34 protein-coding genes and 2 pseudogenes are annotated in these 44247 nt (G+C 71.0%); 25 read left to right on the forward strand and 11 right to left on the reverse strand.

Features of this window, described 5'->3' with window-relative positions:
• Nucleotides 1–252 precede the first annotated feature (252 nt).
• The 6 genes from AB0I10_RS28475 (at nt 253) to AB0I10_RS28500 (ending at nt 6911) form a co-directional block, all read left to right on the forward strand.
• The gene (locus AB0I10_RS28475) at nt 253–810 is read left to right on the forward strand and encodes a GNAT family protein (protein WP_363155507.1); all 558 of its coding nucleotides are present in this window, start codon (nt 253–255) and stop codon (nt 808–810) included.
• Nucleotides 811–1038: 228 nt separating this feature from the next.
• Nucleotides 1039–2505 (forward strand): extracellular solute-binding protein, encoded by a 1467-nt coding sequence (locus tag AB0I10_RS28480; RefSeq protein WP_363155508.1) that lies wholly within the window; start codon nt 1039–1041, stop codon nt 2503–2505.
• Between the two features lie 29 nt (nt 2506–2534).
• Nucleotides 2535–3479: a sugar ABC transporter permease gene (locus AB0I10_RS28485; protein WP_363155509.1), complete on the forward strand. Its 945-nt coding sequence runs from the start codon at nt 2535–2537 to the stop codon at nt 3477–3479.
• A complete protein-coding gene (locus AB0I10_RS28490) occupies nt 3476–4357 on the forward strand; it encodes a carbohydrate ABC transporter permease (protein WP_363155510.1) in 882 nt (293 codons plus the stop codon). The genes AB0I10_RS28485 and AB0I10_RS28490 overlap by 4 nt, the downstream gene beginning before the upstream one ends.
• Complete coding sequence (locus AB0I10_RS28495) at nt 4354–5409, forward strand: NAD(P)-dependent alcohol dehydrogenase (protein ID WP_363155511.1); 1056 nt, start codon at nt 4354–4356, stop codon at nt 5407–5409. The genes AB0I10_RS28490 and AB0I10_RS28495 overlap by 4 nt, the downstream gene beginning before the upstream one ends.
• A gap of 179 nt (nt 5410–5588) precedes the next feature.
• Nucleotides 5589–6911, forward strand: a complete 1323-nt coding sequence (locus AB0I10_RS28500) for a DUF5685 family protein (protein WP_363155512.1) — start codon at nt 5589–5591, stop codon at nt 6909–6911.
• Here the strand turns inward: AB0I10_RS28500 and AB0I10_RS28505 are convergent.
• On the reverse strand, nt 6908–7513 hold the full coding sequence (locus AB0I10_RS28505; RefSeq protein WP_363155513.1) for a TetR/AcrR family transcriptional regulator: 606 nt from the start codon (nt 7511–7513) through the stop codon (nt 6908–6910). The genes AB0I10_RS28500 and AB0I10_RS28505 overlap by 4 nt on opposite strands.
• A gap of 200 nt (nt 7514–7713) precedes the next feature.
• Here AB0I10_RS28505 and AB0I10_RS28510 point away from each other — a divergent pair, with 200 nt between their 5' ends.
• Nucleotides 7714–8676, forward strand: a complete 963-nt coding sequence (locus tag AB0I10_RS28510) for a hypothetical protein (protein ID WP_363155514.1) — start codon at nt 7714–7716, stop codon at nt 8674–8676.
• A 61-nt stretch (nt 8677–8737) separates the two neighbouring features.
• On the opposite strand, the gene AB0I10_RS28515 is transcribed toward AB0I10_RS28510, so the two are convergent.
• The 4 genes from AB0I10_RS28515 to AB0I10_RS28530 form a co-directional block, all read right to left on the reverse strand.
• The gene (locus AB0I10_RS28515) at nt 8738–9886 is read right to left on the reverse strand and encodes a hypothetical protein (RefSeq protein WP_363155515.1); all 1149 of its coding nucleotides are present in this window, start codon (nt 9884–9886) and stop codon (nt 8738–8740) included.
• Nucleotides 9887–10008: 122 nt separating this feature from the next.
• Nucleotides 10009–11730, reverse strand: coding sequence for a DNA polymerase/3'-5' exonuclease PolX (polX, locus tag AB0I10_RS28520; RefSeq protein WP_363155516.1), 1722 nt, complete (start codon nt 11728–11730; stop codon nt 10009–10011).
• 216 nt (nt 11731–11946) lie between these two features.
• Entirely contained in the window at nt 11947–13404 is a 1458-nt protein-coding gene (locus AB0I10_RS28525) for a hypothetical protein (RefSeq protein ID WP_363155518.1), read from the reverse strand.
• Nucleotides 13405–13634: 230 nt separating this feature from the next.
• Nucleotides 13635–14039, reverse strand: a complete 405-nt coding sequence (locus AB0I10_RS28530; protein ID WP_363155519.1) for a DUF5997 family protein — start codon at nt 14037–14039, stop codon at nt 13635–13637.
• Nucleotides 14040–14097: 58 nt separating this feature from the next.
• Here AB0I10_RS28530 and AB0I10_RS28535 point away from each other — a divergent pair, with 58 nt between their 5' ends.
• On the forward strand, nt 14098–14877 hold the full coding sequence (locus tag AB0I10_RS28535; protein WP_363155520.1) for a LysR substrate-binding domain-containing protein: 780 nt from the start codon (nt 14098–14100) through the stop codon (nt 14875–14877).
• A gap of 192 nt (nt 14878–15069) precedes the next feature.
• Here AB0I10_RS28535 and AB0I10_RS28540 read toward each other — a convergent pair.
• Nucleotides 15070–15333, reverse strand: a pseudogene (locus AB0I10_RS28540) (DUF5954 family protein); the annotation flags it as partial.
• A gap of 245 nt (nt 15334–15578) precedes the next feature.
• Between AB0I10_RS28540 and AB0I10_RS28545 the strand changes: the two are divergent.
• The 3 genes from AB0I10_RS28545 (at nt 15579) to AB0I10_RS28555 (ending at nt 18878) form a co-directional block, all read left to right on the forward strand.
• Nucleotides 15579–16757, forward strand: coding sequence for an acyltransferase (locus AB0I10_RS28545; protein ID WP_363155521.1), 1179 nt, complete (start codon nt 15579–15581; stop codon nt 16755–16757).
• A 446-nt stretch (nt 16758–17203) separates the two neighbouring features.
• Entirely contained in the window at nt 17204–18394 is a 1191-nt protein-coding gene (locus AB0I10_RS28550; protein ID WP_363155522.1) for an Ig-like domain-containing protein, read from the forward strand.
• A 172-nt stretch (nt 18395–18566) separates the two neighbouring features.
• Nucleotides 18567–18878 carry a hypothetical protein gene (locus tag AB0I10_RS28555; protein ID WP_363155523.1) on the forward strand — a complete coding sequence of 104 codons (312 nt, stop codon included), beginning with the start codon at nt 18567–18569 and terminating at the stop codon, nt 18876–18878.
• A 128-nt stretch (nt 18879–19006) separates the two neighbouring features.
• Here AB0I10_RS28555 and AB0I10_RS28560 read toward each other — a convergent pair whose 3' ends face one another.
• A complete protein-coding gene (locus AB0I10_RS28560; RefSeq protein ID WP_363155524.1) occupies nt 19007–19591 on the reverse strand; it encodes a DM13 domain-containing protein in 585 nt (194 codons plus the stop codon).
• Between the two features lie 277 nt (nt 19592–19868).
• The gene (locus AB0I10_RS28565) at nt 19869–20039 is read right to left on the reverse strand and encodes a hypothetical protein (RefSeq protein ID WP_363155525.1); all 171 of its coding nucleotides are present in this window, start codon (nt 20037–20039) and stop codon (nt 19869–19871) included.
• Between the two features lie 384 nt (nt 20040–20423).
• Here AB0I10_RS28565 and AB0I10_RS28570 point away from each other — a divergent pair, with 384 nt between their 5' ends.
• Entirely contained in the window at nt 20424–21212 is a 789-nt protein-coding gene (locus AB0I10_RS28570) for a VOC family protein (RefSeq protein ID WP_363155526.1), read from the forward strand.
• 240 nt (nt 21213–21452) lie between these two features.
• Here AB0I10_RS28570 and AB0I10_RS28575 read toward each other — a convergent pair whose 3' ends face one another.
• A complete protein-coding gene (locus AB0I10_RS28575) occupies nt 21453–21722 on the reverse strand; it encodes a DUF6191 domain-containing protein (RefSeq protein WP_363155527.1) in 270 nt (89 codons plus the stop codon).
• Nucleotides 21723–21888: 166 nt separating this feature from the next.
• Nucleotides 21889–22473 (reverse strand): SgcJ/EcaC family oxidoreductase, encoded by a 585-nt coding sequence (locus AB0I10_RS28580; protein ID WP_363155528.1) that lies wholly within the window; start codon nt 22471–22473, stop codon nt 21889–21891.
• A gap of 159 nt (nt 22474–22632) precedes the next feature.
• Between AB0I10_RS28580 and AB0I10_RS28585 the strand changes: the two are divergent.
• Nucleotides 22633–22886, forward strand: a pseudogene (locus tag AB0I10_RS28585) (transposase); the annotation flags it as partial.
• Nucleotides 22887–22900: 14 nt separating this feature from the next.
• Here AB0I10_RS28585 and AB0I10_RS28590 read toward each other — a convergent pair.
• Nucleotides 22901–23170 (reverse strand): hypothetical protein, encoded by a 270-nt coding sequence (locus AB0I10_RS28590; RefSeq protein ID WP_363155529.1) that lies wholly within the window; start codon nt 23168–23170, stop codon nt 22901–22903.
• A 312-nt stretch (nt 23171–23482) separates the two neighbouring features.
• Between AB0I10_RS28590 and AB0I10_RS28595 the strand changes: the two genes are divergently transcribed.
• The 12 genes from AB0I10_RS28595 to AB0I10_RS28650 all read left to right on the forward strand — a co-directional run bounded on the left by AB0I10_RS28595 (nt 23483) and on the right by AB0I10_RS28650 (nt 44174).
• Nucleotides 23483–24274, forward strand: coding sequence for a 2,3-dihydro-2,3-dihydroxybenzoate dehydrogenase (locus AB0I10_RS28595; RefSeq protein WP_363155530.1), 792 nt, complete (start codon nt 23483–23485; stop codon nt 24272–24274).
• Between the two features lie 16 nt (nt 24275–24290).
• Nucleotides 24291–25487 carry an isochorismate synthase gene (locus AB0I10_RS28600; protein WP_363155531.1) on the forward strand — a complete coding sequence of 399 codons (1197 nt, stop codon included), beginning with the start codon at nt 24291–24293 and terminating at the stop codon, nt 25485–25487.
• Nucleotides 25484–27091 carry an AMP-binding protein gene (locus AB0I10_RS28605; RefSeq protein ID WP_363155533.1) on the forward strand — a complete coding sequence of 536 codons (1608 nt, stop codon included), beginning with the start codon at nt 25484–25486 and terminating at the stop codon, nt 27089–27091. Before AB0I10_RS28600 ends, AB0I10_RS28605 begins: the two co-directional genes overlap by 4 nt.
• Before the next feature lie 5 nt (nt 27092–27096).
• Nucleotides 27097–27765 (forward strand): isochorismatase family protein, encoded by a 669-nt coding sequence (locus AB0I10_RS28610; protein WP_363155543.1) that lies wholly within the window; start codon nt 27097–27099, stop codon nt 27763–27765.
• Nucleotides 27762–28001 carry a phosphopantetheine-binding protein gene (locus tag AB0I10_RS28615; protein ID WP_363155535.1) on the forward strand — a complete coding sequence of 80 codons (240 nt, stop codon included), beginning with the start codon at nt 27762–27764 and terminating at the stop codon, nt 27999–28001. Before AB0I10_RS28610 ends, AB0I10_RS28615 begins: the two co-directional genes overlap by 4 nt.
• Nucleotides 27998–28846, forward strand: coding sequence for a siderophore-interacting protein (locus AB0I10_RS28620; RefSeq protein ID WP_363155536.1), 849 nt, complete (start codon nt 27998–28000; stop codon nt 28844–28846). The genes AB0I10_RS28615 and AB0I10_RS28620 overlap by 4 nt, the downstream gene beginning before the upstream one ends.
• A 106-nt stretch (nt 28847–28952) precedes the next feature.
• Nucleotides 28953–29951 (forward strand): ABC transporter substrate-binding protein, encoded by a 999-nt coding sequence (locus AB0I10_RS28625; RefSeq protein WP_363155537.1) that lies wholly within the window; start codon nt 28953–28955, stop codon nt 29949–29951.
• Nucleotides 29948–30970: an iron chelate uptake ABC transporter family permease subunit gene (locus tag AB0I10_RS28630; protein ID WP_363155538.1), complete on the forward strand. Its 1023-nt coding sequence runs from the start codon at nt 29948–29950 to the stop codon at nt 30968–30970. The genes AB0I10_RS28625 and AB0I10_RS28630 overlap by 4 nt, the downstream gene beginning before the upstream one ends.
• On the forward strand, nt 30967–31962 hold the full coding sequence (locus tag AB0I10_RS28635; protein WP_363155539.1) for an iron chelate uptake ABC transporter family permease subunit: 996 nt from the start codon (nt 30967–30969) through the stop codon (nt 31960–31962). The genes AB0I10_RS28630 and AB0I10_RS28635 overlap by 4 nt, the downstream gene beginning before the upstream one ends.
• Complete coding sequence (locus tag AB0I10_RS28640) at nt 31959–32744, forward strand: ABC transporter ATP-binding protein (protein ID WP_363155540.1); 786 nt, start codon at nt 31959–31961, stop codon at nt 32742–32744. The genes AB0I10_RS28635 and AB0I10_RS28640 overlap by 4 nt, the downstream gene beginning before the upstream one ends.
• Nucleotide 32745: 1 nt before the next feature.
• Complete coding sequence (locus tag AB0I10_RS28645; RefSeq protein ID WP_363155541.1) at nt 32746–42750, forward strand: amino acid adenylation domain-containing protein; 10005 nt, start codon at nt 32746–32748, stop codon at nt 42748–42750.
• Nucleotides 42747–44174: an MDR family MFS transporter gene (locus tag AB0I10_RS28650; RefSeq protein WP_363155542.1), complete on the forward strand. Its 1428-nt coding sequence runs from the start codon at nt 42747–42749 to the stop codon at nt 44172–44174. The genes AB0I10_RS28645 and AB0I10_RS28650 overlap by 4 nt, the downstream gene beginning before the upstream one ends.
• Nucleotides 44175–44247 lie beyond the last annotated feature (73 nt).

A 44247-nucleotide genomic window follows, 5' to 3' on the forward strand; every position in this document is an offset into this window, starting at 1 on the left:
GTGCGGTGCAGTCCTAGACAGCTCCACCACACCGGAGGTCTTCGCCATGATCAAGCCCGGCAAGTGTCAACAACGCTCGTGATCAATACACCTAGACACTGTCCCGTCCGGCAGGTCACGGGCGGAGCCGAATGCGTAGGGCGGCAGGGGCACAGCGAGAACGGGCGGGCGAGCGTCTCGGACCGACCACTGGAACGCACAGGTGGCCGTGCGAAGATCCAGAACCGTGCACGGCCACTGTGGAGGATGAAGATGTTCGCGATATCCCTGGGTGACGGAGCCGAGCTGCGGCCGCTGGAGCCCTGGCAGGCCGAGGAGTTCCTCGCCCACATGGACCGCGGCCGTGAATACATCGGCCGGCACGTCGGGCTCCCCGACGTCGCAGCCGACCTCGACTCCGCGCGGAGCTGGCTCCAGTCGTACGCCGACAAGGCCGCCGCCGACACCGGCCGGCTCTACGGCATCTGGCTCGACGGGCTCTTGGTCGGCGGCGTCCTCTTCAGGGTTTTCGATGGGGGTAAGGGCAACTGCGAGGCCGGCTGCTGGCTGGAACCCGCTGCCGCCGGACGCGGTCTGGTCACCCGCGCGGCCCGCGTCATCATCGACTGGGCGGTCCAGGAGCGCGGAATGCACCGTGTGGAGTGGCTGGTGTCGTCCAAGAACACACCGAGCATCAATGTGGCCAAGCGGCTGGGCATGAGCCGCGACGGAGTCCAGCGCCAGAACGACCTCTACCGGGGTGTACGGCAGGACACCGAGATCTGGTCGGTACTCGCGCCCGAGTGGCGTGCCGCGCACAGCACCCGTTGAGGGCCGTGGCGAGCGCCGTCCACGCCACCCGCAGGCGCCGCACCGACCAGGTCTGACGCACGAGGGGCCCGCACCGCTGGACCAGCGGTGCGGGCCCTAACCATATGCATGAACGATAAGATCGAGGAGTAGTTCACGCAAGATATGTTAACAATGCGCCTCTCTTCTGCTAAGAATGCTTCCTGCTGAGGTTCGCGCACGTCGAACCGGCGCAAGGGACGCACTGCCATGCCACCTCTCCTGCCCGCGAGACCACCGACGCCGGTGCTGAGCCGGCGCGCCCTGTTGTGGGGAGCCGCCGCGGCCGGTTCGTCGGGTCTGCTCGCCGCCTGCGCGGGCCGCCCGGACGCGCTTTTCGTGCCCGATGCCGCGCCCTGGAAGCGGTACTCCGGCACCACCTTGAACTTCATCTCCGAGAACACCGCCCCGACCGCCGCGATCGCGGCCGACCTGAAGCCGTTCACCGAGCTGACCGGCATCCGCGTCAAGATCGTGACGCTGGAGCTGTCGGCGCTGGCGCAGAAGGTCGCCCTCGACTTCGCATCCGGCAATGGCGAGTACGACGTGGTGTATGCGGACCCTTACCTGGTGCTGGCCCCGTACGCGCCGGCCTTCGCCGACCTGCGCCGCTTCCAGGAGGATTCCGCGCTACCTCGACTGACGGGCGGATTCGGCGACTTCATCCCCACCCACCTGGACGCTGCGGGGCGTTTCGGGGACTCGGGCAAGGTGCTGGCCCTGCCCTACGACTGCCCCACGATGGTGTGGCAGTACCGGGCCGATCTGTTCGCCAAGTACCGCGAGCGGATGGCGGACGACCTCGGCTTCGACCCGATGCCGTCCGACGACTCGACCTGGGAGCAGTACCACGCCATCGCCGAATGGTTCAACTCCGGGGCGAATGAGGTGCGTTACGGCACCGGTCACCAGGCCAAGCAACACGACGCGCTGATGTGTGACTTCTCCAACCTGCTGTGGTCCCACGGCGGCGACTACTTCGCCGACGGCACACGGATCGGCCGCTTCGGCACGACCGACCCCGGGAAGTGCCTGCTGCGCTCGGAGCAAGCGATCGCGGGGGCCGAGTTCTACGACCGGCTGCTGAGCATCGCCGACCCCGGCTCGCGTACCTGGGACTGGGACGGCCTCGGCGCCGCCTTCCGGGCCGGCCGGATCGCGATGTGCCCCAACTGGCACGAGTACGCGGCCTCCAACGAGGCGGCGATGCCCGGCAAGGTCGGCTACGCCCGGCTGCCGAAGGGTCCGGCCCGCTCGGCCGGGATGTACGGCGGCACCGGAATCGCCATCTCGAACGTCATCCCCGCCCGCCGCCAGCGGGCCGCCTGGCTGTTCCTGAACTGGGCGACCGCCCCGAAGAGCCAACTGGCCAACCTGGCCAGCAAGGTGGGCGGCGGCACCCCGACCCGTACCTCCGTGTACGGGATACCGCGCGTCGTCGCGGCCGAGCACCGGCCCTCGAAGATGCCCAACATGCTCTCCGCCCAGGCGGTGAGGGATGCCTGGAAGACCCAGAACATCGGACTGCGGCCGAAGATCCCCATGTGGGGCGAGTGTGACACCGCGATCTACACCCAGGTGTCCCGCATGCTCGCCGGTGACGCCTCCCCGGCCGCGGCGATGCGGGCGGCCGCCGACCGTATCGACCGCATCACGGCCCGAGGCTGGGTGAGTTGACCATGGCTTCCTCCCCGACCAGGGTCCAGGTGACCGATCGCCCGCCGGCCGCCCACCGTCCGGATGGTCCTGAGCAGCGCGGCGGTTCCACCACCCGCCGTGCCGGACTCCCGCTGCCCGGCTTCACCGGGCGCATGATGGCCCCCGGACTGCTCCTGCTCGCCGCCATCTCCCTGCTGCCGTTCGCCGCGGTGGTCGCCATGAGCTTCGCCCGCGTCCACCTGCTCGGCGGGCTGCGCCTTGACGGCGTCGGCGCGGCGAACTGGGCGCGGCTGTTCACCGACCCCGACACGGCCTGGGCGTGGGCGCGCACCGCCGGGTACTTCGTCCTCACCGTGGGCGGCGAGATGGTGCTGGGCACCGCACTTGCCGTCTGCCTGTGGCGGCTGCGGCGCGGCCGCAACGCCGCGATGAGCCTGCTGCTGCTCCCGATGTTCGTCGCACCGGTCATCGTCGGCCTGCTGGGCCGGTTCCTCACCGATTCCACCTTCGGGCTGTACACCTGGCTGCTGCGCCAACTCGGCTACAGCGGCGACGTGATGGCCGACAAGACGACGGCGTTCGCCGCCGTGACGCTGATGGACATCTGGGAGTGGACCCCGCTCATCGCCCTGATCGCCCTGGCGGGCCTGACCTCCGTACCCTCCTCGGTGCTGGAGGCCGCGTCCCTCGACGGCGCCGGCCTGCCGCGCACGCTGCGCCACATCGTGCTGCCTTCCATTGCCCCCGTGCTGCTGGTAGCGCTGCTGATCCGCTCGATGGACGCGCTGCGCTATTTCGACATCATCTGGAACACCACCGGCGGCGGCCCGGCGGACGCCACCAAGACGGCCTCGGTCCAGCTGTACGAGACCGCGTTCCGCTTCTTCGACTTCGGCTACGCGGCCGTGACCGGGCTGCTGATGCTGGCCGTCACCACCGTTGTGGCCCGCTACTTCGTCCGCCTTCTCGAACGGAAGGAGCCGACCCGATGACCGCCCCTGCCCCGGCCGCTGCCCCCGCCTCCACCACCGGCCCGCTGGAACGCGGCACCCGCACCTCCCGCATCCTCGTGCGCGTCGTCGTGGCCGTCGCCCTGGCGTGGACGCTGGTACCGCTCGGCTGGATGCTGCTGTCCTCCTTCAAGCCCACGGCCGCCGTCACCGCACCCACCCCCGACGTGTGGTTCGTCCCGACCCTGGACAACTACCGCAACCTCTTCAGCGGCGCCAACAGCCTCTGGCCCTACCTGAACAACAGCATCCTGGCCGCCGGCATCTCCGCCCTCCTGGCCACCGCCCTGGGCGCGCTCGCCGGCTACGGCCTGGCCCGCACCCGGATGCGCGGCAAGCAGCACCTGTCCTTCTGGATCATCTCCACCCGGATGGCCCCGATCGCCGCCGTCGTGCTGCCGATCTTCCTGATCTTCCGGTTCCTGGGGCTGAACGACACCCTGCCCGGACTCGTGCTGGCCTACCTCAGCTTCAATCTCCCCTTCGCGATCTGGCTGCTGAGCGCCTTCTTCGCCGAACTGCCCCCGGCTCTGGAGGAGTCCGCGCAGGTCGCGGGCTGCACACACTGGCAGGCGTTCCGGCACGTCATCCTGCCGCTGACCCGGCCGGGCCTGGTCACCACCTTCGTCCTGTGCCTGGTCTTCTCCTGGAACGACTACGCCTTCGCGCTGGTGCTCGGCGGGCCCCACACCCAGACCCTGCCCATCGCCGCCAGCCAGCTGGTCACCCAGACCGGCATCGACTGGGGCCAGCTGACCGCCATCGGAACCGTCGTCGTGGTCCCGATGATGCTCGTCGGCCTCGCCGTACGCCGGTGGTTGGTCACCGGCCTGACCATGGGAGCCGTGACCGGAGAATGACCGCCACCGCCCTGCCCTCGCACCTCCCGTCCACCATGCGCGCCGCCGTGCTGCGTGCCCCGGAGAAGCTGGAGATCCAGGAGCGCCCGGTGCCGCGCCCCGGCCCCGGTCAGGTCCTCGTCCGTATCGAAGCGGTCGGCATCTGCGGCTCCGACGTCCACTACTACCGGCACGGCAGGATCGGCGACTTCGTCGTCCGCGCGCCCATGATCCTGGGCCATGAGCCCGGCGGGACTGTGGTCGCCCTCGGCCCCGGAGCGGCCCGCCACCAGGTGGGACAGCTCGTATCCGTCGAACCGGGCGTGCCCTGCACCCGCTGCGCGCAGTGCCGCCGCGGCCGCTACAACCTGTGCCCCGACGTCTCCTTCTACGCCACGCCCCCCGTCGACGGCGCCCTGTGCGAATACGTCGCCGTGGACGAGGACTTCGCCCACCCCGTGCCCGACCAGCTCACCGCCGAGACCGCGGCCCTGCTGGAACCCCTGTCCGTGGGTGTGTGGGCGTGCCGCAAAGGCTGCGTCGGCCCCGGCTCCCGGGTCCTGGTCACCGGCGCGGGCCCCATCGGACTGGTCGCCGCCCAGACGGCCCGCGCCTTCGGCGCCACCGAGGTCGTCGTCACCGATATCGCACCCCAACGGCTGGAACTGGCCCGGCAGTTGGGCGCCACCGCGACCGTGGAAGCAGGCGCCACCCGGCTCGCGGCCACCGGCTTCGAACCCGATGTCCTGCTGGAGTGCTCCGGCGTCCCGGCCGTCGTCGACGAGGCGATCCGGACCGTGGGTCGGGCGGGCCGGGCCGTACTGGTCGGCATGGGCGGCGACTCGGTCCCGCTGCCCCTGGCCCATGTGCAGAACTTCGAGATCGAGGTCACCGGCACCTTCCGCTACGCCAACACCTGGCCGACCGCCATCGCGTTGGCGGCCTCCGGCGAAGTGGAACTGGGCCGCCTGATCACCCACCGGTACGACCTGGCGTCGGCGGAAGACGCACTCACCGCCGCCGCCAGGGACCATACGACGGTCAAACCCCTGGTGTGTCCGCACCCGAGCTGACGCACCACGGGTCCAGGACCTGTCCGTGTACCTCGTGCGCCGGGCACGTATGACGACATGCCAGTTGTGCCAGACCTGTGCATGGGGCATGTGTCCAGGTCAGCGGCGCGCCCGGTAGATTTCGTGCCGCTGTTGGCTTACGCCGACCGTGCCGACGTCGTCTTACGGGGGATTTCCACGTGTTCGGAATTGTCAGGCCTTGCTCCCATCGTCTGTCCCAGGGGCTCAAGGCGGAGTGGATGGCCCATCTCTGCGGTCTCTGCCTCGCGTTGCGGGCCGATCACGGGCAGTTCGCCCGGGTCGTCACGAACTACGACGGGCTGATCGTGTCCGTGCTGACGGACGCTCAGACCGGCCGGACGGACGCCGCGCGCCGTACCGCCGGGCCCTGCCCGCTGCGCGGGATGCGGACCGCTTCGGTGGCGAAGGGGGAGGGCGCGCGGCTCGCGGCCTCGGTGTCCCTCGTCCTCGCCTCGGCGAAGATACGCGACCACGTCGCCGACCGGAACGGGCTGCTGCGCCGCCGGCCGGTGGCCGCCGCCGCGCGCAAGGTCGCCGCGGGCTGGGACCGGGCCGGGGCGCGGACCGGTGCCACGCTCGGCTTCGACACCGCCGTACTCGTGGACGCGGTCGACCGCCAGGTGGGCATCGAGGAGCTGGCCGGGCCCGGCACACCGCTGACGGCCATCACCGAACCGACCGAGACGGCGACCGCCGCGGCCTTCGCGCACACCGCCGTGCTGGCGGGCCGGCCCGGCAACGTCGCGCCGCTGGCCGAGGCCGGGCGGCTCTTCGGGCGGCTGGCGCACCTCCTCGACGCCGTGGAGGACCGCGCGGCGGACGCCGCCGAGGGCGCCTGGAACCCACTCACCGCAACCGGCGCCACCAATGCGCAGGCCCGCCAACTGTGTGACGACGCCGTGCACGGTATCCGCCTCGCGCTGCGCGATGTGGAGTTCGCCGACTCCGCGCTGGTGCATGTGCTGCTGGTGCACGAACTCCGGCGCTCGGTGGACCGCGCCTTCGGCACGGGCACCTGCTCCCATCAGGGGCACGGGACACCGGGATACGGCCAGCCGGCCGAGTACGGGCAGCAGCCTCCGCAGTTCGGACAACCACCCCAGTACGGGCAGCCGCCGGCCGGCGGCCCGTACATGCAGGGGCAGCAGCACCTGAACGCGCCGCAGGCCCCGTACGGCGGTGGCCCGGTGCCACCCGGCGGCCCCGGTGGCGGCGATGGGGGGCACGGTGGCGGCTCCGGCAGCGAAGGCGGAATGCCGCAGTTCCCGCAGCAGCCCAAGAAGCCCCGCGGCTTCCTCGCCGGCTGCGCGGTCGCCATCGGGCTGTGCTGCACGTGCAAGGTCTGCTGCGCCGATCACTTCGAGGGGCCGTGGTCGCGGAAGAAGCGCGAGGGGTGCTGCGACAACTGCGGCGATTCCTGTGACCTCGATTGTGGTTGCTGCGATTGCTGCGACTGCTGTAGCTGCTGCGATTGCGGCTAGTCCGGCTGGTCCGGTTGCAGGGACCGCCAGATTCGCTCGGGCAGGATGCGGGTGGCCTGGGCGAGATCGATGTCGTACGTGCTGGACAGCCAGCGGCGCGCGGTCTCGGCAACGGGTCCGATGACCAGCGCCTCGATCAGGGGCTCGGGGGTGGGTGTGATTTCGCCGGCTTCGATCCGCGGCCGCATCCAGTCCACGATGCCCCCCAGCATGGGCGCCTTGGCCGCGCGGATCTGGTCGGCGTGGGCCGCGAGATAGCCGGAGTAGGCGGACGCGTGGATGAACAGGGCGGCGTCCGGGCGCTCCTGCGTGAAGCGAAGGTAGGCCGTGACGAGCGCGCGGACACCGGTGCGGGCGGTGCGGGTACGGGTCAGGGCAGCGGTCAGCTCGTCGAACAGCTGCTCCAGGCAGCGGGTGTACAGGGCGGCGGCGAGACCGTCGAAGCTGCCGAAGTGGTGGTAGAGGCTGCCGAGACTGACGCCGCTGGCCGCGGTGACCGCGGTGACCGTGAACCCCTGCTGGCCCGATGAGGCGTACACGCGCAGCGCGGTGGTCAGAAGGCGGTCGACGGTGGCCTCACCGCGCTGCTGCTTAGGAGACATGGTTCGGTCCCGTTGGCATCATGACGGACACCCTAATGTAACTAGAACTAGAAGCTTTTTCTAGAAAGAGCATCCCGCAACTACCCACCGGAGGACCATACTTGGCGCATGACTACACGCGCGCATGACCAACGCGCGCCCGACACAACGATCCGCGCCCAGCCGCGCCGTGCGGCCGCGCGGGATGGGGAGGTGGCACGATGGCGATACGTGGACGTGCGAGGGCTGCGGCGGCAGGTGTGTTGTCGGCGCTGTTGGTCGCCGGTGCGCACACGCCGGTTGCGGCGTCCGAGGCGCAGGTTCCGGCGGCCTCGGTGACCACGGCCCCGGAGCCATGCACGCAGCGTGTGAGCGTGGAGGTCTTCCGGGAAGGGGGCGTGCCGCTCCTGGACTGGCGCGAGAACCTGGAGTTCGACGGCCACGGCACCCTCTGGGTCGCGCACATCACCAAGCACCGGGTCGAGGGTTACGCCCCCGACGGCACGCTCAAGGCCACCTTCCCGGTGAACGGCCCCGGCGGAATCCGACGCGGACCGGACGGCCAGATGTATGTCAACTTCGGTGTGAACCCGCTGACTTCAGGATCGGGCAGCGGCATCATGCGCTTCGACCCGACAGCTGCCCGGCCGAAACCCGAGAAGGTCGTGGACGGGTTGTCCGGCATCAACGGTCTCGCCATCGACTCCGCCGGCAACTTCTACCTCAGCCGCGAGCTGGCCACCGGAGTCCTCAAGATCCGACCGGACGGCACAAAGGACGAGCAGTGGACACGGGGCGCATCCGTCTTCGGCACCAACGGCCTGCAGATCGTCGGCGACCAGCTGTACGCGAGCGTCATCACCAGCACCGCGTCGCCGGTGGTACGCATCCCCCTGAACGACCCGGCACACCACACCACGGTCACCGAACTCAGCCCGAACCCCCTGGACACCAAGGTCCTTGACGACCTCACCTCCTTCGGCGGGGACCTGGTGGTCGCCGGCTTCCGCGACGGCGAACTCATCAGGGTGGACCCGAAGACCGGCCGATCCTGCGTCCTGGCGACCGGTCTCCGCATGCCCACCAGCGTCCGCGTCCCGCGCGGCTTCGGTGACCATGATCCGCGGCGCGAGCTGTTCGTGGCCGAGGCCTCCGGCCGCATCGTGAAGGTCACGGTCCGCTGACACGGGGTGACAGAACCCCGATATCCCGGTGGCACCGGGCCGCACCCGTCGCCCCTGCGCCTCAACCGCTCCAGCGCAGCACCGCGCCGAATCCGCCCGCCGGGCCCTGCATGCCTGCGGGGACCAGCAGCACCTCGGCGTCGGCCGCCGCGGCGGACCGCAGCAGGGCGTCGTCCGCGCGCGCCCGCTCGGGCTTGCTGACACCCATCGCCTGCGCCTGGCCGCGCTGCACGGCGACCTGGTCGACGCCGGGCCCGATCCAGACGTCGCGGCCCGCGTCGGACGCGTCCTGCCCGAGGAGCAGCGTGCCCACCTGGTGGCTGCGGGCCGCGTCCACGACGGCGGGCACCCCTTCCGCCGCGTCTCCGGGGTTGCTGTCGACACCCCGCTCACCGTGCTCGCCGGGACGGCCGCGCCCGGCGTGGAAGCGGTTGAGGGCCTCTTCGAGGCGTGCGTGCGTGTACTCCTGGCAGGCCTGCGCGATCTGGCGGTCGAGCACGCTCTTGGAGGCGCCCGGGGACCTGCTGCCGTTCTCGGCCTCGACGGTGACGGCCCGGATCTGCTCGGGCAGCCGGTTGTACACGGCCCTGCGCTCGCGGGAGTCACCGGTCAGGACCAGCAACTGCGCGCCGCTCTCCGGCCACTGCCTGGCGAGCTCGTCCGTGATGATGTCGGCGGTCTCGTTCCAGGTGTTCTCGACCTTGTTCCGGTAGTGCCACTCGTACCGGTCCGCGGGGATGCTGCGGTGTCCTCGGCCCCGCCATTCCTTGCCGTCCGCCGTGGCCACGGTCCGGCTGCGTTGTGCGTCGCGCAGCTCCATATCGGCGCCGGTGCGGTCGATGTACGCGACCAGGCACGTCGGCTCGTCACCGATCAGCCCGGGAAGCGGGGCGATGTGCGGCAGCAGGGACCAGGTCGCCTCGCTGCTGACCGGGGTCACGCTGAGCGGGATGTCGAGTACGACTTCGCCGCCCGCGGCGAAGAGGGCACGGCCCGGAGGCGCCCCGGAAGCCGGCTCGTGGGTGAGCCGGTCCATCACCGCCCTGCACGTGTAGGCGTCGGCACCCGCGTCGATGAGCTGCGATGCGACGGAGCGCTGGCGGAGCTTCTGCCGCCTTGGCGCGTCCTCGGTCGCGCGCGTGGTGTCGATGTACACAGACGCCCAGGGGCCCAGATGGTCGAAGAGCGGCTTGAGAAATCCGAGTTCCATGATCTCCCCCCGGCTCGGGGACGGTACGTACTACCAGGTTAGGGCGATATGCCCGCGGGGCCATTTCTGTGGAGAATTCAGCCCCGGTTTGCTCTCACTGGCCTGATGAGGGCCGATCGGAGTCAGCCGGCCTTACGCAGGAATCGGCGCAGTCGCGTCAGGGGCCAGGTGTTGATCACATCGTCCGCGGTCAGCCAGCCCCGCTGTGCGGTGCCCACGCCGTAGCGCAGGTACTCCAGGTGGAGCGGCGCGTGGGCGTCGGTGTTGACGGCGAACTTCACGCCGTACCGCTTGGCGCGCAGGATGTGCTCGTCGGACAGGTCGAGCCGGTCGGGGTGGGCGTTGATCTCCAGCGCCGTCCCGGTACGGGCGCAGGCCGCGAACACCGCGTCGAGGTCCATGTCGAGGCCCGGTCGCTTGCCGATGATCCGGGTGGTCGGGTGTCCGATGATGTTGACCGCCGGGTTCTCGCAGGCCGCGACGAGCCGTCGGGTCAGGGCGTCCCGTCCCTGGTTGAAGTGTGAGTGCACGGAGGCCACGCAGAGGTCGAAGCCCCGTAGGAACTCCTGCGGCCAGTCCACCTTCCCATCCGGGTCGATATTGAGCTCGGTGCCGTGCAGCAGGCGCATCTTCCGGTGCTTGCCGTCGAGTTGGCGTACCTGCTCGCGCTGGGCCAAGACCTTCTCGTCGGTCATCCGCTGCATGTACAGGTTCGGGGCGTGGTCGGTGACCGCGTAGTAGCGCAAGCCCCGCCGGGCGGCGGCCGCCACCATCTCGTCCAGCGGGGCGAGGCCGTCGGTGAGGTCGGTGTGGGTGTGCAGGTCGCCCCTGATGTCCGCCTCCGTGACCAGGTCCGGCAGCTCGCCGCGCAGCCCCGCGGCGACCTCGCCGCGGTCCTCGCGCAGCGTCGGCGGGATCCAGGGCAGACCGAGCCGCGCGTAGACCTCCTCCTCGGTCTGCGAGACGATCTTCTTTCCGCTCTTGGCGTGGAACAGGCCGTACTCGGAGAGCTTGAGCTTGTGGTGCACGGCCATCTCGCGGGTGCGGATGTTGTGCGCTTTGGAGCCGGTGAAGTACTGCAGGCCCGCGCCCCAGGAGTCCGGCGGCACGACGCGCAGATCGATCTGCAGGCCCTTCGTGGTGCGGATGGACGTCTTCTTCGTGCCGTGGGCGATGACCTCGGCCGTGCCCGGCAGTCGTGTGAAGGTGTCCATGAAGGGGGCGGAGCGGCCGGCCGCCACAAGGATGTCCACGTCCCCGATGGTCTCCCGCATACGGCGCAGCGACCCGGCGTACGCGCAGTTCTCGCAGCCGGACAGGGCGGACAGCTCGGCCACGATCTCCTCGGCGACCTCCATGGCGGCATTGATCGGCACCCGGTCGCCCGCGGCCTGCATCAGGTCGATGCCGTGCAGGATGTTCTCCTCGGTCTTCGGGCCGAAGCCCTTGAGGTCGCGCAGCCGTTCCTCGTGGATGGCGTCGAGGAGTTCGGGCACCGAGGAGATGTGCAGGTCCTCGTAGAGCGTCATGGCTTTTCTGGGGCCCAGGGTCGGGATGGCCATCAGCTGGCGTACGCCCGCGGGGATCTTCGACCTGATGTCCTCCACGGCGGGCATCCTGCCGGTCCGCAGATACTGGATCACCTTCGCGGCGATGGACTTGCCGACGTTGGGGATCTCGTGCAGGCCGTCGGCGTCGAGCTTCGAGACGTCGGCGTGGTAGCCGCCGATGGCACGTGCGGCCTTCTCGTAGGCGCGGGCCTTGAACGCGTCTCCGCCGGTGATCAGGACGAGGTCCGCGTACTCCCGGAGCAGCGCCTCGACCTCCTCATTGGGCCGGACCACACGCCCATTTTAGTGCCGGCCCGTGCCGGGGGCCGTTCCGTTCCGGTTTAGTGCCGGCCCGTGCCCTGGGGCCGTTCCGGCTTTTCGCGGTACGGGCGCCACGCCCGCAGATGCGTGGCGCCACCCGCCTTCGTCACACACCACGGATACCCGGGCTCTCCGCCCTACCCGGGCCCCCGCCCTACCCGGGCTCCCCATCCTCTCCGTGCACCGGCGTCACTTCTTCAGCAGACCCAGCTCCCGCAGCCCGTAGTGCCGGATGCCGTCCGTGCGCAGGCCGGCCGCGCCGCCGCGGAACACCCAGAAGCCGCCGCGCTGGTAGGCCGAGCCGGTGAACGTGGCGCCGGTCAGCAGGTCGGAGCAGCCGTCCCGCTCGCCGTCCAGCAGCTGGAGGGTGCCGCCGAACTCGGTCCTGGCGGCCGCACCCGGGAGGTGCTCGTCGTTGTGCGAGATGCGCTGCACGGAGCGCATCCGGGCGCCGTCCTTCGTCGCCTTGATCTCCGAGACCATCAGCTTCTGTGTGGTGGCGTACTTGCCGGTCCCGAGGGTGGACACGGCCTCGGCCCGTCCGTCGCCGGTGATGTCGCCGGTGACCATGGACGTACCGATGTGGTCGAGGTGCAGGCTCCGGATGCCGGCGCGGAACCCGTCCGGGCCGCCGCGCAGCATGGGCCGGCCGCCGCGCTTCGGGCTCGGGCCGGGGAGCAGGGTGTCCGGGTATCCGTCCGCGTCGTAGTCCGTGCCGGTCTCGATGTTCGCGCTGTACTTCCCGGGGGGCGGCTCGGCCTCCACCATGCCGTCCTCGGCGGTGCCGCGGAACCAGCGCAGGGGGTGGTAGGTGCCGCCCTCGTTGTCGTCCTCCGGGTCGTCCGTCTCGGTGGCGAGCAGCAGGTCGGTGCGGCCGTCGGCGTCGATGTCGGCGGGTTGCAGCGAGGAGTAGTAGCTGAGGTCGGGGGTGGCGCCCCGCACGCTGACGGAGCGGGTCGAGGCGGGGCGGCCGTCGGAGCCGAACGGGCCGTAGAGGATCTGGCCGACCGAATCCGGTGTCTTCCCCGCGATCGGGCCGAGCACGTCGGCCCGGTCGTCGCCGTTGAAGTCGCCGATTGCGGTGGGCGCGGATTGGGTGTGTGCGGAGCCCGCCGGGTAGGGGACCGCGACCGGCTCGGTGCTCAGCCCGCTCGGGCCGCCCCGGAAGAGCACCATCGATCCGGTGTACTTGTCGACGTACTCGTTCTTCGGTATCCGCTGTTCGGCGAGCACATCGGTATAGCCGTCGGCGTCCAGGTCGGCGGGGTAGGCGTAGGCGAACCCCTCCTTCCATTTGCTGCCGGAGCCCGGCGGGAGCACGCCGTCGGCCAGCGGGCGGCCGGTGGGACGCAGTCCCTTCTTGCCGCCCATGAAGACCACGAGCGGGCCGATTCCGCCTTGGCTCAGTACGGCGGGCGGGGTGCCCTCGACGGTGTCCGGCTCGGCTACCACCACATCCACCGCATCGGGGTAGCCGTCGTTGTCGAAGTCCGCCGGGCGGTCCCAACTCTTCGAGGGCTTCCGGGAGTCGGCGGCGCCCGAGGGGCATCCGGCGCCGGCATTTCCGGAGTCGCCGCCGTCGGCACCGCAGGAGGAAACGGTGAGCATGAGCGCGGCGCCCAGGACTGCCGCTCTGATCGATCTCATGCGGGCTGATTATGCGCCATGTACCGGTCAATCCGTGGGCCGCGTCCGCAACCGGTGGGCGGCGTGGTGCCGCCGCCCCGGGCTCGCCGCCCGCCATCCGACGCGGTGATCGTCCGTACGGAATGGACGCTGTCGGTGATCTTCATCTTGCCGAGCGAAGATCACCGACAGCATCCGTGAAACTCAACCCGAGTTCGGACGGCGCTGAGCCGTCCGATCGCGGAGCGAGGTCAGGAACGCGGTTGGTCGGTCTGACTGCCGCTTTCCGCGTTCTTCTCCTTGATACGCGCCGCTTCCTTCCGGACCTCGGCCTGGGTGGCGCGCTCCTTCTGCAGCCACTCCGGACTGTCCGACTTCAACGCGTCGATCTGATCCGTGGTGAGTGCCTCGGTGACTCCGCCCCGCGCGAGACCTGAGATGGAGATGCCCAGCTTCGCCGCGACCACCGGCCGGGGATGCGGGCCGTTGCGCCGCAGTTCCTGCAGCCACTCGGGCGGATCGGCCTGCAGTGCGTTCAACTCGGTGCGCGAGACGACGCCCTCCTGGAACTCGGCGGGGGTGGCCTCTAGGTACACACCCAGCTTCTTCGCCGCGGTGGCGGGCTTCATCGTCTGGGCGGTCTGGTGCGACTTCATGGTGTCAAGGGTATCGAGCGTGTGCGCGACCTCTGACCACGACCGGTAGCCTTGCGGGGTGACAGGCTCGGAAGTAACCCCTTCGGTATCCCCTTCTTTCCGGCTCGCGTATGTCCCGGGAGTGACGCCCGCCAAGTGGGTGCGGATCTGGAACGAGCGTCTGCCCGACGTCCCGCTCACCCTCGTCCCGGTATCCGCTGCCGAAGCATCCGACGTGCTGCGGGGCCGTGGCGCCGACGCGGGTTTCCTGCGGTTGCCGGTCGACCGGACGGACCTCAGCGCGATTCCCCTCTACTCCGAGACGACGGTGGTCGTGGTCCCCAAGGATCACGTCGTGGCAGCCGTCGACGAGGTATCCGCCGAGGATCTGGCCGACGAGCTCATGCTGCATCCCCTCGACGACGTCCTCGACTGGGAGCAGCGGCCGGGGCGGCCCGCGATCGAGCGCCCCGCCACGACCGCGGACGCCATCGAACTGGTGGCGGCAGGAGTGGGACTGCTCGTCGTGCCGCAGTCACTCGCCCGCCTGCACCACCGCAAGGACCTCACGTATCGGCCGGTCACGGACGCCCCCGAGTCGCGAGTGGCGCTGTCGTGGCCGGAGGACAGGACCACCGACCAGGTGGAGGACTTCATCGGGATCGTCCGCGGGCGGACCGTGAACAGCTCACGGGGCCGCTCTCCGGCCCCGGCCCCGGCTCAGCCGAAGCACAAGCGCGCCGATACGGGAGCCACCCGGCGGAAGCCCGCAGCCGGCAAGCCGACCGGTAAGAGCCCACGGAGCGGTTCCGGCGCCCCCAAGGGCGGCAAGCGCGGCAAACCTCGCCGCCGGTCGTAGCCCGGCGTTGCGCATCCGTGGCTCCGTTGGGTGATCGTCCAGCCCCACTCGCCGAGGTTCAGAAGTCGTAGTCGTAGTGGATGGCACCGCCCTCGTCCCTCGTCGGGTGCATCGTCTTCGGCCCGTAGTCATCCAGTCCGACGGGCGTGGCGGTTCCGGCCCGTCGGGACCTGACCTGACCATCCGCTCGATGCGGCAAATCCGGAACAGCTTGTCGCCCACGCGCGCTTCGTCAGCGCGACCGGCGGCCTTGAACTTCCCGGCAGCCTGCGTGTATTGCGCTAGTTCACGGTCAGTGAACTTGCAGAGCAGGCGCCGGAATTCGTTCATCCCGTCGAAGAGCAGCCGCCGCACGTCATGCGGTGTCGGCATGAGTACTCCGTGCGGCCGCCACCCTCGGTCGCCGCGCTCAGTTCGCGGCGGACGCCGGGGTCGGGTGGCGCCAGGCCCGCGCATCGTTTCCTCCCGCAGCGCAGGGCCTGCTCGTGGCCCGGCGTACACGGGGCGCGAACAGGAGGGTGCGGACCGCAATGCCGACGTCCGCTCGCGATTCCGACTGAGTGCATCGCGACGCCGCAAGCCATGCGGTGCATCTGCGGGTGATAGCACGGACAGCAAACGACTCACTCACAGGTTCGTTGCAGCCTGTGAGCCTCTTCCGACATGGAGCGCTCCTGACCAGAGCGCTTGGAGGTTGCACTATGGCAGAGCGCCGCTCGGGGAACAGGCTTGCCGCACTTGACGGACTGCGGCTGCTGGCCGCGCTGATGGTGGTGATCTACCACTACGTTGCTCTCGCCCGGCCGTGGGGCCACACCACGGACACGATCTTCCCGACCGCCCACATGGCGGCCCAGTACGGGTGGCTCGGGGTGGAGTTCTTCTTCCTGATCAGCGGCTTCGTCATCTGTATGAGCGCGTGGGGCTGCACGGTGGGCGAGTTCGCCGTCTCCCGCCTCTCGCGCCTGTTCCCCGCTTACTGGGCCGGCATCCTGCTCACCGTGGTGGTGGTGAAGACGTGGCCGGAGTTCGCTTCCCTGCACGGCTGGGACACGGTGATCACCAATCTGACCATGCTGCAGGGCGGTAACGACACCCCCGACGTCGACCCGGTGTACTGGACGCTCTTCGTGGAGCTCAAGTTCTACCTGATCATGGCTGTGGTCATGCTGTTCGGCGTCACCTACCGCAACTGCCTGATCCTGTGCGGGGTTTGGACAGCGGCCGCCGCCCTCGCGCCGGTCCTGGAAACTCCTCTGGTCACCGAGTTCGCGATGCCGCAGTACGCGCCGTTCTTCATCGCGGGCATCGCCTTCTACCTGATGCGCCGCCATCGGCCCAACGCGATCCTGTGGGCGATCGTGATCCTGCAGCTGCTGCTCGCCCAGCGCTACATCGACTACCGCCTGGCCACCAACCTCGGCAAGGCCGCCGGGGACGCGCTGCCCACCTGGCCCGCCCGTCTCATCATCATCGCCGCTTTCGCCCTCATCGGCGCGATCGCCCTCGGCGCCTTCGACCGGATCCAGTGGAAGTGGCTCACCACCGCGGGAGCGCTCACCTACCCGCTCTACCTCATCCACCTGAACATCGGCATGACCCTCATCCACCACTACCGGGACCAGATCCCCGCCCCGGTCCTGGTGGCCGAGGTGACCGCGCTCATGCTGGCCACCGCCTGGCTCATTCACCGCCTCATCGAACGCCCCCTCGGGAAATGGCTCCGCACCACCATGCGACGAGGCATCGACGATGTCCGCCAGCACGTCACACCGCGCCGCGGACACGCCCGGAGCGCCGCACCGCAAAGTCCCACCGCGTCCGACACGGCGCACAACGACCGGCCGCAGCCACATGCCCGCACATTCGAGTCGGTATAGCCGGCGGACTGGCGTACCGGTTGCCATCTGCCTGCCTGCCTGCTCGCCTGCCTCGGCGATGGCGCACGCCACTTTGACTGGAAGCCGTCTGGCCGCTGTCCTGCACACACGGGTTAGCCGGACAACGCTCCTGCAGACGATCACGCCCCTGCCCGATCCCGACTGGGCCGTTCGGCCCGCCTCGGCTGAGAGTCTGCGCCGCCCCGGATGCGGGCGGGTCTGCCGCCTCGACCGGGCGGACCGTGAACGGAGATCTAAGAAGCGCGTTGAGAAGTTCCACCTATGGTCGGCCTCCCATATCGCTTGGTCCTTGGCCCCCTTCCTGTACGGAGCTGCTTGTGACAACGCCGGACAACCCTGTGCCCTCTCGGTTCCGCACACCACGCCCCCGGCCGCGGCTGCCCGAGGCGCAGCCGACGTCAGGTGGGCCGCACCGGCGGCGGAGGATGCGTGGCGCCCTCGCCACATCGGCTCTGTTCGCGGCAGGTGCGCTGGCCCTGTCCGCGTGTGGCGGGGGCGGCTCGGCAGACAGCGACAGCGACGACGGCAAGAACGGTGCCGGTTTCAGGATCAAAGTGTCGGCCAAGGACGGTGCCACCAACGCCAGCATCAGTGGCACGGGTGTGCAGGTCAGCGGCGGCACCTTGACCGAGGTGAAGCTGACCGCGGCGGAGTCCGGCAAGGAGGTCGCCGGTGTCATGGCGTCCGACGGTTCCTCCTGGAAACCGTCGGTGCAGCTGGAGCGCGGCACGAAGTACAGGATCGTGGCGAAGGCCAAGGACGCCGCAGGCCGAACCACCACCGAGAACGCCACGTTCACGACCGTCTCGCCGAAGAACAGCTTCATCGGCTCCTACACCCCTGATGGCGGCGAGACCGTGGGTGTGGGCATGCCAGTGTCCTTCAAATTCGACAAGGTGATCACCAACAAGAGGGACGTGCAGTCCCACATCAAGGTGACGTCCAGCAGTGGTCAGAAAGTCGTCGGCCACTGGTTCGGTGCCCAGCGCCTGGACTTCCGTCCGCAGGAGTACTGGAAGGCAGGCTCCAAGGTCACGATGAAGATCGACCTGGACGGGGTGAAGGGCGGCGAGGGCGTCACCGGCGTGCAGTCCAAGACGGTGACCTTCACCGTCGGCCGGTCGCAGGTCTCCACCGTCGACATGAACACCCAGACCATGACGGTCAAGCGGGACGGCAAGACCCTCAAGTCGTTGCCGATATCGGGCGGCAGTGCCCAGAACCCCACCTACAACGGCCAGATGGTCATCTCCGAGAAGCTTGAGCAGACCCGGATGGACGGCTCGACCGTCGGCTTCGAGAATCCGAACGACTCCTACAACATCCCTGATGTGCCGCACGCGATGCGGCTGTCGACCTCGGGCACTTTCCTCCACGGCAACTACTGGGGCGACGCTTCGATCTTCGGCCGCACGGGCACCAGCCACGGGTGTATCGGCCTGCGGGACGTCAAGGGCGGTGGTGGAGACACCCCAGGCAAGTGGTTCTTCGAGCAGTCCCTGATCGGCGATGTCGTCCTCGTCAAGAACTCGCAAGAACAGACCGTCAAGCCCGACAACGGCCTCAACGGGTGGAACCTGTCCTGGAACGAGTGGCAGGCGGGCAGCGCGGTGTGAGCCCCTCGGCGGCGTATGGGAGGGCGGCAGCGGACCTTCACCGGGGCTGCCGCACCGCCCGGAAACGGCCGTATTCCCAGGCCGGGCTCTGCGGTCGGGAGTACCGCTGTGCGGGACGAGATCTACCGTTGTTCGTAAGAGGCCATCCCGCAGCGCCGAGAGAGGAATGATCGTGGATCTCGTCGTTCTCGCGGTACCGGACTGCCCGAACTTTGCCGCGATGCTCAAGCATCTGGAGCAGGTGCTGCCCGAGGACGCAGCCCCGCCGGAGGTGCGCGTGATCACCACCGAGGAGGAGGCGGGCCGATACGGGATGCACGGGTCACCGACACTGCTGATCAACGGCATCGACCCCTTCGCCACGCCGGACACCACCGCCGGCGTCTCGTGCCGTATCTACCGCGATGACGATGGACGAACCTCCGGTGCCCCCAGCGTGGATCAACTCGCATCCGCCTTCCAACGCGCACGCCAGGGCGAGTGAGACCGCCTCGGCCTGTGGCGGGGACACAAGCTGAATGAGACATTGCGGCCGTGGCCTTGGGCGACCGCTACACCAAGACACTGGGGTTGCCGGATCGGCTGTGCCCGGTCCGGCGGCCGCGGACGTGATCAGCCCGTGGCGGGGGAGAGGTCGGCGGCGCCGAAGGAGACCGAGAACCTCTCGCACCAGAGGACGGCGCTGCGGAACTCCGACGGTTCCGTGCCGGCCGGGACGGTGTAGTTCTGGTTGCCCAGGTTGCCCTTGAGCTTGCCCAGCTCCACCGCGCCGTCCCCGAGCCCTGTCGTGACCGCCTCGGCGTCACGGGTGGACAGGTAGACCCGTACGTCCGGGCCGTCCGAGGTCTTGAGGTCTTCCAGACGCAGTACGTGGCCGCCGTTGGCCAGCCGGACCGTGCGGGCGATGCCGCTGGTGGCGTGCTCGTGGGTGACGAAGTGACCCTCGGTGAGATCCTTCGGCCCGGCGGCGGGCCGGGGCGACATCGCCGATTCCTCCATCGACGGCTTGGCCTTCGTCGAGGGCGCGGCGGCTGCCGGCAGCGCCTCGTTCACCTCTGTGTCGGTGAACGCCTTCCAGGGCTGGAAGAGATAGAGCCCTATGCCGGCGGCCACGACCAATACGACGAGGACGGGTACGACGGTACGGCGGGACAGCCGGATACGGCGGGACTGTCGGATTAGGCGGGATCGGGACACGGGGACTCCTCGGCGTATGAGCGGGCTGGCCGGAACCGGCCGTGAGCATCATCCGTCGGGAAGCCTGTGGGGGTGCCTTGCCGAGGTCGTCTGAGGGGGCACCGTAAGACACCGGTAATGAGCCGGTCGTCCGGAGCCGAGCCCCACCGTGAGCGTGCAGGGCCGATGGTCAGTAGGTGCAACTGCCGCTGTCGGCGGAGTAACCGCCCTGCGTACCGCGGGCTTTGCGCTCTTACCGCCGGTCCTCGTGTGCCCGGAGTGAAACCGACTGACGTCGTCAGGCCGGCTCGCGCGGTTCCGGGGCAGGGCGGCGAGGTGTGGCGAGGGCGAAGTCTGCTGTCCTGATCTCCTTGGCGCTCTCGTCCCCGAAGGAGAGCGCGTCGACCTTCCGGAGCTCGCGCCAGACCGCCACCTGGTGCCCGGAGGGCTCTGTGGGCAGCTTGATCATCAGGGTCAGCCCCCTGTCTGCGATCCAGTCCTTGTCAGACGCCGGAATGCCTCATCCGATACCTCGCGATTGTGGTCCGCGCGAGGCCCTTCTGCCGAAGCTTTCACGGACCGCACGCGATGCTCGCCCGCCGCCGAACTCCCGCAGTGTTACCTGTAGGCCCTGACCGCGTTACCTGCAGGCCCTGACCGCAGTGGGCGGCGCTGCCCCTCGCATTCGGCGGAGGGTGCAGAACAGGACGGGTGCTGGATAGAGCGCCCAGGGCACCGCGACACCCAAAGAATTGACCATATGTTCGAATTCTCTGCGGGTTGCGGACCGGGGTCCCCGAATACCGTGGCAACCCAGGCACAGACTCCCACTTGAGCAGGAGGCAGTCAGATCATGGCCGTGAAACCTGAGGGCGCGCCCTGTTGGGCCGACGCGATGTTCCCCGACCTGGAGGCAGCGAAGAGCTTCTACGGTGAGCTGCTGGGCTGGACCTTCGGCGAGGCGTCGGAGGAGTACGGCAACTACACGCAGGCGTACTCCGGCGGCAAGAACGTTGCCGCGCTCTCCCCGCAGATGCCCGGCTGGGAAGGCCCGCCGGCCTGGAGTATCTACTTCGCGTCGCCGGACATCGACGCCACCGCAGCCAAGATCCGCGACAATGGCGGCGAACTCGTGATGGAGCCGATGGCCGTCGGCGACTTCGGCAAGATGCTGATGGCCAAGGACCCGAGCGGCGTCGTCTTCGGCGTCTGGCAGGCCGGCACGCACGAAGGCTTCGAGAAGGAGGGCGAGTCCGGATCGTTCTGCTGGACCGAAGTCACCACGCGTGACGCGGCAAAGGCTGACGCCTTCTTCCCGGCCGTCTTCGGCTACGGGGTGAAGGCCATGGTGGACGAGGTCATCGACTTCAAGCTCTACAACCTCGGTGACGACACCGTGGCAGGCCGGATGAAGATGACGAACGACTGGCCCGCCGAGGTACCGCCGTACGTCAACGTCTACTTCGCCGTCGACAACTGCGACGACGCGATCGCCACCGTCACCAAGCACGGCGGCCAGGTCCACTTCGGGCCGCACGACAGCCCGTTCGGCCGCTTCGCCGCCGTCTCCGACCCCCAGGGCGCGACCTTCTCCGTCATCGACCTCAAGGCGACGAAGGGGGAGATGCCCAAGATCACCTGACCTACGTGCCACGCACGTCCCTCTTCTCCCGGTTCCGGCCCGCGACTGCACCTCAGTTGCGGGCCGGAACCCGTCGCCGTGCAGGCCGTGCCGTGCGACGGCGCACCGCACCCGGATGAAGGTGATCGCGGCCGGCCGGCCGACCGCTGTAGCAGGGCGGGACGAGGGAGACGAGGCGCAGGCCGCCCCTGACTTGCCCCGGGGTCAGCAGGGCACAGGGGAGACCATCGGTCAGCGTTGTTAGGGCCTTTGACTGGGCTCCGAGCGGATCACTGCTATGCCGGAGTGCAAGTCCACGGAGCTGCGCGGCGGTGCACCGGACTCCGTATCGTCACGGAGAACGAGCTGGCGTTCCTTCTCCTCCTGGACATGCTGCCGTGAGGGTTGGAAGAGCTCGTCCCATGCGCCGGACGTCGCGCCGCCCCCTCCGAACTTGCGCCGACGCCGGCACACCCACGCAAAAAGCAGCACCCAAAAGGCAACGACCGCGCCTACGACCGTCAGTAACACCTGGCTTCGCCTCCGAATTCCGATCTCTTGGGAGCCTGAGACCGAAGTCCTGGTCGCTACTTCTTCGTTGCTCCCCTCATGGGAATCGTAGAGGAGCTGTCCTGGGACGGCCTGTGGGGAGCTGTTCCGGGCAGCATTCGCCTACGGCGCGTCCGATGGGCGACGGCTACTGCAGGAGACGGTCATGGAATGGCGCCAGTCGCCCTTCCGGCACCACGGATGAATGGTGATTTACGATCTTCCATTCGCCGCTGCGCAACTGGTAGGTGAAGCTGTAGCGAGCCAAGACCGTGCTCAGCTGGTGGGTCGCCTCGTCGGTGAGCGTGAACTCGTAGATACCGGAGTCGATGGCGTTCTCGTCGTCGAGCACAGTGATGTGTGACTCAAGGATCTTGCCGACCGGTTTGTATCTTAGGAAATGGCCAAAATAGTCGACGATTTCTGCCCGGCCGGCGCGCACCTTGCCCGATTGGGTTGGCAGCAGCACCGCGTCCGGGGTGTAGCGGTCCGCCACCGCCTCGGGATCACCGGTCGCCAGCGCGGCGTTCCACAGCTTGAACAGTGCCGCGATCTCCTTCTCGGTGGGCGCCTCGACCTGCTTCGCGACGCGGGTGTTCCCGCGGATACTGCCGACACTGCCGACTTGTTGGGCAAAGCTCGGGGCGGCGCCCGTGAGAACCGTGCCGGAGAGGGAGGTAAGGGCCAGCACCGCAGCAATAGGGACTGCACGCGCACACAGGGAACGATTCAAGGTCTCCTCCTAAAGATGGCGAGCGTGAGCTACCCCAACTGTGAAGAGCAGCATGCGGGATTGGAGGACGAATCCCTTCTATGAGTGAACTGCTCCGATTATTAGGGCGCGGTGTTTCTAAGGCCGTTTCCTGCGTGGTGAGCGGATATTGATACGGGCATGGGGAGGGGACAGCGGAGTTGGATCGTTCAGGATGGGCTGTGGGGGGTGGGGGATCGCGGCCGTTGCTACCACCGTCACAGGTGCGCTCGCAGGGCGGCGGAAGGCGGAACGCCCTAGGCGAGGCGGTGTTCGCGGCCATCGTCTACGTGCTGGTGAGCGGGTGCGCCTGGCGGTTGCCACCACCGTGCTTCGGGATCTCGAAGTCCACGGCCACTGTCTACCGGGCCGGACTCCTCATGGCAGGCATCTTTCTCCGGTCCGACGGCTAGTCGTCCGCGAACGGGTCGCCCAGGACTCCCGCGAGGCGGACAAGCCCTGGGCGGTCGCCATCGGTGACCGCGGCGTAGACGGTGTAAGACCACCCTTGCCCGGCCGCGTAACTCTGTGCCCAGGTCAGGAGCTCGTCGACGTCCACCTCGTCGAGGACTTCGAACTCGTGCGCCGTGACAGCTGACCGGTCCCAGAAGTGCACGCGGTACCTGGCGTGGTCCTGCTCCCACATCGTGTCACGGGGGTCGACCCCACGGATCTTCATGAACTGAGAGTAGAGGGGAGGAGTCCGATCGGATCTTCGAACGCCGCGGATTCACAACGATCGCGTCCGGGGGCCTGCCGCCCACGCCATCCCGCACGCAGCCCCGCCTGATATCACCGGCGACCGTCGTTCAGCGGTGCGGCCGGATCGCCGAGGGCGCCGGCGTGCTCCGTTCGCGGCCGATCTCCGGTGGCCGCGCCGCGAGGTGACGCTGAGTCATATGTCGCGGAGTCATGCAATGGGCGGTTCGCTTGCATATAATCTCGCACTATAGTTAGGTTAGCCTTACTTAACCGAGCGAGGGGGAAATACGTGTTTGCCCGAGATGAGGGTGGCTCGGGCGCGGTCGCGCTGGTCACCGGGGCGGCCAGGGGGATCGGCGCCGCCGTGGTCGATGGACTGGTCCGCGAGGGCGCCACCGTCGCCGCCGTCGATATCGACACGGACGGCCTGGCGGATCTCGCGGACCGCTCGGACGGGCGGGTCGTCCCCTTCACCGCCGACGTGGCGGACGCCGCCGCGGTCGTCGACGTCGTCGACAGGACCGAGCGCGACATCGGGCCGATCGGCATCGGTGTGTCCGTGGCGGGCATCCTGCGGCCGGGGCCCCTCTGCGAGACCACCGACGAGGACTGGGCGGACACCTTCTCGGTCAACACCACGGGTGTGTTCGTCGTCCTGCGCGAACTGGCCCGCCGGATGGTGCCGCGCGGGCACGGGTCCCTGGTGACCGTCGCTTCCAACGCCGCGGGCGTACCGCGCATGGGCATGGGTGCGTACGCCGCGTCCAAAGCCGCGACCACCATGCTCACCCGCTGCCTCGGGCTGGAGGTGGCCCGCCACGGCATCCGGTGCAACGCGGTCTCGCCCGGCTCGACCGACACCCCGATGCAGCGTCAGCTGTGGACAGACGAGACGGAAGAGGCCGACCTCGCGCGGGTGATCGCGGGCACCCCCGAGCAGTTCCGGGTGGGTATTCCGCTCGGCCGCATCGCCGAGCCGGCCGACATCGCCGACGCCGTGCTGTTCCTGGTCTCCGACCGGGCCCGGCACATCACCATGCAGAACCTGTTCGTTGACGGCGGCGCGACCCTGCGCGCCTGAGAAAGGAATCACTGACGTGTCCATACCCGTGCTGGAGCGCCCGAGACCCGTGCACCGGGCGGCCGACCTGCTGGCCGCCTACCTGCCCGGCTCGTTCTACTTCTCCTCGTCCCGGGGGACGCTGCTCGCCGACGGCGTGCACGCCCGGGTCCGGGCCGGAGGCGGGGCGCAGGCCCTGGCCGCGGCCGAGGCGCTCGACGCGGCCGCCGCGGCGGGGGTGCCCGAGCCCGTCGTCGCCGGGGCGGTCGGGTTCCGCCCGGCAGCGGAGACCGCCCTGGTGGTGCCCTCTGTGGTGCGGCGCGCCGACGCCCCCGCGGGAGTGCGCGCCCCCGACGCGGAGTCCGGGACGTCGTGGACGGTCACACCGCGCCCCGAGCCCGCGCGCTACGCCGACGGCGTCCGCCGCGCACTGGAGTTGATCGGCGGCGGCGACCTGCACAAGGTCGTGCTGGCCCGCTGCCTGGAGCTGACCGCGGACGCCCCGGTGTGGGCGCCCGCGCTGCTGGCCCGCCTTGTACGGGCGGACCCGGCGGCCTACGCCTTCGCCGCCGACGTCACCGCGCCCGGCGACCCCGCCCCGCGCACACTGGTCGGGGCCAGTCCCGAGCTCCTCGTGTCCCGGCGCGGCGCGACCGTGGTGGCCAACCCCTTGGCCGGATCGGCCCCCCGGTCGGGCGACGAGGCGATCGACCGCGAGCGGATCGCGCGGCTGCGCGCCTCGGCCAAGGACCTCGGCGAACACGCCCACACCGCCGCCCAAGTGGCCGACGTACTGGGCCGGTTCTGCGTCGACCTGGAGGTGCCCGCACAGCCCGAGGTGATCGGCACGCCGACGATGTGGCACCTGTCCACCCGGATCACCGGACGCCTCGCGGACCCGGCCGACCCCGCGTGCTCGGCGCTCGGACTGGCCGAGGCGCTGCACCCGACCCCCGCGGTGTGCGGCGTGCCCGGGGCCGGGGCGCTCGCGGCCATCGCGGAGCTGGAACCGGAGGACCGCGGCTACTACGCAGGGATGGTCGGCTGGACCGGTCTCGACGGCGACGGCGAGTGGGCGGTGACGATCCGCAGCGCCGAGGTGTGCGACCGGACGGTGCGCCTGTTCGCCGGGGCCGGGGTCGTCGCGGGTTCGGACCCTGCGGCCGAACTGGCCGAGACCGGCGCGAAGTTCCGTACGCTGCTGCGTGCCGTCGGCCTGGAGGACGTGGCGTGAGCGTGGATCACGTGCCCTGGCCGCCGGAGGTCGCCGCACGCTACCGTGCCGCGGGCCACTGGCGCGGGCAGACCTTCGGGGCTCTCCTGACGTCGCTGGCCGCCGCGTACGCCGACCGGACCGCCGTCGTCGGAGGGGACAGCCGGTGGAGCTTCGCCGAGCTCGACGAGCGGGCCCACCGGATCGCGGCGGGCCTGGTCGAGTCCGGGCTCGCGCCCGGCGACCGGGTCGTGCTGCAACTGCCCAACATTCCGGAGTTCCTGCCGGTGGTGTTCGGGATGTGGCGTGCGGGCGTGCTGCCGGTGTTCGCGCTGCCCGCGCACCGGCACAGCGAGCTGCGGCACTTCGCCGCGCACAGTGAGGCCGCCGCGATCATCACCGTCGGCGAGCACGAGCGGCACGACCACGCCGCGACCGCCCGTGCCGTCGCGTCCGAAGTGGACTCCGTACGACAGGTGTTGGTGGTCGGGTCGGCGGAGTTCGACGGACTTGCCGCGACGGCACCGCGCGAGCTGCCCGACCCCGACTCGGAGGGCGTGGCGTTCCTTCAACTCTCCGGCGGGAGCACCGGGTTGCCGAAGCTGATCCCGCGCACCCACGACGACTACCTCTACAGTGTCCGGGAGAGCGCCCGGATCTGCGCGCTGCGCCCGGACAGTGTCTACCTGGCCACGCTGCCCGTGTCGCACAACTACCCGCTCAGCTCGCCGGGCGTGCTCGGCGCGCTGCACGCGGGCGCGGCCACGGTGATGGCCCCGCGGTCGGACGCGGACACCGCGTTCCGGCTGATCGAAGCCGAACGGGTCACGATCACCGGGGTGGTGCCGCCGCTGGCCGCCGCATGGGTGCAGGCCGCGGCCCGTACCGACCGTGATCTCTCCTCTCTGGAGGTCCTGCTGGTGGGCGGGGCCAAGTGCGGGCGCGAGATGGCCGAACGGATCGGCCCCGCGCTGGGCTGCCGACTGCAGCAGGTGTTCGGGATGGCCGAGGGCCTGGTCTGCTACACCCGCCTGGACGACCCCGAGGAGACCGTGCTCGGCACGCAGGGCCGCCCCATCTCACCCGACGACGAGATCCGCGTCGTCGACCCGGACACCGACGCCGAGGTGGCGCCGGGGGAGACGGGCGCCCTGCTGACCCGCGGTCCCTACACGATCCGCGGCTACTACCGGGCCGAGGAGCACAACGCCACCGCGTTCACCCCGGACGGCTTCTACCGCACCGGCGACCTGGTGCGCCGCACGCCCGGTGGACAGCTGGAAGTCGTCGGCCGGGCCAAGGAGCAGATCAACCGGGGCGGGGAGAAGGTCGCGGCCGAGGAGGTCGAGAACCACCTGATGGCCCATCAGGGCGTGCTCGACGCCGCCGTCGTCGCGGTGCCGGACCCGTATCTGGGTGAGCGGACCTGCGCCTATGTCGTGCCCGCCGCCGGCGCATCGCCCACCGGGCCGGAGCTGCGCAGGTTCGTGCGCGAGCGCGGGGTGGCCGCGTTCAAGGTGCCGGACCTGGTCGAGGTCGTCGAGCAGTTCCCGGTGACCGGTGTCGGCAAGACCAGCAAGCGCGAGCTGAGGGCGGCCCTTGCCGCGCTCGCTCGGAAGGAGTGATGAGTGTGTCCCTGCCCGAGATCCGCCCCTATCCGCTGCCCACGGCCGCCGAGCTGCCCGCGGGGCGGGTGGGCTGGCGGCCCGATCCGTCCCGTGCGGCCCTGCTGGTCCACGACATGCAGCGGTACTTCCTGGCACCGTACGCCGGGGCGCCGGTGCCGGAAGTGACCGCGAACATCGCGCGCCTTGCCGAGACCGCCCGTGAGCGGGGCATTCCAGTGTTCTACACCGCGCAGCCCGGCAGGCAGGACCCCGCCGACCGCGGGCTGCTCACCGAGTTCTGGGGTGACGGCATCGGCGCGGTGATCGACTCCGACCCGAGGGCCGCGGACATCGTCGACGCGCTCGCCCCGGCCGAGGCCGACACCGTGCTGGTCAAGTGGCGCTACAGCGCGTTCCAACGCAGCACGTTCGCCGAGCAGTTGGCCGCCCTCGGCCGCGACCAACTGCTGATCACCGGCGTCTACGCGCACATCGGCCTCCAGGCCACCGCCGTCGAGGCTTTCATGCGCGACGTCCAGCCGTTCCTGGTGGCCGACGCCGTCGCCGACTTCTCCCGCCAACGCCACGACCAGGCATGCGAGTACGTCGCCCAGCGCTGCGGCGTCGTGACCACCACCGCCGACGCGCTGACCGCGCTGTCGGCATCGATCCCCGCAGGAGCCACCCGATGAACCAGCCGCTGTCGCCCGAGCAGGTCCGTGCCGACGTCGCGGAGCTGCTCGACTGCGATCCCGCCGCGCTCGCGCCCGAGGACAACCTGATGGACCACGGCCTGGACTCGGTGCGGATCATGATGCTGATCGAGCGCTGGCGCGCCGCGGGGGCGGCCGCAGTGGAGTTCCCCGACCTGGCCGAGCGGCCCGAACTGGGGCACTGGACGGCGCTCCTGACGGGGGGCATCGCATGACCCGGGAGGACCACCGCCACCGGCACCTGGAGCGGATCGCGGAGGTCCGGGCGGGCCGCCACGCCGAGAAGGTGGGCTACCCGATCCGCCTCCGGGAGACCGAGGTCGTGCGCACCGCCATGGTCGGCGCCAGCCTGCTGCGGGTGACCCTGGGCGGAGCCGGCGCCGAGGGGTTCGAGGCCCATTCGCCGGACGAGCACGTGAAACTGATCTTCCCGGAGCCGGACGGCTCACTGCGGCTGCCCGAGCAGAACGGGACGATGCTGCGCTGGCCGCGGCCGTCGCCCACCTCGCGGGAGTACACCGTGCGCCGCTACGACCCGGTCGCGGCCGAGATCGACGTCGACTTCGCCCTGCACGACGGCGGCCTCGCGTCGGACTGGGCAAGTGCGGTCGAGCCGGGCACCGTCGTGCACATCGCGGGGCCGCCCGGCGGGCTGATCGTCCCGCACACCTACGACCGCTACCTGTTCGCGGGCGACATCACGGCGCTGCCGGCGATCGCGCGCTGGCTGGAGGAACTGCCCAGGAGCGCGAAGGGCTGGGCGTTCGTCGAGGTCGCCGACGCCGCGGAGGAGATCGGGCTGTCCGCACCCGAGGGCGTCGCGGTGCGCTGGCTGCACCGCGGCGACCGCCCGGCGGGCACCGGCGACGCCCTGGCGTCGGCCGTGACCGCGGTGACCGTGCCCGAGGGCGAGCGGGTGCACGTGTGGGCCGCGGGCGAGGCGGGGCAGATCAAGCCGCTGCGCCGCTGGGTCCGCGACGAACTCCGGCTGGAGAAGGCCGACCACGACATCACCGGCTACTGGAAGCGCGGCGTCGCCGACTTCGACGACGACCACTGACCAACCGGCCGGACAGGTCAGGCGCCAACGCCCCTGCCCGGTCGTCCCGCCGACAAGGCCCGCCGAGCGGCGCGGCCCGTACCTGAAGAACACCAAGGAGCATCACATGTCCATACGCAGATCCTCGGGCCTGGTCGGCGCCGTCGCGCTGGCCCTGGTCCTGACCGGGTGCGGGTCGTCGTCGGACGGCGGGTCGGACGACACCGGGAAGGGCAGGACCCGGGTGTTCGCCGCGGACAACGGCAAGATCAAGATCCCGGCCGACCCGAAGCGTGTGGTGGCCACCGGCTATGCCGTGCCCGTCATGATCGAGGCCCATGCGCCGCTGGTCGGGGTCTCGTCGTGGAAGCGCGGCGAGCCGATGATGAGCAAGAAGGACCTCGCCACATACAAGAAGCTCCCCCAGGTGGCGGGCGAGCAGGCGGCCGAGACCAACTACGAGGCCGTCGCCGAGGCCGAGCCCGATCTGATCGTCATCGGTGTGCCGGCCCCCGTGCTCGGTGACATCGACGTCAAGCGGCTGGAGAGCATCGCCCCGGTCGTGGCGATCGGCCCGACCGTGCCGTCCGCGTGGCGTGAGCAGTCCCGCCGGCAGGCCGACGCCGCGGGCGCACTCAAGCAGTTCGACGCCGTGCAGAAGAAGTACGAGGCCAAGGCCGACGACCTGGCCAAGAAGTACAAGGACGTGCTGCCCCAGCTGAAGATGGGTCACGTGGGCGCGTTCGGCGAGACCGCCAAGGGCACCTTCCAGCGCGAGTTCGGCGGTTCGTGGGGCACCAACGTCGCCGAGGACGTCGGCGCGAAGTACTACGGCAAGGTCAAGAAGAAGGGCCCCGGCTCGCGTTCGGTCAGCGAGTACCCGTCCATCGAGGAGCTCCCGGCCTCGCTCGGCAAGGCCGACGCCATCACCTACTCGGTCAACGCCGACGGCAGTGTCCCCGAGTCGGTGAAGTACGTCATGGCGTCGAAGCTGTGGAAGAACCTGCCCGCCGTCAAGGCGGGCAAGACGTTCCCGATCCGCTACACCGAGGCCGCGACCTACGGGCAGGCCATGCAGACCCTGGACGCGATCGACAAGTCGTTCGCGCCGCTGCTGAACCGGTGACCGTCGCAGACCGCACATCCGAGGCGGCGGGAAGCAGGCGGGCCGCGCCACAGATCGGCCTGCTCATCGGCGGCCTCGTGCTGCTGGCGGCAATCGCCGTGCTCAGCATCGGCGTCGGCGCCCGCCCGATCTCGCCCGCAGAGGTCGTGCGCGCGCTGCTGGACCACCAGGGCACCGACGACCACGTGATCGTGCGGGACGTCCGGATGCCCCGCGCGCTCCTCGCCCTCGCGGTGGGCGCCGCCCTCGCGGTGGCCGGCGCGCTGATCCAGACGCTGGCCCGCAACCCGCTGGCCGAGCCCGGCATCCTCGGGGTCACCGCGGGCGCCGGGTTCGCCATCGCCCTCGGCTCGGGGCTCGGCCTGGCCGTCGGGCAGGCCGGCCAGCTGGGGTGGGCGATCATCGGCTCGGTGCTCGCGGCGCTGCTCGTCGCAGCGGTCGGACGCCGCTCGCCGCTGCGCCTGGTGCTCACCGGCGTGGCCCTGACCGCGGTGCTGAACGGCGTCACGCTGGGCATGCGGCTGATGTTCCCGGACACGTTCGACGTGTACCGGTTCTGGTCGGTCGGGTCGCTCGCGGCCCGCGAACAGGCGCCGCTGGCCCTGCCGTTGACCGCGATCGTGGTGTGCCTGGTCGGCGCGCTGCTGCTGAGCCGGGCGCTCAACGCCCTGGCGCTGGGCGAGAACGTGGCACATACCCTGGGTGCGGGAGTCGGCCGGGTGCGGGGCGCCGCGCTGGTCCTGATCACCGTGCTTTGCGGGGCGGCGACGGCGGTGGCCGGGCCGATCCTGTTCGTCGGACTGATCGTGCCGCATCTGGTACGCAAGCCGGCCGGGGGCTCGGTACCGTGGCTGATTCTCTACACGATGGTCCTCGGGCCGATCCTGCTGCTGATCGCCGACATCGGGTCGCGGGTGCTGCTGCCCACCGGCGAGGTGCCGGTGGCCATCGTGACCGCGTTCCTCGGCGGCCCGATGCTGATCTGGGCCGTCCGCCGCTATGGGGCGGGGTCGCTGTGAACGTACTCGGACTTCGGGCCGAACGCCGCACGGTGGTGCTCGTCGCCGTGCTGGTCGCCCTGATGCTCGCCCTGGGCCTGATCGGTCTGTGCTACGGCGCGTCCTGGTCCACCCCCCAGAAGGTGTTCGCCGCGCTGACCGGGGCGGATCACTCCGTGGTGATCTCGGACTGGCGGCTGCCGCGGGTACTGGCCGGGCTGGTCTTCGGCGCCGCGCTCGGCGTGGCCGGGGCGATCTTCCAGAACCTCACCCGCAACCCGATGGGCAGCCCGGACGTGATCGGCCTCGACGCGGGCGCCTACACCGGCGCCCTGGTCGCCATCACCGTGCTGTCGGGCACGTCCGCGCAACTGGCCGTCGGCTCGGTGCTCGGCGGGCTGGTCGTCGCGGCCGCCATCTACCTGCTCTCGTTCGACCGGGGCTTCTCCGGGCTGCGCCTCGTGGTGATCGGCATCGCGATCAACGCCATGGTGACCGCGATCAACTCGTGGATCGTGCTGCGCGCCGACCTAGAGGTGGCGATCGCCGCGGTCGGCTGGAGCGCGGGCTCACTCAACGGCGTGGGCTGGGACGACCTGGGGATCCCGTTCTCGGTGATCGCCGTGCTGCTCGTCGTCATGGCCACGCGGGCGCACGCCATGCACCAGGCCTCGCTCGGCGACGCCATCGCGGTGACCACCGGCGTCGGACTCGACCGGCTGCGGCTGCTGATGGTCCTGGTCGGTGTCGGCTGTACGGCCACGGTGACCGCGGTGGCCGGACCGATCGCGTTCATCGCGCTCGCCGCCCCGCAGATCGGCCGCCGGCTCGCGGGCGCGGCCGGGGTGCCGCTGCTCCCTGCCGCACTGACCGGGGCGGTGCTGCTCCAAGGCGCCGACCTGCTCGCCCAGATGCTGCTGGCGCCCGTCGCGCTGCCCGTCGGCGTGGTGAGCACCGCGATCGGCGGTTGCTACCTGATTTGGCTGCTGACCAAGGAGGTGAGGCGCGCGTGACCGCACGCCTGACCGCGCGGGACATCACCCTGCGCTACGGAGACCGTGTGGTGTCCACACGGCTGAGCCTCGACGTCCCCGACGGCGCGTTCACCGCCATCGTGGGGCCCAACGGCTGTGGAAAGTCGACCCTGTTGCGGGCGTTCGTCCGGCTGCTGCGCCCCGAAAGCGGGCACGTGGAGCTCGACGGCCGTGAGGTCGGCGGCTACCCGGCCAAGGCCCTGGCCAAGCAGCTCGGCTTCCTGCCGCAGGACCCGCAGGCCCCCGACGACATCAAGGTGCGGCAGCTGGTGGGCCGGGGACGGTTCCCGTACCAGTCGCTCCTTGCCCTGTGGTCGAAGGAGGACGAGAAGGCCGTCATCGACGCGATGGCCGCCGCGGGTGTCACCGAGCTGGCGGACCGACCGGTGCAGGAGCTGTCCGGCGGACAACGGCAGCGGGTGTGGATGGCCATGGTGCTCGCGCAGGACACGCCCTACCTGCTGCTCGACGAACCGACGTCCTTCCTGGACATCACCCACCAGTACCAACTGCTCGGCCTGCTGGCCAAGCTGCGCGACGAGGGCCGCACCGTCATCGCCGTCCTGCACGACATCAACCAGGCGTGCCGGTTCGCCGACCACCTGGTCGCCATGAAGGACGGCCGGGTGGTAGCCGAGGGCGACCCCACGGACATCGTGGACGCCGGGCTGATCAAGGACGTATTCGACCTGCCGAGCGTCATCATCCCCGACCCGGTGACGGACACGCCGATGGTCGTCCCCACCCTGCAAGGAGAATGAGTTGAGCACCGCAAGCGTGTCCTCGGACGGCCTGCTCGCCCTGACCAGCGCCCAGTTGGGCATCTGGAACGCGCAGCGTCTGGAGCCGGACTCGCCGTACTACGTGGTCGGCGACGTGGTGGAGATATCCGGCGGCGAGCCGGTCGACGTGGACGCTCTGGTCGAGGCGGTCAGGGCGACCACCGAGGAGGCCGAGACCCTGCGGCTGCGGGTGCACGACACCCCGGACGGGCCGCGCCAGACGGTCAGCGACGAGCCGGTCGAGCCGCCCGAGGTGGTCGACGTCAGCGGCGCGGCCGACCCCGTGGCCGCGGCCCACGCGCTCGTCGACGCCGAGCGGGCACGGACGGGCGAGGCGTGCCGGGGGATGGTGGACCGTCCGCTGTACGCACGCACCGTCATCCGCCTTTCCGACCGCGAGGTCTGGTACACCCAGCTCGGCCACCACCTGGTCTTCGACGGCTACACCGCCGCGATGCTCGCCCGCCGCACCGCCGCCCGCTACACCGCGCTGGTGCAGGGGACCGAGCCGCGGAAGTCGACCTTCGGCGCCTTCGCCGACCTCGTCGCCGCCGACCGGGCCTACCGGGACAGCGACCGGTTCACCGAGGACCGCGCGTACTGGGTCGAGCGGTTCACCCCGCTGCCCGAAATCGGCTACCTCGGAGATGCCGACACCGCCGCCGGTTCGCCCGACGCCACCCTGTCCGCCCGCGCCGCCGTCTCGGCCGAAGAGACGGCCCGGCTGCGCGCGTTCGCCGACGCGGAGGGCGTCACCTGGGGCGAGGCACTGATCGCCGGTTACGCCGCCTTCCTGCACCGCATGCTGGGCAGCACCGACGTGGTGTTCGCGCTGCCGCTGATGTGCCGGACCGGCTCGACCGAGCTGCGCACCCCCGCCATGGCGGTCAACGTGCTGCCGCTGCGGGTGACCGTGCGCGCCGGGGACGGGCTGGGAGAGCTGAGCCGTCGTGTCGCCGCCGCGATGAAGGAGATGCGCGACCACCAGCGCTACCGGGGCGAGGACCTGCCGCGGGACCTCGGCGTGCCCGGCGCGGGCGCGCTGCTGCATGGACGCGGGATCAACCTCAAGGCGTTCGACCTGGCGATCGACTTCGCCGGGGCGACCGGCGTGATGCGCAACGTCGCGGGCGGTCCGCCGGAGGACATGGGCCTGAGCGTGCTGCCGGCCCGTGACGGCGGGCTGCTGTTCGGCTTCGAGGTCGACGCCCGCACCAACGACCAGGCCTCGGTGGACAGTCTGCTGTCCGGGCTGCGGGCCCTTCTCGCCGGGCTGATCGACGGCCTGCCCGTCGGGCGGATCGCCCTGGCCGACGACGTGGACCGGCTCCTTGCGGACTGGTGCCCACCCGCCCTGCCCGGCACGCCGGCCGACGTGCCGACCGCGTTCGACACGATGGTCGCCGCCGATCCCGGGCACACGGCCCTGGTGTGCGGTGACGACCGGCTGTCCGCGGCCGACCTGGCCGACCGGGTGCACCGAATTGCCCGTGCGCTGCGGGCCAGAGGAATCGGGCCCGACGACGTCGTGGCGCTTGCGCTGCCGCGCTCGGCCGACTCCGTGGCTGCCCTCCTCGCGGTCCTCGACGCGGGCGCCGCGTTCCTGCCCCTGGACACCGCGTACCCGCCCGAGCGGCTGCGCGGCCTGATCGACGACACCCGTCCCGTGCTCGTACTGACCGCCGATGACGCGGTCGACGGGCTGCCGTGGACCACCCTGCTCCGCGAGGCCGCCGGACTGTCCGGCGCACCGCTGGAGGCCGACGAACTGGCCGCGCCCCGCCACCCCGAGCACCTCGCCTACGTGATCCACACCTCCGGCTCGACCGGCCGCCCCAAGGGCGTGCTCGGCCGGGTCGGCGGCCTCGCATCGCTCCTTCACCACCAGCGGTCGACGGTCGTCGCGGAGGCCGAGCGCACCGCCGCCGGGCGGCTGCGCGTCTCCCACACCTATTCGTTCGCCTTCGACTCCGCCTTCGACCACCTGGTGTGGCTGCTGTGCGGGCACGAACTGCACGTCTACGACGCCGAGACCACCCACGACGCCGACGCTCTGCTCGCCGCGTACGCCCGTGACGGCATCGACGTCGTGGACACCACGCCCTCGATGGCATCGCCGCTGATCGACGGCGGCCTTCTCGACCGACGGCCGACGCTCCTCGTCCTCGGCGGCGAGGCCACCCCGCCCGCGCTGTGGCGGCGGATCGCCGAGTCGGGCATCACCGCGCGCAACATGTACGGGCCGACCGAGGCGACCGTGGACGCCACCACCGCGCGGATAGACGGCGACCGGCCGACGATCGGCCACCCGCTGGCGGGCACCCGCATCTACGTCCTCGACAGCGCGCTGCAGCCGGTGCCGCACGGCAGGACGGGCGAGCTGTACCTGGCCGGGCCGCACCTGGCCCGCGGCTACCTCGGCAGGCCCGGGGCGAGTGCCGAGCGCTTCGTCGCCGACCCGTACGGCGCGCCGGGAGAGCGGATGTACCGCACCGGCGACCTGGCCCGGTGGGTGCCCGGAAGCGGTCTGGAGTACTTGGGCCGCGGCGACGGGCAGGTCAAGATCCGCGGCCACCGGGTGGAGACCGGCGAGGTCGAGGCCGCGCTCGGCGCGGTGCCCGGTGTCACCGCGGCGGCCGCCACGGTGCGGTCGTCCCGCCTTGTCGGTTACGTCGTGTCCACCTCGGTCACCGGGGACGCGGTGCGTGCCCACCTGGCCGAGCGGCTGCCCGATCACATGGTGCCCGCGGCGGTGGTGGTGCTCGACGAGCTGCCGGTCACGCCCAACGGCAAGCTCGACCGCGCCGCCCTGCCCGCGCCCGCGTCGTCCGGCGGCGGCCGGGCGCCGAGCACCGAGCGGGAGCGGCTGCTGTGCGCGGTCCTCGCCGACGTGTTCGAAGTCGAACGGGTCGGTGTGGACGACGACTTCTTCGCTCTCGGTGGGGACAGCATCACCGCGATCACCATCAGCAGCCGACTGCGGGCGAAGGGCCTCGAACTACGGCCGCGGGATCTCCTTGCCCGCCGCAGCTTCGCCGCCCTGGCCGCCTCCGCCGGACTGGTCGAGGACGTGGCCGGGCCGGTGGACGAGCCGACCGGGCCGGTGCCCGCACCGCCGATCGTGCGCGGCCTGCTCGACCCGCACCCGGACGTGGACGTCGTCGCCGCATACGCGCAGTGGACCGCCCTGCGCGTCGACGAACTCACCCGCGCCGACCTGGTCACGGGCGTGCAGACCGTGCTCGACCACCACGACGCGCTGCGGCTGCGCGCGGGGGACGACGGCCTGGAGGTACTGCCCCGCGGCGCCGTCCGAGCCGTCGTCGACGAGGTCCACGGCGAGGACGTGACCGACCTGGCCCGGCGGCTCGCCGGGCAACTCGACCCGAGCTCGGGCGACTTGCTGCGGGCCGTCCTGCTCCGTCCCGGCGACGACACGTCGGACCGGCTCGTCATCGTCGTACACCACCTCGCCATGGACGGCGTGTCCTGGCGCATCCTGCTGCCCGACCTGCACACGGCCTGCACGGGCGGCACCCTCGAACCGGCCGGGGCGTCGTGGCGACGGCACGCCATGCTCCTCGCCGAGCAGGGCGAAACCGGCGCGCGCCGCGGCGAACTCGACTACTGGCGCACCGCGCTCGGCTCCGCGACCCGGCTCGGCGCCCGGCCCCTCGACCAGACCCGGGACACCGTGTCCACCGCCCACCGCTCGGTCACCGTGGCCTCGCCCGAGGTCACCGAGGCGCTGCTGACCACCCTGCCCTTGGCGTACCGCGCCGGCGTCGACGAGGTACTCCTCGCCGCGCTCGTGCTCGCCCTGCGGGACCGCGGCGTGAGCGGCGACGCGGTGACCGTCACGATGGAGGGCCACGGCCGCGAACACCTCGACCTGGCCCGCACGGTCGGCTGGTTCACCAGCGAGTACCCGGTCTGTGTTCCCGGAGGTTCCGCGGTCGGCGACGTGGGGCGGGTGCTGCGCGCGGCGAAGGAGGCCAGGCGCGGCGTTCCCGACGGCGGCGTCGGCTACGGCGTCCTGCGCTCCCTCGACCCGGTGGCCGGCGCCGAGTTGGCGGCCACCTCACCACCGGACGTGCTGCTGAACTACCTGGGCCGGTTCGGCTCGCTGCCCGGCACCGGCTGGCGCCTGCCCGAGCACGACGCCTTCTCGGTGATCGAGCCCGGCGCCAAGGCACTTGAGCAGGTCCTCGCCCTCAACTGCTTCGTCCACGAGGAGGGCGCGCCCCGGCTCGCCGTCGAGTGGACGGCCGCGACCGAGGTGCTCGGCACCGACGCCGTGGCGGCCCTGCAGACGGCCTGGGCGGCGGCGTTGGACGCGCTGGCCGAGCACGCGCTCCACACCCCCGGCGGGCTCACCCCGTCGGACCTGCCGCTGGTCGACCTCGACCAGGCCGCCATCGACGCCCTCGAACGCACCGACGGTGTCAGCCGCATCGCCGACGTACTTCCCGCCACCCCGCTGCAGGTCGGGCTCTCCTTCCACACCCTGGTCCGCGACGACCACGACACCGACGTCTACGTCGTCCAGGCCGTGACGACCCTGGTCGGTGAGCTGGAGCCGGACCGGATGGCCGAGGCCGCCCGCGAACTGCTCCGCCGTCACCCGGCGTTGCGCGTGTACCTGGGCACGGCCGGGGACGACGTGGTGCAGGTGATTCCCGCCGACGTCACCCTGCACTGGCGGCAGGACGACCGGTTCACCGAGGCCGCCCGCGCCGAGTTGGAGCGCCCCTTCGACCCTGCCCGGCCACCGCTGATCCGCTTCCTGCTGTCCCGTGTCGGCCCGGCCGAGCACAAGTTGGTGATCACCAATCACCACGCCCTGCTCGACGGCTGGTCCATGCCGCTGGTCGGCCGCGCCCTGCTCGCCATCTACGCCGAGTTGGGCGGCGGCCCCGCCGTTCCGGCCGCCCCGCCGCTGTCGGAGTACTTCCGTTGGCTGGCGGGCCGGGACCGCGAGGTGTCGCTCACCGCTTGGCGGGACGCGCTGGCCGGCATCGACGACGCGACGCGGCTGGCACCCGCGAGCGCCGGGAACGGCGTCGAGCGGCCCGGCCGAGTGACCGTCGGACTCGGCGAGGAGTTCAGCGACCGGCTGCGCGCGTTCGCCCGCGAGCAGGGCGTCACCCTGACCACGGTGCTCCAGACGGCCTGGGGCCTGCTCCTCGGCAGGCTCACCGGGCGCCGCGATGTCATGTTCGGCTGCCCGGTGTCCGGGCGGCCCGCCGAGGTCGACGGCGTGGAGTCGATGATCGGCCAGCTCGGCACCACCATTCCGGTGCGCGTCCGGCACACCCAGGACCAGACGGCCCGGGACCTGATGGCGGACGTACACGCGGAGAGCGTGGCGCTGGCCGAGCACCACCACGTCGGCCTGCCCGAGATCCAGCGGGCGGTGGGCATCGGTGAACTGTTCGACACCATGCTGGTGATGGAGAACTTCCCGCTGTCCAGCCGGAAGCGCACTCCACTCGCCCCCGGACTCGACCTGGCGGGGGTGGACATCACCGACGCCACGCACTACGCGCTGACCGTGATCGTGATTCCCGACGACGAGATCACCATCGGCCTCGGCTATCAGCCGAGCGCCTTCGCCGAGGCGACCGTACGCGACTACGGCCGCTGGCTGCACAACCTGCTGCGGGAGATCGTCGACGACCCGGCACGTCCCGCGATCCGGCTGCCTGCACTCGATCCCGACGAGCGGGAGCGGATGCTGCGTACCGGCACCGAGGTCGTCCCCGCCAAGGCCCGAGGCCACTGGCTGGACGAGTTCGCCGCCTGGGTGCGCCACAAGCCCGACGCCGAGGCCCTGGTCTGCCGCGACCGCAGTCTCGGCTACGCCGACCTGGACCGGCAGGCCAACCGGCTCGCCCATGCGCTGATCGAGCGCGGGGTCCGGCCCCAAGACCCGGTCGCGGTCCTGCTCGGACGTGACATCGAGATGACCGTGGCACTGTTCGGCGTGGCCAAGGCGGGCGCGGTGTACGTACCGATGGACGCGAGCTATCCGCAGGAGCGGCTTGCGTACATGTTCGACGACATCGCACCGGCCGCCGTCGTGGCGACCGACGCGGAACTGCCCGTCGAACGCGAGATCCCGGTACTGCGCCTCGACGACCCGGCCACGCTCGCGTCCGCACCGGACACCGACCCGGCCGACGCCCGCGCCAAGCTCACCGACGACGCGCTCGCGTACGTCATCTACACCTCCGGAACCACCGGGCGGCCCAAGGGAGTTGGCGTCACCCACCGCGGCGTGCCCGACCTGATCGCGCTGCAGGAGGAGGTCGTCGGCGTCACCGAGCACGACCGGTATCTGCACTTCGCGTCGACCAGCTTCGACGTCGCGTTCTGGCAGACCATGGTGCCGCTGCTGTCCGGCGGCACCTCCGTGATCGCACCCGAGGAGGTGCGCGTCCCCGGCGACGAACTGCTCGACTACATCGCCGAGCACCGGGTGACCGGAGTGAACCTGCTGCCATCGTTCCTGGCCGCGATGCCCGACGACCGCACCGTCCCCGCCGACGTGTTCTTCGTCGTCGGCGCCGAGCGACTCGACCCCGAGCTGGCGCGGCGCTGGGGCCGGGGCCGCCGGGCGCTCTTCAACGCCTACGGACCGACCGAGGTCACGATCAACTCCGTGACCTGGCACTACGACCCGGATGACGAGGGCCCGCTGCCGATCGGCCTGCCCGACCCGAACGTCCGCGCCTACGTCCTCGACGGCGGGCTCCAGCCCGTCGGCGTCGGCGTGACGGGCGAGCTGTACCTCGGCGGGCCCAGCCTGGCGCGCGGCTACCTCGGCCGCCCCGGCCTGACCGCAGCGGCGTTCGTCGCCGACCCGTACGGCGCGCCGGGGGAGCGGATGTACCGCACGGGCGACCTGGTGCGGTGGCGGCCGGACGGGCAGCTGGTGTTCCTCGGCCGCGCCGACCACCAGATCAAGGTCCGCGGCTTCCGGGTCGAGCTGGGCGAGATCGAGTCCACTCTGACCCGCCACCCCGACGTGCGCGCCGGCACGGTGATCCTGCGGGATGACCGGCTCGTCGGCTACGTCATCCCGACCGACGGCGCCGACCTGGACACCGCACAGGTGCGCGCGTACCTGGCCGAGGAGCTGCCCGACCACATGGTGCCGACGGCGCTCGTGCCGATCGACCGGCTGCCGCTGAGCCCCAGCGGCAAGCTCGACGCCGCCGCGCTGCCCGCGCCCGAGACCGCGGCCGCCGCGCGGCGCGAGCCCGCCACCGAGGCCGAAGCGGTGCTGCTCGGCGTGTTCCGGGACGTCCTGGGCACCGACGACATCGGTCCCGACGACGACTTCTTCGCCATCGGCGGCGACAGCATCGTGTCGCTGCAAGTGGTGTCGCGGGCCCGGCGCCAAGGCCTCGGCCTGACCGCGCGGGACGTCTTCGAAGGCGAGACGGTCGCCGGGATCGCGGCGCGGGCCCGCGCCCTCGACGACGGCGAGGCTCCCGCGGTCGGCGACGCGCCGCTGACGCCGATCATGCGGGACCTGCTGCGCCGCGCCGGGACCGCCGCGGACGGGTTCTGCCAGTGGGTGGAGCTCTGTGTCCCGCCGGGCGGCGACGAGACGACCTGGCGGGCCGTGCTCGACGCCCTCCTGGCCCGGCACGACGCGCTCCGCGCCCACCTGGCCGGCGACGTCCTGCGCATCCCGCCGGTCGGCGCCGTGACCGGAGCCGAGGTGCTGACCTGCGTACGAGCGACGAAGACGGACGACCCGCGTGCCCTGGTCGACTCCCAAGTCGCCGCCGCCCGCGAGTCGATGGACCCGCGCACCGGTCCGCTGCTGCGCGCGGTGTGGGTGAACGCCGGTCCCGAGCATCCGGACAGGCTCGTCCTGATCGCCCATCACCTGGTCGTCGACGGTGTTTCCTGGCGCGTGCTGCTCGACGACGTCCAACACGCTTACTCCGGTGGGTCGTTGACCCGGCATGGTCAGTCGTTCCTCGGCTGGGCGCGCTCGCTGCGCGACGCCGACCGGCGGGCCGAACTGCCGCACTGGCAGCGGATGACCGCGACACCGGCGCTCACCCGGCCCCTCGACCCCGCCCGGGACACCGTGGCCACCGCGGCACACCACGAGATCCGGCTCGACGCCGACTCGACCCGTGCCCTGATCACGACCCTGCCCGCCGCCCACCGCACCACGCCGGACGCCGTGCTGCTCACGGCGCTCGCCCAAGCGGTACGGGCCTGGCGCGGGACGCCGGAGCTGCTGGTCGCGCTGGAGAGCCACGGCCGCCCGACGCAGGTGGATCTGTCCCAGACCGTCGGCTGGTTCACCGCCGTCCACCCCGTACGCCTTGACGCGGGCGACGATGTGCGGGCGGTCAGGGAGCGGCTGCGGGCCCAGGGCGACGGCCTCGGTTACGGCATCCTCACCGCGGCGGGTCTGCTGGACCCCGTGGAGCCGGAGGTCGCCTGGAACTACCTCGGCCAATTCCCCGGGGCCCCGGCTCGGGAGACGCTGTGGCAGGCACCCCCGGACGCCGACCCGCTCGGCTCGGGCGGCTCCGACGAACTGCCCCTGCCGCACAGCCTGATGGTCAACGCCCTGGTGCGCGACGACGAGCTCGGGGTCCGGATCACGTGGCCGTCCGCGCTGTTCACCGCCGCCGAGATCGAGGACCTGGCCGAGCAGCTGCGGACCGCGCTGCTGCGTACCGCCGCCGCACCGGAGATCCTGGCGCTCGGTCGTGATCGCCCGGTCGCCGAGGTGCAGCCGCTCACCCCACTGCAGGAGGTGATGCTGCGGCACTCACGCACCGAGCGCCCCGACCCTTACACCGTGCAGTCGACGTTCTCCCTCGCCGGTCCGCTCGACGTCGACGCCCTGCATGCCGCGGGGGCCGACCTGCTGGCCCGCCACCCGAACCTGGGCGCGGTGTTCCCCGCCGACCTGGCGGTGATCCCCGAGTCGCCCCGGCCGGACTGCCGGGTGTCCGACGGGCCCGTAGAGCAGGTACTGGCGGCCGACCTGGCCGAGCCGTTCGACCTCGCCGAGGGCCCGCTCGTCCGCCTGACCGTGATCCGCCGCGGCCCCGAGCTCGCCGACCTGGTCCTGACCACTCATCACGTGCTCTCCGACGGCTGGTCGGCCCCGCGCATCCTCACGGAGCTGTTCGACCTCTACGCCGCGCGGGTCCGGAACGAGGTACCGGACCTGCCCGCCCCCGTGCCGTTCGCCGACTACCTGCGCTGGCGCACCGACCACGAGCCCGACCTCGGTGCCTGGGCCGCAGAGTTGGACGGCCTGCCCGAGGGCGACTACCTGAGCAGCGGCGAACCCGGCCCGGCATGGCAGGAGCCCGTGGTCATCGAGTTCGACGCGGCACTGGTGGCCGACCTCACCCACCTCGCCGCGCGGCGCGGCCTGACCCGGAACACGCTGGTGCAGGGCGCGTGGGCGGTGCTCCTCGCGCGGCGCTCCGGCCGCGCGGACGTCTGCTTCGGCGCCATGGTCGCCTGCCGCCCTCCGGAGCTGGCGGGCGTCGAGGAAATCATCGGGCTCCTCGCCAACACCGTGCCCGTACGAGCACGGCTCGGCGGCACACTCGCCGACACGCTCGCCGACCTCCAGGCCCGGCAGCGGGCGCTGGTCGAACACCAGCATGCCGCCCTGCCCGACCTGGAACGGCTGAGCGGACGTCGCAGGCTGTTCGACAGCCTTGTGGTGTTCGAGAACTACCCGGTCGACCCGGACCGTCTCCGTGAACCCGCCCCCGGCCTCACGGTCGTCGGGACCCGCTTCCGCGAGTCCACCCACCACCCGGTGACCCTGACGGTCATGCCGGACGGCGACGGCTGGACCGGCGTGCTCGCCCACCGGGCCGGGGTGGACGTGGACGGGCTCGCCGAGGAGCTGATCGACCTGCTCCGCACCCTGGGAAGCCACCTCGACAAGGACGTGCTCGACCTCCTGGAGCGCCGATGAGCAAGGAATCTCCTGGAGCACCGAAGAGCAAGGACGCCGCGCCGCCTGCCGAACGGGTCGACGGACAGCTCCTGCGGATCGCGTTCATCCTGGTGCTCGGCACCTTCATGGCCACGGTGGACGCCACGATCGTCAGCGTCGGCATCGACACGCTGACCGACGAGTTCGGCGCCTCCGTCGCCGAGATCCAGTGGGTCGCCACCGCCTACCTGCTGGCCGTCGTGGCCGCCGTGCCCGCGTCCGGCTGGCTGGCCGACCGGTTCGGCGGCCGGCGGACGTGGCTCGCCGCCGTGGGCGTGTTCCTGCTCGGCTCGGTGCTGTGCGCGCTGGCCTGGTCGGCGACCAGCCTGATCGTGTTCCGGGTGATCCAGGGCCTCGGCGGCGGCCTCCTTCCCGCGACCGGGCAGGCGCTGCTCGCCCGCATCGCCGGACGTGAGCGCACCGGGCGGGTGATCAGCGTCGTCTCGGTCGTCCCGCTCCTCTCACCGGTGCTCGGCCCCCTGGTCGGCGGCTCCATCCTCGGCGTCGCGTCCTGGCCGTGGCTGTTCCTGGTCAACCTGCCGATCGGCGGGGCCGCGGTCCTGCTCGCCCGCCGGTACGTGCCCGAGGTGCCGCCGTCGACGCAGCGGACGGCGTTCGACGTGCGGGGGGCGGCGCTGCTCTCGCCCGGCCTGGCCGTGCTGGTATACGGGCTCACCGAGGTCGCCCACGGCCGCACCCTGCCGGCCACGATCGGCATCGCCGCGGGCCTGACGATGCTGGCCGCCTTCACCGTGCACGGACTGCGCACCCGCCGCACACCACTGGTCGATCCCCGCCTTTTCGCCCGCCCGCCCTTCGGGGCCGCCGCCCTCGCACTGCTCGTACTAGGCGCGTCGGTCTTCGGCACGATGTTCCTGCTCCCGCTGTACTTCCAGACCGGCCGCGGCCTTTCGGCGTGGGAGGCCGGACTGCTGCTCGCCCCCCAGGGTCTTGGCGCGGCGGCCGGGTCGGTCCTCGTGAACCGCACCATCGACAAGGTCGCGCCGCGGACCCTGGTGGTCACCGGCATCGTGCTGATCCTCGCGGGCACTGCCCCGTTCACCCAACTCGGCCATCAGCCCTCGGACTTCGTGATCACCGCGGCGCTCGCGGTCCGGGGCGTCGGGATGGCCATGATCGGTGCGCCCGTGATGAACATCGTCTACAGCCGCATCGAGCCCGCACACATCCCCCGCGCGGCCGGAGCGCTCAACCTGCTGAACACCGTGGGCGGTTCGGTCGGCACCGCCGCCCTCGCCGTGGTCCTGGACAACCGGCTGGCCGCCCGCGGCCCGGACATCTCCTGGGCGTTCGCCGACACCTTCTGGTGGGTGCTCGGTTTCTGCCTGTTCGCCGCCGCCGGGGCCACGAGGCTGCCCCGGACCCACGTCAGAAAGCCGTGATGCGCCCACCGCCCACACCGACTGTCGTGTGGGGGCGGCCCCCCCCCCGCCCCCGACCACACCCCGAGCCCGC

It is taken from the genome of Streptomyces sp. NPDC050636 (assembly GCF_040654775.1).
In the GTDB taxonomy this organism is placed as follows: Bacteria; Actinomycetota; Actinomycetes; order Streptomycetales; family Streptomycetaceae; genus Streptomyces.

What these genes read in the sequence shown, in the direction of transcription:
- AB0I10_RS28590 (WP_363155529.1), bottom strand. Translation starts at nt 23,170, where the DNA reads ATGAAGATCCGTGGGGTCGACCCCCGTGACACGATGTGGGAGCAGGAC.
- AB0I10_RS28530 (WP_363155519.1), bottom strand. Translation starts at nt 14,039, where the DNA reads ATGAAGTCGCACCAGACCGCCCAGACGATGAAGCCCGCCACCGCGGCG.
- AB0I10_RS28565 (WP_363155525.1), bottom strand. Translation starts at nt 20,039, where the DNA reads ATGATCAAGCTGCCCACAGAGCCCTCCGGGCACCAGGTGGCGGTCTGG.
- AB0I10_RS28480 (WP_363155508.1), top strand. Translation starts at nt 1,039, where the DNA reads ATGCCACCTCTCCTGCCCGCGAGACCACCGACGCCGGTGCTGAGCCGG.
- AB0I10_RS28475 (WP_363155507.1), top strand. Translation starts at nt 253, where the DNA reads ATGTTCGCGATATCCCTGGGTGACGGAGCCGAGCTGCGGCCGCTGGAG.
- AB0I10_RS28545 (WP_363155521.1), top strand. Translation starts at nt 15,579, where the DNA reads ATGGCAGAGCGCCGCTCGGGGAACAGGCTTGCCGCACTTGACGGACTG.
- AB0I10_RS28505 (WP_363155513.1), bottom strand. Translation starts at nt 7,513, where the DNA reads ATGTCTCCTAAGCAGCAGCGCGGTGAGGCCACCGTCGACCGCCTTCTG.
- AB0I10_RS28620 (WP_363155536.1), top strand. Translation starts at nt 27,998, where the DNA reads ATGACCCGGGAGGACCACCGCCACCGGCACCTGGAGCGGATCGCGGAG.
- AB0I10_RS28615 (WP_363155535.1), top strand. Translation starts at nt 27,762, where the DNA reads ATGAACCAGCCGCTGTCGCCCGAGCAGGTCCGTGCCGACGTCGCGGAG.
- AB0I10_RS28515 (WP_363155515.1), bottom strand. Translation starts at nt 9,886, where the DNA reads ATGGAACTCGGATTTCTCAAGCCGCTCTTCGACCATCTGGGCCCCTGG.
- AB0I10_RS28570 (WP_363155526.1), top strand. Translation starts at nt 20,424, where the DNA reads ATGGCCGTGAAACCTGAGGGCGCGCCCTGTTGGGCCGACGCGATGTTC.
- AB0I10_RS28650 (WP_363155542.1), top strand. Translation starts at nt 42,747, where the DNA reads ATGAGCAAGGAATCTCCTGGAGCACCGAAGAGCAAGGACGCCGCGCCG.
- AB0I10_RS28495 (WP_363155511.1), top strand. Translation starts at nt 4,354, where the DNA reads ATGACCGCCACCGCCCTGCCCTCGCACCTCCCGTCCACCATGCGCGCC.
- AB0I10_RS28525 (WP_363155518.1), bottom strand. Translation starts at nt 13,404, where the DNA reads ATGAGATCGATCAGAGCGGCAGTCCTGGGCGCCGCGCTCATGCTCACC.
- AB0I10_RS28625 (WP_363155537.1), top strand. Translation starts at nt 28,953, where the DNA reads ATGTCCATACGCAGATCCTCGGGCCTGGTCGGCGCCGTCGCGCTGGCC.
- AB0I10_RS28510 (WP_363155514.1), top strand. Translation starts at nt 7,714, where the DNA reads ATGGCGATACGTGGACGTGCGAGGGCTGCGGCGGCAGGTGTGTTGTCG.
- AB0I10_RS28490 (WP_363155510.1), top strand. Translation starts at nt 3,476, where the DNA reads ATGACCGCCCCTGCCCCGGCCGCTGCCCCCGCCTCCACCACCGGCCCG.
- AB0I10_RS28550 (WP_363155522.1), top strand. Translation starts at nt 17,204, where the DNA reads ATGCGTGGCGCCCTCGCCACATCGGCTCTGTTCGCGGCAGGTGCGCTG.